At 73.3% G+C, this 57,671-nt stretch carries 39 protein-coding genes and 1 riboswitch (2 of these 40 running past the window's edge); of the genes, 12 read left to right on the top strand and 27 right to left on the bottom strand.

Annotation, left to right across the window (positions count from 1 at the left end):
- From sucC to AB6L24_RS29185, 6 genes are all read right to left on the bottom strand, one after another.
- Window positions 1-1,075: the 5' portion of an ADP-forming succinate--CoA ligase subunit beta gene (gene sucC / locus AB6L24_RS29210; RefSeq protein WP_405660101.1), read on the bottom strand. Its footprint begins 107 nt before the window's first position; 1,075 of the gene's 1,182 nt are visible here — the first part of the coding sequence; it begins with the start codon at window positions 1,073-1,075; its stop codon lies off the left edge, out of view.
- A gap of 525 nt (window positions 1,076-1,600) precedes the next feature.
- Window positions 1,601-2,869, bottom strand: coding sequence for a hypothetical protein (locus AB6L24_RS29205; protein ID WP_405660098.1), 1,269 nt, complete (start codon window positions 2,867-2,869; stop codon window positions 1,601-1,603).
- 107 nt (window positions 2,870-2,976) lie between these two features.
- Window positions 2,977-4,098, bottom strand: coding sequence for a hypothetical protein (locus tag AB6L24_RS29200; protein WP_405660096.1), 1,122 nt, complete (start codon window positions 4,096-4,098; stop codon window positions 2,977-2,979).
- 102 nt (window positions 4,099-4,200) lie between these two features.
- Window positions 4,201-5,406 carry a VWA domain-containing protein gene (locus tag AB6L24_RS29195; protein WP_405660094.1) on the bottom strand — a complete coding sequence of 402 codons (1,206 nt, stop codon included), beginning with the start codon at window positions 5,404-5,406 and terminating at the stop codon, window positions 4,201-4,203.
- Entirely contained in the window at window positions 5,406-8,087 is a 2,682-nt protein-coding gene (locus AB6L24_RS29190; RefSeq protein ID WP_405660092.1) for a DUF5682 family protein, read from the bottom strand. Before AB6L24_RS29190 ends, AB6L24_RS29195 begins: the two co-directional genes overlap by 1 nt.
- A complete protein-coding gene (locus AB6L24_RS29185) occupies window positions 8,084-9,253 on the bottom strand; it encodes an AAA family ATPase (protein ID WP_405660090.1) in 1,170 nt (389 codons plus the stop codon). The genes AB6L24_RS29190 and AB6L24_RS29185 overlap by 4 nt, the downstream gene beginning before the upstream one ends.
- Window positions 9,254-9,462: 209 nt before the next feature.
- On the opposite strand from AB6L24_RS29185, the gene AB6L24_RS29180 reads away from it, so the two are divergent.
- Entirely contained in the window at window positions 9,463-10,845 is a 1,383-nt protein-coding gene (locus AB6L24_RS29180) for an SWIM zinc finger family protein (RefSeq protein ID WP_405660088.1), read from the top strand.
- Window positions 10,846-10,885: 40 nt separating this feature from the next.
- Entirely contained in the window at window positions 10,886-12,634 is a 1,749-nt protein-coding gene (locus AB6L24_RS29175) for a DUF5691 domain-containing protein (RefSeq protein WP_405660086.1), read from the top strand.
- Between the two features lie 258 nt (window positions 12,635-12,892).
- Here the strand turns inward: AB6L24_RS29175 and AB6L24_RS29170 are convergent, their stop codons facing one another.
- Window positions 12,893-13,309, bottom strand: a complete 417-nt coding sequence (locus tag AB6L24_RS29170; RefSeq protein ID WP_289946803.1) for a cobalamin B12-binding domain-containing protein — start codon at window positions 13,307-13,309, stop codon at window positions 12,893-12,895.
- 470 nt (window positions 13,310-13,779) lie between these two features.
- Here AB6L24_RS29170 and AB6L24_RS29165 point away from each other — a divergent pair, with 470 nt between their 5' ends.
- Window positions 13,780-14,634 (top strand): esterase/lipase family protein, encoded by an 855-nt coding sequence (locus AB6L24_RS29165; RefSeq protein WP_405660083.1) that lies wholly within the window; start codon window positions 13,780-13,782, stop codon window positions 14,632-14,634.
- A 312-nt stretch (window positions 14,635-14,946) separates the two neighbouring features.
- Window positions 14,947-16,626 (top strand): M23 family metallopeptidase, encoded by a 1,680-nt coding sequence (locus tag AB6L24_RS29160; RefSeq protein ID WP_405660081.1) that lies wholly within the window; start codon window positions 14,947-14,949, stop codon window positions 16,624-16,626.
- Window positions 16,627-16,758: 132 nt separating this feature from the next.
- Here the strand turns inward: AB6L24_RS29160 and pcrA are convergent, their stop codons facing one another.
- Entirely contained in the window at window positions 16,759-19,284 is a 2,526-nt protein-coding gene (gene pcrA / locus AB6L24_RS29155; protein ID WP_405660078.1) for a DNA helicase PcrA, read from the bottom strand.
- Between the two features lie 275 nt (window positions 19,285-19,559).
- Window positions 19,560-19,717: riboswitch (cyclic di-AMP (ydaO/yuaA leader) on the top strand.
- Between the two features lie 7 nt (window positions 19,718-19,724).
- Here pcrA and AB6L24_RS29150 point away from each other — a divergent pair.
- The gene (locus AB6L24_RS29150) at window positions 19,725-20,963 is read left to right on the top strand and encodes an NlpC/P60 family protein (RefSeq protein ID WP_405660076.1); all 1,239 of its coding nucleotides are present in this window, start codon (window positions 19,725-19,727) and stop codon (window positions 20,961-20,963) included.
- Between the two features lie 63 nt (window positions 20,964-21,026).
- Here the strand turns inward: AB6L24_RS29150 and AB6L24_RS29145 are convergent, their stop codons facing one another.
- Window positions 21,027-21,380: a hypothetical protein gene (locus AB6L24_RS29145; protein ID WP_405660075.1), complete on the bottom strand. Its 354-nt coding sequence runs from the start codon at window positions 21,378-21,380 to the stop codon at window positions 21,027-21,029.
- 396 nt (window positions 21,381-21,776) lie between these two features.
- Between AB6L24_RS29145 and AB6L24_RS29140 the strand changes: the two genes are divergently transcribed.
- Window positions 21,777-22,835 carry an NlpC/P60 family protein gene (locus AB6L24_RS29140; protein WP_405660073.1) on the top strand — a complete coding sequence of 353 codons (1,059 nt, stop codon included), beginning with the start codon at window positions 21,777-21,779 and terminating at the stop codon, window positions 22,833-22,835.
- A 70-nt stretch (window positions 22,836-22,905) separates the two neighbouring features.
- Here the strand turns inward: AB6L24_RS29140 and AB6L24_RS29135 are convergent, their stop codons facing one another.
- Together AB6L24_RS29135 and AB6L24_RS29130 are read right to left on the bottom strand one after the other, a co-directional pair.
- Entirely contained in the window at window positions 22,906-23,646 is a 741-nt protein-coding gene (locus AB6L24_RS29135) for a LuxR C-terminal-related transcriptional regulator (RefSeq protein ID WP_405660070.1), read from the bottom strand.
- Window positions 23,643-24,932 carry a PspC domain-containing protein gene (locus tag AB6L24_RS29130; RefSeq protein WP_405660068.1) on the bottom strand — a complete coding sequence of 430 codons (1,290 nt, stop codon included), beginning with the start codon at window positions 24,930-24,932 and terminating at the stop codon, window positions 23,643-23,645. The genes AB6L24_RS29135 and AB6L24_RS29130 overlap by 4 nt, the downstream gene beginning before the upstream one ends.
- A 509-nt stretch (window positions 24,933-25,441) precedes the next feature.
- Between AB6L24_RS29130 and AB6L24_RS29125 the strand changes: the two genes are divergently transcribed.
- Window positions 25,442-26,779 carry a PspC domain-containing protein gene (locus AB6L24_RS29125; RefSeq protein ID WP_405660065.1) on the top strand — a complete coding sequence of 446 codons (1,338 nt, stop codon included), beginning with the start codon at window positions 25,442-25,444 and terminating at the stop codon, window positions 26,777-26,779.
- Window positions 26,766-27,056, top strand: a complete 291-nt coding sequence (locus tag AB6L24_RS29120; RefSeq protein ID WP_405660063.1) for a hypothetical protein — start codon at window positions 26,766-26,768, stop codon at window positions 27,054-27,056. Before AB6L24_RS29125 ends, AB6L24_RS29120 begins: the two co-directional genes overlap by 14 nt.
- Here AB6L24_RS29120 and AB6L24_RS29115 read toward each other — a convergent pair.
- From AB6L24_RS29115 to AB6L24_RS29105, 3 genes are all read right to left on the bottom strand, one after another.
- Window positions 27,053-27,580: a DoxX family protein gene (locus tag AB6L24_RS29115; RefSeq protein ID WP_030361444.1), complete on the bottom strand. Its 528-nt coding sequence runs from the start codon at window positions 27,578-27,580 to the stop codon at window positions 27,053-27,055. The genes AB6L24_RS29120 and AB6L24_RS29115 overlap by 4 nt on opposite strands.
- A 244-nt stretch (window positions 27,581-27,824) precedes the next feature.
- Window positions 27,825-29,090, bottom strand: a complete 1,266-nt coding sequence (locus tag AB6L24_RS29110; RefSeq protein WP_405660059.1) for a hypothetical protein — start codon at window positions 29,088-29,090, stop codon at window positions 27,825-27,827.
- 220 nt (window positions 29,091-29,310) lie between these two features.
- Entirely contained in the window at window positions 29,311-30,096 is a 786-nt protein-coding gene (locus AB6L24_RS29105; protein ID WP_405660058.1) for a class II aldolase/adducin family protein, read from the bottom strand.
- 211 nt (window positions 30,097-30,307) lie between these two features.
- On the opposite strand from AB6L24_RS29105, the gene AB6L24_RS29100 reads away from it, so the two are divergent.
- Entirely contained in the window at window positions 30,308-30,787 is a 480-nt protein-coding gene (locus AB6L24_RS29100) for a pyridoxamine 5'-phosphate oxidase family protein (RefSeq protein WP_405660055.1), read from the top strand.
- Window positions 30,788-30,873: 86 nt separating this feature from the next.
- On the opposite strand, the gene guaA is transcribed toward AB6L24_RS29100, so the two are convergent.
- Window positions 30,874-32,478, bottom strand: coding sequence for a glutamine-hydrolyzing GMP synthase (guaA, locus tag AB6L24_RS29095; RefSeq protein WP_030361440.1), 1,605 nt, complete (start codon window positions 32,476-32,478; stop codon window positions 30,874-30,876).
- Between the two features lie 415 nt (window positions 32,479-32,893).
- Between guaA and AB6L24_RS29090 the strand changes: the two genes are divergently transcribed.
- Window positions 32,894-33,196 carry a chorismate mutase gene (locus AB6L24_RS29090; RefSeq protein WP_405660051.1) on the top strand — a complete coding sequence of 101 codons (303 nt, stop codon included), beginning with the start codon at window positions 32,894-32,896 and terminating at the stop codon, window positions 33,194-33,196.
- A gap of 905 nt (window positions 33,197-34,101) precedes the next feature.
- On the opposite strand, the gene AB6L24_RS29085 is transcribed toward AB6L24_RS29090, so the two are convergent.
- Both AB6L24_RS29085 and AB6L24_RS29080 read right to left on the bottom strand, forming a co-directional pair.
- The gene (locus AB6L24_RS29085; RefSeq protein ID WP_405660049.1) at window positions 34,102-34,974 is read right to left on the bottom strand and encodes a hypothetical protein; all 873 of its coding nucleotides are present in this window, start codon (window positions 34,972-34,974) and stop codon (window positions 34,102-34,104) included.
- A 255-nt stretch (window positions 34,975-35,229) separates the two neighbouring features.
- Window positions 35,230-35,625 (bottom strand): hypothetical protein, encoded by a 396-nt coding sequence (locus AB6L24_RS29080; protein ID WP_405660046.1) that lies wholly within the window; start codon window positions 35,623-35,625, stop codon window positions 35,230-35,232.
- Window positions 35,626-35,905: 280 nt separating this feature from the next.
- On the opposite strand from AB6L24_RS29080, the gene AB6L24_RS29075 reads away from it, so the two are divergent.
- Window positions 35,906-37,090 carry a hypothetical protein gene (locus AB6L24_RS29075; protein WP_405660043.1) on the top strand — a complete coding sequence of 395 codons (1,185 nt, stop codon included), beginning with the start codon at window positions 35,906-35,908 and terminating at the stop codon, window positions 37,088-37,090.
- A 127-nt stretch (window positions 37,091-37,217) separates the two neighbouring features.
- On the opposite strand, the gene AB6L24_RS29070 is transcribed toward AB6L24_RS29075, so the two are convergent.
- The 10 genes from AB6L24_RS29070 to AB6L24_RS29025 form a co-directional block, all read right to left on the bottom strand.
- Window positions 37,218-39,062, bottom strand: coding sequence for a GMC family oxidoreductase N-terminal domain-containing protein (locus AB6L24_RS29070; protein ID WP_405660040.1), 1,845 nt, complete (start codon window positions 39,060-39,062; stop codon window positions 37,218-37,220).
- Between the two features lie 57 nt (window positions 39,063-39,119).
- On the bottom strand, window positions 39,120-40,736 hold the full coding sequence (locus AB6L24_RS29065; RefSeq protein ID WP_405660038.1) for a succinic semialdehyde dehydrogenase: 1,617 nt from the start codon (window positions 40,734-40,736) through the stop codon (window positions 39,120-39,122).
- A gap of 170 nt (window positions 40,737-40,906) precedes the next feature.
- Window positions 40,907-42,601, bottom strand: coding sequence for a serine/threonine-protein kinase (locus AB6L24_RS29060; protein WP_405660035.1), 1,695 nt, complete (start codon window positions 42,599-42,601; stop codon window positions 40,907-40,909).
- Between the two features lie 191 nt (window positions 42,602-42,792).
- Window positions 42,793-44,607, bottom strand: a complete 1,815-nt coding sequence (locus AB6L24_RS29055; RefSeq protein ID WP_405660032.1) for a serine/threonine-protein kinase — start codon at window positions 44,605-44,607, stop codon at window positions 42,793-42,795.
- A 160-nt stretch (window positions 44,608-44,767) separates the two neighbouring features.
- Entirely contained in the window at window positions 44,768-46,747 is a 1,980-nt protein-coding gene (locus AB6L24_RS29050) for a protein kinase domain-containing protein (protein WP_405660029.1), read from the bottom strand.
- A 156-nt stretch (window positions 46,748-46,903) separates the two neighbouring features.
- On the bottom strand, window positions 46,904-48,655 hold the full coding sequence (locus AB6L24_RS29045; protein WP_405663402.1) for a protein kinase domain-containing protein: 1,752 nt from the start codon (window positions 48,653-48,655) through the stop codon (window positions 46,904-46,906).
- A 190-nt stretch (window positions 48,656-48,845) separates the two neighbouring features.
- Entirely contained in the window at window positions 48,846-52,310 is a 3,465-nt protein-coding gene (locus AB6L24_RS29040) for a protein kinase (RefSeq protein WP_405660027.1), read from the bottom strand.
- Between the two features lie 166 nt (window positions 52,311-52,476).
- On the bottom strand, window positions 52,477-54,825 hold the full coding sequence (locus tag AB6L24_RS29035) for a serine/threonine-protein kinase (protein ID WP_405660024.1): 2,349 nt from the start codon (window positions 54,823-54,825) through the stop codon (window positions 52,477-52,479).
- Between the two features lie 341 nt (window positions 54,826-55,166).
- The gene (locus tag AB6L24_RS29030; RefSeq protein WP_030361428.1) at window positions 55,167-56,873 is read right to left on the bottom strand and encodes a glycerol-3-phosphate dehydrogenase/oxidase; all 1,707 of its coding nucleotides are present in this window, start codon (window positions 56,871-56,873) and stop codon (window positions 55,167-55,169) included.
- Window positions 56,874-56,907: 34 nt separating this feature from the next.
- Entirely contained in the window at window positions 56,908-57,117 is a 210-nt protein-coding gene (locus AB6L24_RS29025; protein ID WP_405660021.1) for a hypothetical protein, read from the bottom strand.
- Between the two features lie 109 nt (window positions 57,118-57,226).
- Between AB6L24_RS29025 and AB6L24_RS29020 the strand changes: the two genes are divergently transcribed.
- Window positions 57,227-57,671, top strand: the start of a protein-coding gene (locus tag AB6L24_RS29020; RefSeq protein WP_405660018.1) for a nucleotide sugar dehydrogenase. It continues 809 nt past the right edge of the window; the window shows 445 of its 1,254 coding nt (coding positions 1-445); the start codon lies at window positions 57,227-57,229; its stop codon lies beyond the right edge, outside the window.

Below are 57,671 nucleotides of genomic sequence, written 5' to 3'. Positions count from 1 at the left end.
GCTCCGCGTTGTTGCCGTCGAGGCGCACGACCAGCGGCTTGCTGACGTCCTCGCCCTTGGACTTGAGGAGCTCGAGCGCCTGCACGATGCCGTTGGCGACCTCGTCGCAGGCGGTGATGCCGCCGAAGACGTTGACGAAGACGGACTTGACGTCCGGGTCGCCGAGGATGATCTCCAGGCCGTTGGCCATGACCTCGGCGGAGGCGCCGCCACCGATGTCGAGGAAGTTGGCCGGCTTCACGTCGCCGTGGTTCTCACCGGCGTACGCGACGACGTCCAGGGTGCTCATGACGAGCCCCGCGCCGTTGCCGATGATGCCGACCTCGCCGTCGAGCTTGACGTAGTTGAGGTTCTTGGCCTTGGCGGCAGCCTCGAGCGGGTTGGCTGCGTCCTTGTCCTCGAGGGCCTCGTGGTCGGGCTGACGGAAGTCGGCGTTCTCGTCGAGCGAGACCTTGCCGTCCAGGGCCAGGATGCGGCCGTCCGTGGTCTTCACCAGCGGGTTGACCTCGACGAGGAGCGCGTCCTCGGCGACGAAGGTGTCCCACAGGGTCACCATCGCCTCGGCGACGCCCTCGGCCACGTCGGCCGGGAACTTCGCCTGGGCCACGATCTCGCGGGCCTTCTCGATGGTCACGCCCTCGACGGCGTTGACCGGGACCTTCGCGAGGGCCTCGGGGGTCTTCTCCGCGACCTCCTCGATGTCCATGCCACCCTGCACCGACGCCATGGCGAGGAAGGTGCGGTTGGTGCGGTCGAGGAGGTACGAGACGTAGTACTCCGCCTCGATCTCCGGAGACAGCTCGGCGATCATCACCTTGTGGACCGTGTGGCCCTTGATGTCCATCCCGAGGATGTCCGTCGCGCGAGCGACGGCCTCGTCCGGGTCGCCGGCCAGCTTCACGCCGCCGGCCTTGCCGCGGCCACCGACCTTCACCTGCGCCTTCACAACCGACTTGCCGCCAAGCCGCTCGGTGGCCTCGCGCGCCGCCTCAGGCGTGTCGATGACTTCACCGGCCAGCACCGGTACACCGTGCTTGGCGAAGAGGTCCCTCGCCTGGTACTCGAACAGGTCCACGCGCGTCCGTCCCTTTTCAGTGATCTCGCGCCGCCGTGCAGCGGCTTCAGTCTCTGCGTGCTCTGCGTGGGCGTGCCGCGAAGGGCAACGTGACTGCGCTGTCACAAGGGAGGCGTAGCCGAAAGTCCGGTACGCGGCATGTCCGTCTCGCAGGTTATCGCCGTGGGACGTGCGTCCCTAAATCGCAGATCACATTTGCGCGGTGATGACGGTCACAGATCGCGTCCGCCGGGCGTGTCGGACAGCCCCGGCACGCGCCGTTTCCGGGCGTGCCGGGGCCTGTGGGGCGGTCGCGCGGCTCGGGTCGTGAGGGCGGCGCGGGCCCCGGGGGGTGGCGTTTGCGGTTGTGATCAGTCGCGGTACGCCGGTCGGCTGATGTGTGGCTCGGGGTCAGCCGATGTGGGGGTTCGTGGGGTCACGAGGGGGTGGCCGTCGCGTGGGCGGCCGGGGGTGGCCGTCGCGCGGGCGGCCGGGGGGCAGCCGTCGCGTCGGCGGCTGCCCCGTCGGCGGCTGTCGCGCGGGCGGTCAGCCGTTGTACGTCGACTGGTACGCCGCGTCGTACACCGGCAGGCCCGTCGCGCCGCCACCCGGCAGGTAGTCCGGGGTGACGTCGCCCGTCACGCCCCGCGCGCCGGTCAGGGCGTTGCCCGCGAGGGAGCCCGCGTCGGCGCCGACCGTGCCGGTCAGGTCCCCGGCGAACGGCTGCACGTCGGCGACCACGCCGCCCGCGAAGGGGCTCACGTCGCCGACGGCCCCCCGCACGAGCCCGTCGGCGCTGCCGCCGACACCGCCCACGACCGGGCTGACCTGGTCGGTCACCGACTCCACGAGCGGCCGCACCGACCCGACCACGCCCCCGGCGAACGGCCGCGCGTCGTCGGCCACGACCGTCTGCGCGAACGGCGGCACGTCCGCGACGACGCCGCCCGCGAACGGCTGCACGTCCCCGAGCACGCCCTGCGCCAGGTAGCTCGCGTCCCCGACGGCGCCGAGCGCGACCGGGACCACTCCCTCGACGGCCGTCCCCGCCACCGGCGGCAGCACGGAGTCCGAGACGCCTTCGACGGTCGGGGCGGTGGTGGCGAGGGTGGATGCGGTGAGGTCCTGGGCGTGCTGGGCGGTGCGGTCCGCGTCGGGGGCGCGGACGTCGCCGACGGGGCCGAGGTCGCCGACGGGGCTGTCGGCGTTCTGCACTCCGTCGAGCTGCGGGGCGAAGGCGGAGAGGGGACCGAAGAGGTAGTCGATCTCCCCGGTGCCCGGCGCGTCGAGGTCGGCGACCTCGCCCCGGGCGGCGTCGGCCACCTTGTCCTGGACGTTCACCTTGTCCTGGACGTTCACCTTGTCCTGGACCTGGTCCCGCACTCCGGAGACGTCGACCTGGTCGTCCACGCCGGAGACGGTGCCGCGGACGTCGGAGACCTTGCCCTCGACGCCGGAGACGGTGCCCCGCACGTCGGAGACCTTGCCCTTCACCCCGGAGACGGTGCCCTGCACACCGGACACCCTGTCCTGCACACCGGCCACCTGGTCCTGCACGCCCGAGACCGTGCCGCGCACACCGGACACCTTGTCCCGCGTGTCGGTCACGGCGCCCTGGACGTCCCGCACCACGGGGGCCTTCTTCTGGACGTCGCCGACCTCAACCTTGACGTCGTCGACGGCGTCGGACGCCTGGTCGGGCACGGCGACAGAGTGCGCGGGCAGTTCGTCCGCGCTGGCGACGGCCGAGCCGAGCGCCCACGCACCGGTGACACCGGCGGCTATGACAATGGAACGGCGAATGTTCTTGTTCATGCGTCGTCGGATCCTTCGCATTCGTTCTGGCTGTGGAACCGGTCCTCCGACCGGCGGGCAGACCCATGCCGCCCCCGCGCGGCAGGTCGAGCGGGGAACGGGCCGCCCTAGCCAGGGAATTCGAGGATGTCCCGGTGTCTGTCGCGCACCGGAGCGGCACCGACCGCCGCACCCGGTCCGGCCACGAGCCGGACCTCACCGCGGCCGCCGCAGCGGACCGCACCCGGATCGGCGTGACGCTGCGAACTCCCGTCACCCGCCGACTGCCCACTCACACAGCCGCCCGGCCGCCCGGGCAACGGAGCCTTCTCAGCCCCACCGGTCCCGTGCTCAGCGAACGCCGCACCGACGCCGCCCCGCACCTCATCGCCACGGCTCCCGCCGGAGCCGTCGCCGTGCGAGGACCTCCAACTGCCGCAGGGGTACGAGGAGTCGAGGCACGGCCCGTACGCCGCAGCACCCCGGTCCGTGTCAGCGCGGCCCCGTCCACCATGACCGTCATCGCGGTCACGCCCGGCCCGGTCGGCGTCGCGCGCACCGTGCTCACCCGCGGCCTCGGCGGGTCCGGGCCGGGTCGCCCCGGCACCGCCGCCCCCGGCATCCGGCCGCAAGGGCTCGGGCAGCAGGTGCCGCGGCTCGGGCAACACGCGCTGCGGCTCCGCCAGTACACGCTGCGGCTCGACCAGCACGCGCTGCGGCTCGACCAGCACGCGCTGCGGCTCGGCGAGCAGTGCCTTGGCCTTCGGTACGAGGTGGCCCGCGTCGGACAACAGCTCTCGCGGCTCGACCGGCGCACGCCGGGACTCGGGAAGCACACGCCCGCCGCCGGACAGGGCCTGCCTCGGCTCGGACGAGGCCTGCTTCGTCGCCTGCTTCGGCTCGGGCGAAACCTCGCGTGGCTCGGGCAGGGGCAGGGTCGGCTCCCGCGGCGTCCGGGGCGACGCGGGCAACGCCTCGGCGGTCGGGGCGTCTTGCGCGTCCCGCGCCGCCTCATCGACAACATCCCGCGCGGGGCGCACCGCGGGCTCCACCACGGGCCGCGTCACCCCCCGCACCGCGTCGGTCACGTCCGCCGCGTCGCCGCCCTCCGCCGCCCGCGCCCGCTCCCCGCACACGAGGCCGAGCACGACGAGTCCCGCAAGCAGCACAAGCACCCGCAGCGCCCGCCGCCCGACGACCGCGCGCACGAGGCGCACCGCCGTACCGGACTGAACGACTGCGGAAACCAAGGCGACAACAACCTTCCGGACACAGCACGCGGAATCTCTGCCTCCGCGTGGGCGGGGGCGTCGATACTCGCACGACAGTCCGCCCGTCGCGCAAGCCCCCTGTTACCGATGCGTATGCATGTCCGGTATGGGCAGCGGCCTCTTCTCGATCGCCGCCGCCATCACGTCCGGGAAGAGGTCGGGCGTACAGGCGAACGCGGGCGCGTCGAGCGCGGCGAGCGCCGCCGCGTGCTCGCGGTCGTACGCCGGTGCCCCTTCGTCGGACAGCGCGAGCAGCGTCACGAACTGCACCCCGGACGCCTTCATCGCCGCGACCCGCTTCAGCATCTCGTTGCGGATGCCGCCTTCGTAGAGGTCGGAGATGAGGACGACGACGGTCTCCGCGGGCCGGGTGATCTGCGACTGGCAGTACGCCAGCGCCCTGTTGATGTCGGTGCCGCCGCCGAGCTGCGTGCCGAACAGCACGTCCACGGGGTCGTCCAGCTGGTCCGTCAGGTCCACGATGTTCGTGTCGAACACGACGAGCCGTGTGCTGATGGACCGCATCGAGGCGAGCACCGCGCCGAACACGGAGGCGTAGACGACGGACGCCGCCATCGAACCGGACTGGTCGATGCAGAGGATGACCTCCTTCTTCACCGACTGCGCGGCCCGCCCGTACCCGATGAGCCGTTCGGGGACCACCGTCCTGTACTCGGGCAGGTAGTTCTTGAGGTTGGCCGCGATCGTGCGGTTCCAGTCGATGTCGTGGTGGCGCGGCCTGCTGACGCGGGCGCTGCGGTCGAGGGCGCCGGTGAGGGTGGCCCGGGTGCGGGTGGCGAGCTTCTTCTCCAGGTCGTCGACCACCTTCCGCACGACGGCCCGCGCGGTCTCCTTCGTGGTCTCGGGCATCGCCTTGTTCAGCGAGAGCAGCGTGCCCACCAGGTGTACGTCCGCCTCGACGGCCTCCAGCATCTCCGGCTCCAGGAGCAGCGCCGACAGGCCGAGCCGGTCGATGGCGTCGCGCTGCATGACCTGCACGACGGACGAGGGGAAGTACGTCCTGATGTCCCCGAGCCATCGCGCGACCGACGGCGCCGACGCCCCGAGCCCCGCCGAACGCCCCTCGCCCCGCTCCTTCTTGCCCCCACCTCCGTAGAGCGAGGCCAACGCCCCGTCCATGGCGGCATCCCGCCCGCTGAGCTGACACCCGATCCCTTCAGCAGCATCCCCACCGAGCACGAGACGCCACCGCCGCAACCGCTCGTCCCCACCGCTCCCTTCCACACTCCCCGTCCCCGTCCCCGCATCCACGCCGACATCCCCCATCACGCCACTCCCGTCAAAGAGTTCCCACGCACTCCGGCACCCCGCTCACCGGCACTGCCGTCACCGAGCCCCAACAGCAGCCCCACCACCGGAAGCACCGCGTCCGCGCGCCCCGGATCCAACTCCACGCCGAACCCGGACGCGCCCTCGGCGAGCGGCACAGCCGCACCGGAGTGCCCGGGCCCCCGCCGCACCAACTCACCCAACGTGCGGCGCACGCCCGACTCGTACGCCCCGAACGTGCGCCGCAACAACGGCAGTACGTCGACGAAGGCGTCCCCCGAGACCCCGGTGAGCCACTGGTCGACGAGCCCGAGCAGCCGCTCGTCGTGCACGAGCAACAGCCCGCCCCCGGCGCCGCCGCCGAGGAACCCCTCGATCCAAGCGGCGGCCTCCCCCGGCTCGGTCCCGGGCGACAGAGCAAGCCCCACGAACCGCGCGGCCTCCCCCTCGGCCAACACCCCGTCGTCCATCAGCAGCCGGGCACAACGCCCCCGAACGCCCCCGGCGACCCGCTCCCCGCCGACGAGCCCCCGCAAAACCCCCAACCACCGCCCCCGAACCCCACCAACATCCCCCGAACCCTCGGCCTCCACCACACTCGCCGTCCCAGCCGCGCCCGCTGCCCCGGCCACCGCCGCTGGCGACGCTTCCACTGCCTCTACCGCTGTGGGCAATCGTCCCGCAGGGCGGGACGGGTGGGCACAGCCCACGGCGCCGGGCGCCCCCTCGTCCGACTCCAGCCCCGGCCCACCCGGGCCCCCCGGCCGCCCCAGTCCCCCCAACAGCCCCACCGCCAGGTGCACCCCGTCCACATGCCCCCGCATGGCCTCCGCCGCCTCCGCGTCAAGCCCCACGCACGCAGGCGGCAACCCCACGAACACCCGCTCGGCCAGCCCGAGGGCCACCTCCCCCAGCGCCCCCGTGTCCGTACCCCGCACATCCCCGTAGCGAAGCGACCGCACCAACGCGGGCAATGCCTGCGCCAGATGCCCCACATCCGCGTCGAGCGCGGCCCGATCGGCGAGGACCCGCATCACCACGGGCAACGCCTCAGGAAGCTCGGCAAGGAGACACCGCTCGGCCAAAGCGGTCACCTCGGCCAGCACCCCCGCCCCCACCGCGTCCGCCTCCGCCTTGGCGGTCGCCGCCCCCACCACGGTGGTGCCCCACACCCCGGCCTCGGCGACCCGCACCGACAGCTCGGGCTCCCACCGCAGCCGCCAGCTCTCCCGGAACGTCCCCGTGCTCCCGCGCGACTCGACCGGCTCGCCCCAGCCGACACCGAGCAGCCGCAGCCGATGCAGCAGCCGGCTGCGCGCCGCGTCGGTGTCCTTGCGGAGGTCGAGCTCCAACTCCCGCTCCAGCGCCTCCGGCTTGAGCCGGAGCCTGCGCTGGAGCCGGGTGAGGTCACGCTGGAGCGGCACGGCGGGCGCCGTGTCGGGCACCTCGCCGAGGACGTCTCCGACGACAAGCCGGTCGTGCACCAGGGCGAGCGGCACGTCCGAGCCCTCGCACATCACGGCCCGCACGGCGTCCATCGTCTCGGTGAGCCCGGCCAGCGGCCGCCCCCGCATCACGGCGAGCGTGTCGGCGAGCCGCACCGCCTCGATGACATGCGCCGACGACACGATCCTGTCCTCGTTCCTGAGCAGCCCGGCGACCTTGGTCAGCCACCGCTCGACGGGCCGGTCGGGCGCGCTGAACAGATGCCCGTACCAGCCGGGCGAGTCGATGCCCGCCCCGTACCCGCTGTGCCGCGAGAGCCGCCGGTGCGTCCACGGCACCCACGTCATGTCGACCTTGACCTTGGGCAGCCCCTTGAGCAGCGCCCGGTCGGCGGCCACGGAGGTCTTCTGCCGGAGCGCGGGCACGTGCCAGGCCCCGCAGACCACGGCGACCCGCCCGGCCCCGAACTCCCGCTGCGCCGCCCGGATCTGGAGCCGCATGTACGCCTCGCGCAGCAGGTCCCGGTCGTGCCCGCCGCTGCCGTACGTCTCGCGCAGCGCGCCCATGGCCTCGCCGAGCGCCTCGAACGGCGCGAACGCGTCACCGCCGCCCGCGCGGTGCTCGACGACGTCCTCCCACCAGCGCTCCGGGTCGTCGTACCCGGCGGCCTCGGCGAGCACCGCCAGCGGGTCGACGCGCACCGCGTCGCCGGTCGCGCCGACCGCCCCGGCCGCGTCATCGGGCCGACCCGCCGCGCCTTCCCGCCCGTCCCCGGGACCGTCCCCACCCTTGTCCCCGCCCGCGTCCCCACCCGTGTCGCCGCCCGGGGCCTCGCCCCCCTCGCCCTCGCCGCGCGCCAGCGCGTGCGCGGCCGGCAGGTCCATGAAGCGCACCGGCACCCCGCGCCGAACCGCCCACTGGATCGCCACCCACTCCGGCGAGAACTCGGCGAGCGGCCAGAACGCCGAGCGGCCCGGCTCGTCCACGATGTGCGCGAGCAGCGCTACCGGCGGGCGCATGCCGGGCTCGGCGGCCAGCGCCACCAGGCCGTCGGCCTCCGGCGGTCCCTCGATCAGCAGCACCTGGGGCCCGGCCGCGTCGAGCGCGCTCCGCACGGCCCGCGCGGAACCCGGCCCGTGGTGCCGCACGCCGAGCAGCAGCGGCCCGTCCGCGCCCGTGGCCCGCGCGGCGGCCCCACCACCGGCCGCCGTACGCCCCTGGCCGGCCGTCATGCGCTCACCTCGCGGCAGGCGCGGTAGAAGTCCTTCCAGCCGTCGCGCTCGCGCACGACCGCTTCCAGGTACTCCTGCCAGATCACGCGGTCCGCGGCGGGGTCCCGCACGACGGCGCCGAGGATGCCCGCGGCGACGTCGCCGGGGCGCAGCACACCGTCCCCGAAGTGGGCCGCGAGAGCCAGGCCGCCTGTGACCACGGAGATCGCCTCGGCCGTGGACAGCGTCCCGCTGGGCGACTTCAGCTTCGTGCGCCCGTCCGTGGTGACGCCGTCGCGCAGCTCGCGGAAGACCGTGACGACGCGGCGGATCTCGTCGATGCCGTCAGGACCGGTCGGCAGGTCGAGGGAGCGGCCGATCTGGTCGACGCGGCGGGAGACGATGTCGACCTCGGCGTCGGCGCTCTCGGGCAGCGGCAGGACCACGGTGTTGAAGCGGCGGCGCAGCGCGCTGGAGAGGTCGTTGACGCCGCGGTCGCGGTCGTTGGCGGTGGCGATCAGGTTGAAGCCGCGGACGGCCTGGACCTCCTGGCCCAGTTCCGGGATCGGCAGGGTCTTCTCCGACAGGATCGTGATCAGTGTGTCCTGCACGTCCGCCGGGATGCGGGTCAGCTCCTCGACGCGGGCCGTCATGCCCTCGGACATGGCCCGCATCACCGGGCTCGGCACCAGCGCCTCGCGGCTCGGGCCGTGCGCGAGCAGCCGCGCGTAGTTCCAGCCGTACCGGATGGCTTCCTCGGGCGTCCCCGCCGTGCCCTGCACGAGGAGCGTCGAGTCGCCGCTGACGGCGGCGGCCAGATGCTCGGACACCCAGGTCTTGGCGGTGCCGGGGACGCCGAGGAGCAGCAGGGCGCGGTCGGTGGCGAGCGTGGTGACGGCGACCTCGACGATGCGGCGCGGTCCCACGTACTTCGGTGTGATCACGGTGCCGTCGGGCAGCGTGCCGCCCAGCAGATACGTCGCCACGGCCCAGGGCGAGAGCAGCCAGCGGGCGGGGCGCGGGCGGTCGTCCTGCTCGGCGAGCGCGGCGAGTTCGGCGGCGAAGGCGTCCTCGGCGTGCGGCCGCAGCGCCTGTCCGGCCGCCTCCTGAGGCCCCTCCGCCGGGCCCTCCCCCGCGCCCCCGGCGGACGTGGTGGCCGCCCCGGCCGACTCCACGGAAACAGTCATGTGATCCCCCTCCAGATCCTGCGTGCGTCAGTGCCGCGGCACGTGCGTCAGGGCAGCGGCAACCAGCAACGACGGTGCTGCGCCGACGGCTTGGCCGCGATGTGTTCCACCGTGCACCACGCCACTGACAATCACCGCCGGAACACCCCTGACCTGCACGGACGCTGAGGCCGATGTCGAATGTCAGTGCGGGGACCTACCTTCGACTCATGACTCAGCAGGGGGTGCGCTGGACGGCGGACCAGGTGCTGGCACTGGCACCTGACGCATCGTCACAGAAGGCGGGAAGCAGGCTCGGCATCGCCGGGCCGTGGTCGCGGGCGGGAAGTTCCGGCGAGGGGGCCGTGTGGGGGCTGTGCAAGGGCAGCGGCAGCAAGCCGTACCAGACGGTGATAGACACGGCGGACGTGGCGGGACCCGCGTACAAGTGCAGTTGTCCGAGCCGCAAGTTCCCGTGCAAGCACGCGCTCGGCCTGCTGCTGCTCTGGGCCGGGGACCAGGGCGGCGGACGGGCCGTGCCGGACGGGGAGCAGCCGCCGGACTGGGCGCGGGAGTGGCTGGACACACGCCGCGCGAAGGCGGCGGCCAAGGGCGGTTCGCCCGCGGCCGGCCCCGGCGCCGGGGCCTCGGCTCCCGCTGATCCGGAGGCCGCGCGCAAACGCGCGGAGCGCAGGGCCGAGCGGGTCACGGCGGGCGCCACGGAGCTGGAGCGCCGCCTCGCCGACCTGCTGCGCGGCGGCATGGCCGCGGCCGAGCAGACGGGGTACGGCCTGTGGGAGGAGACCGCGGCCCGCATGGTCGACGCCCAGGCGCCCGGCCTGGCAGCGCGCGTGCGGGAGTTGGGCGCCATACCGGCCTCGGGGCCCGGCTGGCCCGCCCGCCTCCTGGAGGAGTGCGCGCTGCTGCACCTGCTCACCTCGGGCTGGCTGCGCCGCGACGCCCTGCCCGGCCCGCTGGCGGCCACGGTCCGCTCCCGCACGGGCCTGCCCGCCCCCGCGCAGGGCGAGCCGCTGCGGGACAGCTGGCAGGTCCTCGCGCAGTACGACACCGCGGACAGCAAGCTGACCACCCGCCGCATATGGCTGCACGGACAGCGGTCCGGGCACACCGCCCTGCTCCTGTCGTACGGAGCGGCGGGCCGCGCGCCCTCCCTCGCCCTGCCGGTCGGCCTGGCCCTGGACGCCGAGCTGGTCCCGCACGCCGCCGACCCGGCGTCCCGGCAGCTCCGCGCCGACCTGGGCGAGCAGTTCACGGCACCGGCCCCCACCACGGGTCACCCGCCCGGCCTGTCACCCACCGAGGCGACCGCACGGTACGGCGACGCGCTGCGCGACGACCCCTGGCTCGACACCTGGCCGGTCACCCTCGACCGGGTCGTGCCGGTCCCGAACGGCCCGGACTGGCAACTGGCCGACGCCGAGGGCGAGACGGCCCTGCCGCTCGCGCCCTCCGCCGTGTCCCGGGCCGGACTGTGGCGCCTGGTGGCCCTCTCCGGAGGCGCCCCGCTCACGGTCTTCGGCGAATGCGGCCACCGCGGCTTCACACCGCTGGCGGCGTGGCCGCACGCGAGGGCGGAGACCGTACGGCTGTGAGGCGCGACCAAAAGACCGAAGTGAGAGAAAGGAGGGGGAGATGAACGCATCCACGTCGACCGCGCCCGCGGGAGCAGCAGTCACGTCGACCGCGCACACGGAGACCGCAGGCACGTCGACCGCACACACGGAAACCGCAGCCACCTCGAACGCCCACGTGGCAGCCGCAACCACCTCGACCGCACACGCGGAAGCAGCCGGGCGGCACGCCCGCACGCCCTGGGAGGAGCTGGTCACAGCCGCGCTCCTGGGCACCGACCGGCGCACCCCACCGCTCGTCACCCCGGGCAGGGACGCCCCGACGGCCCTCCTGGACGCGGCCGCCGTACAGACCGTGCGGCGCCGGGCCGGCCTGCGCCCCGCCCCCGCCGCCGAGCGCCCGGCACCCGCGCCCGCGGACCCGCGCCCGGTCGTCCCCGCGGCGGCCCGGCGCAGGCTCGCGACGCTGCTCGCCGACCACCCGAGCGCGAGCGGCGGCCGCCGCGGCACCGCGCCCGACCTGATGGAACTGCTGCCCCAGTGGCTGGCCCTGGCCGGGGAGCGGGGCTTCACGGCGCCCCCGGAGCTGCTGCCCGCCCTCCTGAACGCGGCCCGTGGCCGCACCGACCTGCGCCCCCAGGCCCTCGCCTTCGCGGGCCCGCGCGCCCAGTGGCTCGCCCGGTTCAACCCGGACTGGAAGTTCGCGCTGCGCACGGCCCCGGGCAGCGCGCCGAAGGCCGGCCCGCAGGACGGTCCTGACATCCAAAGACGCTGGCAGGAAGGCCTGTTCGCGGAGCGCGTCGCCCTTCTCGCCGCCCTGCGCGCGCACGCACCGGACGACGCCCGCGAGCTGCTGTCCGGCACATGGGCGACGGAGCGCGCCGAGGACCGGCTGATGTTCCTGGACTCCCTGCGCACGGGACTGCGGGCGGCCGACGAGCCGTTCCTGGAGCAGGCGCTCGGCGACCGGAGCCGCAATGTCCGCGCCACGGCGGCCGAGTTGCTGTCCGCCCTTCCGGACTCGGCACTCGCCGCCCGCATGGCCGACCGCGCCGCCTCCTGCGTGGCCCTCGACCGCACGGCGGGCCGACCGGAGCTGACCGTCGAGGCGCCGCACGAGTGCGACGCGGGCATGGAGCGGGACGGCGTCGCGCCGAAGCCGCCCGCGGGACGAGGTGAACGCTCCTGGTGGCTCGGGCAGTTGGTGGAGTCCGCACCCCTGACGGCCTGGCAGCGCCGCCTCGGCGACCGGACCCCGGCCGAGATCGTGGCGCTCCCCGTGGCCGACGGCTGGCGCGCTGAGCTGCACGCCGCCTGGTGCCGTGCCGCCGTGCGCCAGCGGGACACCGGCTGGTCGCGGGCGCTGCTCGGCGCCCCGTCGTCACCCGACGCGGCCGGACCCGGCGCGGTGTCGCTCGCGGAGCGCGCCAAGCTCCTCACCACCCTGCCCGCTGCCGAGCGGGCCGAGTGGGTCGCCGGGTTCATCGACGCGCACGGCCTGTCGGAGGCGTTCCAGCTGCTCGGCGTGTGCGCGGTGCCGTGGGCGCCCGCGCTCGGCCGCGCGGTGGTGGACGCCCTGAACATCGCCCGGGACGCGGGCAGCTACCCCTGGAGCTTCAGCGGGGTGATGGGCCTCGCGGAGCGCTGCCTCGACCCGGCGGAGGCCGTACGCCTGGAGGCGCTGACGGCGACACCGGACGAGCCGGAGGACGCGTCGCCCGGAGCCGGCGGCTACTGGTCGGAGGCGTTCCAGCGCCTCGTCAGCACATTGCGCCTGCGCGCGGCGATGCGCGAGGAACTGGACGGTTGAGGCGTGGGGCCGGGCGAGGGCCGCGTGTCGCGGGGGAGCGCACGGTACAGCCACCCCGGCCCCACGACCGCACCAGCAGCACCAGCAGCACCAGCAGCACCAGCAGCACCAGCAGCACCAGCAGTGTCAACACCCGTGCGGCGCCCGAAGTCCCGTCCCCGGGACAAACGACGGCGGGCCCCGGTGCCCACGACACCGACGCCCACCCGAATCCACGAGAACTGCGAGAACTGCGAGAACCACAAGAACCGCAGAGGCCTACGCTCCGGTCGGCTGCCGCACATTCTCCCGCACCCACTCCACGATGGCCGTGGTCGTCGCCCCCGGAGTGAAGATCTCCGCGACACCCTTCTCCTTCAGGGGCGGAATGTCCTCCTCGGGGATGATCCCACCCCCGAAGACCTTGATGTCCTCCGCGTCGCGCTCCTTGAGGAGCTCGATGACCCGGGCGAAGAGGGTGTTGTGCGCGCCGGACAGGATGGAGAGGCCGATCGCGTCGGCGTCCTCCTGGATCGCCGTGTCGACGACCTGCTCGGGCGTCTGGTGCAGGCCGGTGTAGATGACCTCCATGCCGGCGTCGCGCAGCGCCCGCGCGATCACCTTGGCTCCCCGATCGTGGCCGTCGAGCCCCGGCTTGGCGACCACCACGCGGATCGGACCGGCTGCCACACCCATCACTGCCTCCATGAACAAGAAACCGTCTGCCAGAAAGCCGTCCGCGGAATCCCGCCCGCACGGAAATCCAGCTGTCCCGGCTCGGACACCCCGCGCCGCACCGGCCGGGTAGGTGAACGAACGTTATCTCCAGCATCGCGCAGCCCGCAGTTTCGTGGTGGAGAGCGAGGGGGAAATCACACGGTGGGACACGTTCGCTGCGCGCCGCTCCCGTGTTCACCCGGCACATGGGCCGGATCCGCCCCGGCACCCGGGCCGCATCCCACCCGGCGCCCGGGCCGTCGGGGGCCGCGCGAGGGGAGCCGCCGCGAGGCCGCCGCCCCACCGCGCCGTCAGCCGCACGGCACGGTGGTGTCGGCGCGTCGCCAAGGAGTGCGCCGCGACGGGGACGGCACACGACCACTCCCGGCTTCCCACGATGAGTACACGGGGGACGGAGCCGCCTCCCGTGTGCCGACCGGGAGGTCGCCATGACGATCACGAGGGTCCAGCCCTTTCGCCGCTGCAGCACCCTGCTGCCCGCCAGCCTCGCGGGCCTGCCGCTCGCGCTCCTGAAGGCGACCGCACTCGAGTTCGTGATCCTCGCCGGACACCTCTTGCTGTATCCATCGGGCATCGCCCAGGAACGCCGGACGGCGCCACCGCCGCCCCCGCCGGACGCCCCCCGGCTGCCCGCGAGCGACAAGCCGCCGGTGCTGCTCCTGCACGGCTTCATCGACAACCGCTCCGTGTTCGTGCTGCTGCGCCGCAATCTCGCCCAGCACGGCAGGCAGCACCTGGAGTCCCTCAACTACTCACCGCTGACCTGCGACATCCGCACCGCCGCCGAGTTGCTCGGCCGCCACATAGAGGAGATATGCGAGCGCACCGGCCATGACCGCGTGGACATCGTCGGCCACAGCCTCGGCGGACTCATCGCCCGCTACTACGCCCAGCGACTGGGCGGCGACGCCCGCGTCCGCACCCTCGTCACCCTGGGCACACCGCACTCGGGCACCCGGGTCGCGCCGCTCGCGGACGCGCACCCGATCGTGCGCCAGATGCGGCCGGGCTCGGACGTGGTGGCGGAGCTGCGGGAGCCCGCGCCCGGGTGTCGTACGCAGTTCGTGAGCTTCTGGAGCGAGCTCGACCAGATCATGGATCCCGTCGAGACGGCCTGCGTCGACCATCCGGACCTGATCGCGCAGAACGTCCGCGTCTCCGGGATCGGCCATCTCGCACTGCCGGTGCACCCCGCCGTGGCGACGGCGATCCGTCAGGCCCTGGACCTCGCGGCGCCGGGCATGACCCCCGCCGCGCCGGCCGGCGGACTCACGGTGGCCTGACCCCCGGCCGAGCGGCCGGGGTCGGACTCCCCCGCCCCGGCTCCGCTCGTCCTGATTCCGGTTCGCCGTACCCGGACGATCTGCTCCGGATTCCGGTTCCACGGAGCCCGAATCCGGGCCCCGATCCACCCCTCACACTCGAACGAACCTCGAACACAGAGCCAAAGCTGTGCCCGCAGACCGCCGAAAGGCGGCCGAATGCCCGTTTCCGGCGAGCAGGAAACCTGGCGAAGATTGTCGCGCCCGCGTACCGCCGGGTACAGTCGCGGCACTGCTCTGCCAGCCCATGCTGTCGAGGCGAAAGAGAAGTTGGTGAACGACCGTCACCCGTCGGAGACCCCCGCTCCGGCCCCGGCACCCGACGCCGACTACGCCCCCTATGGGTCCTACGACCAGCAGGGCGCGCAGCACGTCGGCTACCCCGGGTACGACGGCTATTCCACCGGCACCTTCTCCACCACCGGTTTCAACGCCCCTGGCGGCTATGACGCAACGGGTGGCTTCGACACTTCCGGTTCCGGTTTCGCCGTTCCCGGCGCGGGCTTCGCGACCGACCCGCTCTTCGGCGACATGCCCGGCGGCCACGACACCGGCCAGTGGTCCACGACCGGCACGCAGCAGACCCTGACGTACGACGCGTACGCGGCCCAGCCGGGATACGACACCGGCACCCACGACACCACGGCCGCCTGGGGCGCCTCGTTCCAGCCGCTGTCGGACATCCCCTCGCAGCCGGGCCCCGACTCCGGCGCCACGTGGGACGCCACCGCCTGGAACGAGGCACCGGCGACCGGCCAGTGGGCCACACAGGTCTTCGACACCGGCGCGTACGACGCCACCGCCTGGAACTCCGGCGGTCACGACGCGTACGACAACACCCCGCAGCACGACGCCTACGAGCCCGCGCACCAGCACGACGCGTACGGCGTCCCCCAGCAGCACGACGCGTACGAGGCGCACGACACGGCCTACGACCCGCAGGATGGTTACGCCGTCCAGGATCCGTACGAGGCTCCGGCACCCGGCCCCGAGACGTACGGCTCCGGCGACCCGGCGTACGACACCGACGACGCCCCGCACGCGTTCCTGCCCGACGAGGCGCCCGACGACCGGCTCGGCGGCGTCGAACCGGCCACCGACCACGCCGAGCACGGCGATCGCGCCGACGACGAGCACGCCGACCTCCACGACTACGCGCCGGTGGACCGCCCCGAGCGCTCCCGTTCCGCCCGGTCGGCCGCGCCCCGCGGCCGGTCCCGCTCGCGCCGCTCCCCCGCCAAGCGCTCCGCGCTGTTCACCGTCGCCGTGCCGTCGGCCTGTGTGATGGGCGTCGCCGGTGTGGCCGCGGCCTCCGTCGGCGGTCTCGGTGGGGGCGACGACGGCAAGGACACCCAGGCGTCCGCCCCGGACCCGGCGACCGTGAAGCCGTCCACCGCCAACAACAAGCTCGACACACAGCTGGCGAACCTCTCCGCGGACGCGGGCGACTTCGCGGACCGCGCGAGCCGCACGCAGGAACGCATCGACCTGAAGGCCCAGAAGGTGGCCGCGCACAAGCAGGCCGTCGCGGAGGCCGCGCGCAAGGAGCGGCTGCGGCCGAAGTTCTCCCTGCCGGTCGCGCAGCGCGGCCTGAGCGCCTACTACGGCCAGGCGGGTGTCAACTGGATGTCCGCGCACTCCGGGATCGACTTCCCGGTGTCGTACGGCACGGAGGTCAAGGCCGCCACCGACGGCACGGTCTCCACGAAGTACAACAGCGCCTACGGCAACATGGCGATCGTGACCGCCAAGGACGGCACGGAGACGTGGTACTGCCACCTCTCCACGCACAAGATCGCGAGCGGCCCCGTGAAGGCGGGCGAGACCATCGCCTTCTCCGGGAACTCCGGCAACTCCACCGGCCCGCACCTGCACTTCGAGGTCCGCCCCGGCGGCGGCTCGGCGATCGACCCGCTGTCGTGGCTGCGCAGCCACGGGCTCGACCCGACGTAACCCCCGAAGTCCGCCGTAATCTCCGAAGGCCGACGGAAGCCTCCGAAGCGACGCAATCCCCCGAAGGGTGCAACTCCAGCCCCCGTCGCTGGAGTTGCCCCTTGAGAGTGTCCCTCTTCCGTCGAGTGAGGGCTACAGCTTTTCCACCGGCGCGTACCTCAGCAGCAGCCGCTTCGGCTTCTCCGCGCCGAAGTCGACCGTCGCCTCGGCGTTCGCCCCGGTGCCCTTCACGCCGACCACCGTGCCGAGTCCGAACTGGTCGTGCGTGACGCGGTCGCCGATGGCCAGCGAGACCACCGGCTTCTCCGACGCGCGGCGGGTGGCGAAGCCCTGCGCGCCGCCCGCGCGGGAGCGCGACGACGACAGCGAGGCGGCGACACCGGCGGCCGGTCCGGACGACGCGGGCGCGCCGACGGAACCCTTCCGCTTCCAGTCCAGATGGGTCTCCGGGATCTCCTCCAGGAAGCGCGACGGCGGGTTGTACGACGGCTGGCCCCAGGCGCTGCGCAGGGAGGACCGGGTCAGATACAGCCGCTCCCGCGCGCGCGTGATGCCGACGTACGCGAGGCGCCGCTCCTCCTCCAGTTCCTTGACCTGGCCGAGGGCGCGCATGTGCGGGAACACGCCGTCCTCCATGCCGGTCAGGAACACGACGGGGAACTCGAGGCCCTTGGCGGTGTGCAGCGTCATCAGCGTGATGACTCCGGAGCCGTCGTCCTCCTCGTCGGGGATCTGGTCGGAGTCGGCGACCAGGGCGACACGCTCCAGGAAGTCCGAGAGCGACCCGGCGGGGGCGGCGCCCTCCGGGGTCTCGACGGTGGGATCGGCGGCGGCCTCGGCGCCCTCGGCGGTGGCGGACGCCCCCTCGGCGGTGTTGTTGTCCTGCTCGAACTCCAGGGCCACGGCGGCCAGTTCCTGGAGGTTCTCGATGCGCGTCTCGTCCTGCGGGTCGGTGGAGGACTGCAGCTCGGCCAGGTACCCGGTCCGCTCGAGGACGGCCTCCAGGACGACGGCGGGACCCGCGCCGGACTCCACGACCGTGCGCAGCTCCTCCATGAGGGTGTTGAAGCGCCGCACGGCGTTCGTGGAGCGGGCCGCCATGCCGTACGCCTCGTCGACGCGGCGCAGCGCCTGCGGGAAGGAGATCTTCTCCCGCTGGGCGAGCGCGTCGATCATCGCTTCGGCGCGGTCGCCGATGCCGCGCTTCGGCACGTTCAGGATGCGGCGCAGCGGGACGGCGTCCTCGGGGTTGGCGAGGACCCTCAAGTACGCGAGGACGTCGCGGACTTCCTTGCGCTCGTAGAACCGCACGCCGCCGACGACCTTGTAGGGCAGGCCGACGCGGATGAAGATCTCTTCGAAGACACGGGACTGGGCGTTCGTGCGGTAGAAGATCGCCACGTCGCCGGCCTTGGCGTCGCCCGCGTCGGTGAGGCGGTCGATCTCGTCGGCGACGAACTGGGCCTCGTCGTGCTCGGTGTCCGCCACGTACCCGGTGATGCGGGCGCCCGCGCCCGCGTTGGTCCACAGGTTCTTGGGGCGGCGGCTCTCGTTGCGCTCGATGACGGCGTTGGCGGCGGTCAGGATCGTCTGCGTGGAGCGGTAGTTCTGCTCCAGGAGGATCGTGGTCGCGTCCGGGTAGTCCTCCTCGAACTGGAGGATGTTGCGGATCGTGGCGCCGCGGAAGGCGTAGATGGACTGGTCGGCGTCACCGACGACGCACAGCTCGCCCGGGTCCTGGCCCTCTCCGGAAGGGCCCACCAGCTCGCGCACCAGGGCGTACTGCGCGTGGTTGGTGTCCTGGTACTCGTCGACCATCACGTGGCGGAAGCGGCGGCGGTAGTGCTCGGCCACGTCCGGGAAGGCGCGCAGCAGGTTCACCGTCGTCATGATCAGGTCGTCGAAGTCGAGGGCGTTGGCCTCGCGCAGGCGCGACTGGTACATCGCGTACGCCTGGGCGAGCGTCTTCTCGAAGCCGTCGGCAGCTTGGGCGGAGAAGTCCTCCTCGTCGATCAGCTCGTTCTTCAGGTTCGAGATCTTGGCGCTGAAGGACTTCGGCGGGAACTTCTTCGGATCGAGGTCCAGGTCCCGGCAGACCAGGGCCATCAGACGCTTGGAGTCGGCGGCGTCGTAGATCGAGAAGGAGGACGTGAAGCCCAGCTTCTTGTACTCCCGGCGCAGGATGCGCACGCACGCGCTGTGGAACGTCGACACCCACATCGCGCCCGCGCGCGGGCCGACGAGCTGCTCGACGCGCTCCTTCATCTCGCCCGCGGCCTTGTTCGTGAACGTGATCGCGAGGATCTGGCCGGGGTGCGCGCCGCGCTCCGCGAGGAGGTACGCGATGCGGTGGGTGAGCACCCTCGTCTTGCCGGATCCCGCGCCGGCGACGATGAGCAGCGGGGAGCCCGCGTGCACGACGGCCGCGCGCTGGTTCTCGTTCAGGCCGTCGAGCAGCGCCGCCGGGTCGATCGCCGGGCGGGGGGCACCGTCGCGGTAGTACGCGTCCCGGGGTGCGGGCGCGTCGAACTTCCCTTGGAACAGGTCGTCCGGAATGGGCTCCGGAGCGCTGTCCTCGGGCGGCGGCGGGGGTTCCTCGTCGTGGCCCTGCGAGGGCTTGAGGTCCGCCAGGAAGCTGTCGTCAAAGAGGCTGCTCATCGCCTCCCGAGTCTAGGCGGCCCCACTGACAACCCGCCCCGGGTTCCACGAGGCCGCCTTGAGCCCGCCCGGTTCCGGCCACAGCCGCGCTGCGCACCCGGGGCGTCACGCTGTGCCACGGCCCCGGCCGTCCGCGTCAGCGCGGCGCCAAGGGCCTCGTGAAGTCACGAAAATGTATCGGGCATATCGAACATCATCCTTCCCTCGTGCCACGGGAGTTGGCTAGCGTGCTGCGCGGGCCGCACGTCCCCCCACCGGCGATCCCCGCCGGTCCCGCGCGGCCTCCGCCGAGTCCGACGTGTTCGGAGCCGGGGACCCACCATGTTCTTTGGGGTGAATCCGCTCCGTACGGCGTACGGAGCGGTAGGGCAGCCTTCCGAAGCACCCGCCCGAACCCGACAGCTAACCCGGTAGGCGGTCCACGGAAGGAGTCGCCAGCTTTGGCGTCGCACCGCAAGCCGCGCAGCCGCTCAGCCCTCATACGCACGACCCCCGCCCTCGGCATCACGACGGCCGCCCTGACGTCGGTGGCCCTGCTGTCGCAGAGCGCGAACGCCGCGCCGTCCGCCCCCTCCGAGCCGGGCAAGCCGAGCCTCGAAGAGGTCCAGAAGAAGGTCGACGACCTCTACCAGCAGGCCGGGGTGGCCACGCAGAAGTACAACTCGGCCAAGGAGCGCACCGACAAGCAGCGCAAGAAGGCCGACCGGCTCCTGGACGACGTCGCCAAGCGCACGGACCGGCTGAACGAGGCCCGGCAGGAGCTGGGTTCCTTCGCCGCCGCGCAGTACCGCACCGGTGCCGTCTCCGAGACCGCCGCGATGATGCTCGCCGACGACCCCAAGGGCTTCTTCGACCAGAACCACCTCGCGGACCGGCTCACCAGCCGCCAGAAGAAGGCCGTCGACGACTACCAGACCCAGCAGGTCGCGGCGACCAAGCAGCGCACGAAGGCCACGAAGAGCCTGAAGTCGTTGCAGGACTCGCGGGACGACCTCCGGTCGAGCAAGCGGACCGTACAGACCAAGCTGACCGAGGCCCGCTCGCTCCTGTCGAAGCTGACCGCCGAGGAGAAGGCGCGGCTCGCGGCGATCGAGAAGCGCAAGGAGGAGGCCGCCAAGCGCAAGGCGGCCGAGCTGGCGCGCAAGCAGGCCGCGGAGGAGCGCGAGCGGAAGGCCAAGGAGGCCGCGGAGCGGCGCGAGCGGGAGCGTGAGCAGGGTCAGGAGGAGGGTTCGGGGCCCGGCTCGGACTCCGGCTCGGACAGCGGCTCCGGGGCGGGCTCGGGCTCGGACACGGGTTCCGGCTCGGGGTCGGGCACGGGCAGCGGATACGCGGCCAAGGCCCAGAAGGTGATCGCCTTCGCCGAGAAGCAGATGGGCAAGCCCTACGTGTGGGGCGCCACGGGGCCCGGCTCCTACGACTGCTCCGGGCTCACGCAGGCGGCCTGGAAGACCGCCGGGATCTCGCTGCCGCGCACCACCTGGGACCAGGTGAAGGTCGGCACGACCGTGCCGACCTCCCAGGCCAAGCCGGGGGACCTGGTCTTCTTCTACGACGACATCAGCCACGTCGGGATCTACATCGGCGACGGCAAGATGATCCACGCCCCGAAGCCGGGTGCGAACGTCCGCGTCGAGTCGATCTACTACATGCCGATCCACAGCGTGGTCCGGCCTGCGTGAGCCCTGGAGCCGAAAATGCCCCGCACGCGCGCGTGCGGGGCATTTCGCGTCAGGGGGCCGCGGTCACGTCCAGAGCACCGCGATGAAGATGTTCGCCGTCGTGAGGCCGCCGACCGCACCGAACATCCCCTTGTCGACCTTCTCCTCGTCCCGCTTCACGTACACGAGCCCGAGAATCACGATCAGCAGCGCGAGCTTGATTCCGATCTTGACGTTGTTGACCGTGTTGTCGTCAGCCTGGTTCAACCCGACGAGGGCGACTCCAGTGATCAACATGGTCAACGCGCCGTGCAGCATCGCGGGGCTGAACCGGGCCGTGCCCGCGCTCATCGCCTTCATCTGGGTCAGGAAGCCGCCCAGGAGCGAGGCGATGCCGATGATGTGCAGGCCGACGAAGAGATGGATGAGTACGTCCATGGGGCGGAGCCTAATTCCCGGCCCTCGGCGCGGTCCGGGCGGGGCCGTATCACCCACCGCCGGGAAAGCGGGCCACAAACGCCACATCGGTCACGCCGCCGCGAAACCCGCCACCGCGCCCCGGCAGGAGCGCTCGTATCCGTTCACTCCGCGCCACTCATCCGTCGTTAGCGCACATCGGGTCACGAACCGGTGACGGTCAGGTTTAGCGTCCTCTGCCAGGTGACCGGCTCCCCACCGCCACCCCGTCCAGGGGCGGCAGTCGGCCACCTCCGCCGAGAAAGTCCGACGGCGTCCCGCTCCCCTGTGCGAGCGCCGTCGGACCGGCACCGCAGCGGCGTCAGGCACGGCGGCACCGGTGAGGGCCCCGGCCACTAGGAAGGACGTGGAGCCTCCGTGGCAGCGCACCGCAAGCCCAAGCAGCGCTCGCTCAGCGGCCATACGGCCCGTACGGCCGCCACCCTCGCCCTCGCGTCGGCCGCCACCGCGACCGCCTTCGAGGGCACCGGACACGCGGAGCCCAAGGTCACTCCCAGCGAGGTGAAGGAAAAGGTCGACGAGCTGTACCGCGAGGCGGAGGTCGCCACCGAGAAGTACAACGGCGCCAAGGAGAAGGCCGACAAGGCCGAGCGGTCCCTGGCCGGCCTGCGCGACGAGGCGGCCCGCAGGACCGAGAAGCTCAACACGGCCCGCCAGGGCCTGGGTTCACTGGCCACCGCGCAGTACCGCACCGGAGCCGTCGACCCGTCGGTGCAGCTGGCGCTCTCCTCCGACCCGGACGAGTTCCTCGACCGGGCCTCGCGCGCGGACCGCGCGGGCCACCGCCAGGCCGCCACCGTCACGGACGTCCGCCACCAGATTCGTGAGCTCGACCAGCTGCACACCGAGGCGGACGGCACGCTCGACGACCTCAAGTCCCGCCAGGCGGACCTGCGGAAGCACAAGAAGACCGTGACCGGCAAGCTCGCCGAGGCCAAGCGGCTGCTCGCCCGGCTGACCGCGGCGGAGCGCGCCCGCCTCGCCGCGGACGGGGCGGCCGGTGACGCCGACCGCGCCTCGCGCGACACCTCCCGCGGCCCCGCGCCCGGCGCCTCGAAGGCCGTCGGCTCCCGCGCCGCGGCGGCCGTCTCGTACGCCTACAAGGCCCTCGGCAGCCCCTACGTCTGGGGCGCCACAGGCCCGAGCGCCTTCGACTGCTCCGGCCTCACCCAGGCTGCGTACCGCGCCGCGGGCGTCTCCCTGCCCCGCACGACCTACGCCCAGATCGACGCCGGACGACGTGTCTCACGCGCCGAACTCCAGCCGGGCGACCTGGTGTTCTTCTACTCGGGCATCAGCCACGTCGGCCTCTACGTCGGCGACGGCAAGATGATCCACGCCCCGAACCCGAGCGCGCCGGTCCGCCTCGCACCCATCGACCAGATGCCGTTCGCCGGGGCCACGCGGGTGGGGTGAGCCCACGCCGTCCGGAGCGAGGTGCCCCACCGTGGGGTGAGTCCGCGCTGCGGGGCGGGTCGGCCCGTCGTCAGACCAGGCGCCGCGCCGTCGCCCACCGCGTCAGCTCGTGCCGGTTGGAGAGCTGGAGCTTGCGCAGCACCGCCGAGACATGGGACTCGACCGTCTTCACGGAGATGTAGAGCTGCTTGGCGATCTCCTTGTACGCGTACCCGCGCGCGATGAGGCGCAGCACCTCGCGCTCCCGCTGCGTGAGGCGGTCCAGGTCCTCGTCGACCGGCGCCGCGTCCGTCGACGCGAACGCGTCCAGGACGAAACCGGCGAGCCGCGGCGAGAACACCGCGTCGCCCTCCTGGACCCGGAAGATCGAGTCGACCAGGTCCGTGCCGGTGATCGTCTTGGTGACGTAGCCGCGGGCACCGCCCCGGATGACCCCGATGACGTCCTCCGCTGCGTCCGACACCGACAGCGCGAGAAACCGCACCGGGTTCTCCACGTCCGCCATCAACGGCGCGCACCGGCGCAGGACTTCGACCCCGCCGCCGCCCGGCAGGTGCACGTCGAGGAGCACCACCTCGGGGCGCGTCGCCGTGATGACCGTGACCGCCTGGTCGACGTCGGCGGCCTCGCCGACCACCTCGACGCCCGTGTGCTCCGTCCGGCCGATCTCCGCCTGCACGCCGGTGCGGAACATCCGGTGGTCGTCGACCAGGACGACCCGCACGCGCCGCCCGGCCTCGGCCCCGCCCGCCTCGCCGCCGCGCCGGGCGTCGGTCTCCGCCGGCCCGCCCTCTTCGGTCGCGTCGCTCATGTCGCCGCCGTCCTCTCCATCTCCAGCTCGACTTCCGTGCCGCCGCCCGGCACCGCGCGCAACCGCGCCGTACCGCCGTTCCGCTGCATGCGGCCGATGATCGATTCTCGTACGCCCATGCGGTCGTCCGGCACGGAATCCAGATCGAATCCCGGGCCGCGGTCCCGCACGGACACGAAGACCGTCTCCCCCTCGACTTCGGCGAAGACCTGCACCGCGCCGCCCTCGCCACCGTACTTGGCGGCGTTCACCATCGCTTCCCGCGCGGCCTGCATCTGTGCCGTCAGCCGGTCGTCGAGCGGGCAGTCGCCGACCACGACCACCTCGATCGGGACGCCGTGCTTGTCCTCGACCTCCGCGGCGCTGCGGCGCACGGCCTCGGCGAGGGTGTCGGGCTCCTGTGCCTCGTCCTTGCCGGTGCCCTCCGGCTTGTACAGCCACGCGCGCAGGTCGCGCTCCTGGGCCCGGGCGAGGCGGCGGACCTCGCCCGGGCTGTCCGCGTTGCGCTGGATCAGGGTCAGGGTGTGCAGCACCGAGTCGTGCACGTGCGCGGCGACCTCCGCGCGCTCCTGGGCACGGATGCGCATGAGCCGCTCCTCGGAGAGGTCCTGCGACATCCGCACGAGATAGGGGCCCGCGAGCAGCGCGATGCCGACGAGCACCGCGAGCGCCGCCTGGAGCGCGGCCCCGAGGTCGGACGCGGAGCCCCGCAGGACGAAGATGCCGGACACGCCCACGCCGACGAGGACCACTCCGGCGGCGGTCCGGGCGATCGTGAGCGTGCGCCGTCTGCGGCCGACCTCCATCCAGCGGGCCCTGCGGGCGTTGTCCGCCTGGCGCCAGACCAGCGCGACACCGGCGGCGACGAGCAGGGTCGGCCAGAGATAGGCCTGCGTCGGGCCTTCCAGGTCCACGCTGCCGACGAAGACCATGACGATGATGACCATCGCGAGCAGCGCGAAGATCTGGCCCTTGTCCGGCTTGCGCGCGACCAGCTTGCGGCGGCCGTCCGGGGACGTCTCGGTGGACACCACGGCCGGCCGCTGGGCGCCGCCGACGCCGCCGACGCCCAGGGGCACGAAGAACCAGAACGCCGCGTACAGCAGCGCGCCCAGGCCGTTGTCGAGGAACAGGCCGATGAAGATGATCCGCACCCAGATCACGGGCAGCCCGAGATGGCCCGCGAGGCCGCGCGCGACCCCGCCGAGCAGGCGGCCCTCACCGCTGCGATAGAGCTTCCGCAGCGGCCGCTCGTCTTCGATGGGTACAGCTGCGGCTTCCGGCATGTGTCCGATGTTCACACGCGGGCGCGGGCGAGGGCATCAGGGTCGAGCCCCGAGACTCCCCTGATCTCTCGCCTGATCCGCCGCGTGTCCCCGCCGGTCCGCCGCGCCTGTCCCCCCGCCGGTCCGACGCTGGCCCCCCGGCCGGTTCGCCGCTGGTCCTCGGCCGGTTCGCCGCTGGTCCTCGGCCGGTCCGGCGCCGACCTCTCGGCCGGTCCACCGCCACCGTCCGTTCCCGCCCTGTCCAGCCCTGCCCTGCCGCCCTGCCCAGCCCTGCCGCCCTGCCCAGCCCTGCCGCCCTGCCGCCCTGCCCAGCCCTGCCACCCCGCCACTGATCTCCCGGCCGGTCAGCCTGCGATCCCGGCCGGTCCGACGGGCTCCCGCACCGGTTTTCCGCGCTGCCCCGAGGCCTGATCAGGGCTGCGGGCTCCGGGGCGGTCAGGGACGATTTCAGGGTTGGGCCAGGGTTGTCCCGGCTGCCGCGGCGGGTGCCTGGCCGTCACCATGGACTCATGACAGATCAGCAGCCCGCGTCGGGCCCGTCGGCTCCGCCGCACGAGACCGCCACCGCCACGGCCACGGAGCCGGGCGGTCCGGAGGCCGTGCGCGAGCCCAAGCTCCGCCGCGACCGCCGGCACCGCAAGTTGGGCGGCGTGTGCGCGGGCCTCGGGCGGCACTGCCAGATGGACCCGGTGATCTTCCGCATCGGCCTCGCGGTGCTAGCGATCACGAGCGGCCTCGGCCTGGTCTTCTACGGCTTCGCGTGGCTGTTCGTGCCGTACGACGACGAGGAGGAGAACGACGCCCGCCGCCTCCTGACCGGCCGCGTCGACGGCCATGCGCTGACAGCCGTGCTGTTCGCCCTGGTGGGCTGCGGCGTGTTCCTGACCCTGCTGAACAACAGCGACGCGCTGACCTTCGCCGCCGTCCTCGCCCTGCTGCTCGCGGGCGCGGGGTATTGGTCGCAGCACCGCGGCGCCCCCGACCCCGACCCGGTGGCGGTCCAGGCCGTGGCCGACGCGCCGCCCGAGACCCTGGCCCCGCCGGTGGCGGGCGGCCCGTCCTGGTGGCGCGACCCCCTGACGAAGGGGACCGGGCCGGAGGGCATGCCGAAGTACTTCTGGGGCCCGGACCCGGTCGCGGTGGAGTATCAGCCGGACGCCCCGCACTCCCCCGCGGGCCGGCGCACCCCCGCCCCCGAGCCGACCGGCCCGCGCGGGCCGCGCTGGCTCGGCGGCTGGGTGTTCCTCGCCGCCGTGGTCGCGGCCTGCCTCGGCTCGTCCCTGACCTGGGAGGACCAGCCGCTCGGCACCAGCCTGCAGACGGGCCTCGCCTGCGCGCTCGCCGTCCTCGGACTCGGCATCGCGATCAGCTCCTTCCTCGGGCGCACGGGCGCGGGCTCGATCGTCCTCGCGGTGATCACCGCGGGCCTGGTCGCCGGAGCCTCCGCCCTGCCGAAGAACATCACCACGGACTGGATACGCACGGACTGGCGTCCGGCCGCCACGGCGGACGTCCGTCCGCACTACGAGATGGGCACAGGCGTGGGCACGCTGGACCTGAGCCGGATCGACCTCGGCAAGGACCAGACGGTGAGCACGAGCGCGGAAGTCGGCGCGGGCCGCCTGAAGGTGATCGTGCCGAGCGACGCCGAGGTGCGACTGCGGGCCGAGGTGGGTGTCGGCGACATCCAGTTGCCGGACGACAAGAGCAAGGACGTGGACGTGGAGCCGGGCAAGGAGAAGTCGGCGACCCTGGCCCCGCCGCGGGGCGCGAAGGACGGCGGCACGATCGAGCTGCGGCTCGAAGTCGGCGTCGGACAGGTGGAGGTGGCACGTGCTGCGTCATGAGTTCCAGCCCGGCAGGCTGGTGGCGGGCTTCTTCCTGGCGGCGGCCGGCCTGGTGTACGCGGGCGACGCGGGCGGGCTGTGGGACACCCCGTGGTTCGCGATGATCCCGATCGTGGTGGGAGGTCTGTTCCTCGCGGCGGCGACGGCGGCCGTGGCCCATGGCATACGCAAGGCCCGGCGGCCCCGCACGAAGGGCCCGGCGGCCACCGGCACCCCGGCGAGCCCCGAGGACAAGGCCCCGACCAGCGGCTCGGGTGCGCCCTCGGACAGGCCCTAGCCCAGCCCCAGCCCTCTGGAGCTGCGGCGCTCGGCGAGCCACGCGTCGACGGAGAGGTAGGACGCCCCGGCGAGGATCAGAGGCAGCCAGGCCATCAGGTACGGGAGGTCGTTGCCGTAGTAGTAGGGCTCTTCGTGCCAGCTCATCGTGAGCCAGAGGCTGAGGGAGATCAGGGCGCCGCCGAGCGCGGCGAGCCGGGCGAAGAAGCCGATCAGGATGCCGATGCCGACGGCGAGTTCACCGAAGGCGATGGCGTAGCCGAAGCCGACGGGGCTCTTCAGGGCCAGGTCGACGAGTTCGGGGAAGGCGGCGAGGTCGCGGACACCGCGCATGGTCTCGCCGATGGACCCGACGCCCTTCGACTTCATGAAGGCACTGTCGGTGATCTTGTCCAGGCCGGCGTAGATGAAGGTGACGCCGAGGAAGACCCGTAGGGGGAGCAGGGCGTATCGGGTGGCGTTGTCGCGCCAGTCGTTCCGCCTGGCATAGCCGCTGTGGCTGTCCGTGCGCATGCCGTGAGCCATCGTGTCCGCCGCCTCTCCCGCGCCTCGGCCGTTGCCCCGTCAACTGACCATACGTACGAAGGGGAGCGGCTGCTCAGTGGCGTGCGGCGGATTCCTCGACGGCTTCCGGGAGACCGTGCGGGGAGCGCGGTTCCGGGGCACTCGGGAGGGGGATGTGGATGCGTCCATTCGGAGCGGTCCGGGCGGCCGGGCGGAGTGTGCGGGGAGCGGTGCGGCGCGGTGCGGGGGTGCTGGCGCGGGCCGGTCAGTCGGTGACGTCGATGGTGCAGCGGTTGGTCTCGACACCCGCGGCGGTGATCACTTGGACGTCGACGCGGCCGGGCTCGACGTCGACGGGCACGGGGACGGTCAGGACGGCGTCCGTGGGGTTGGTGAAGCCGCCGGGGACGGGGACGAGGGGCACATGGACGTGGACGGTGCCGATGCGGACGGCCATCCGGGCAAGGCGGTCGGCGCTGCCCGCGCCGGGCGGGACGAATCCCGCGCCGCGGATCTCGATGTCGTCGCCGGTACGGATCGGGGCGTCCAGGTCGCCCGCCTCACGGGAGCGGACGACGGAGAGGATGACGGGCCTGCCGCCTTCGGCGTACTTGCCGGCCAGGTATGTCGCGGCGGACACGAGGACGAGCAGGGCGAGGCCCCACGGCAGGTCGGGCAGTTGCTCGGGGCGGCGGGCGAGCCGGACGGCGACGAAGACGACGGCGACGGCGCTGACGAGGACGTACTGGACGTCGGCGAAGTGGCCGCGGCCCGCGTCGTCGGTGAGCAGGTCGGCGGCGCGCGGCCGGTCGGCGCGCACCTTCTGGAGCCGCTGGCCGAGGACGCGCAGGCCGACGACGCGGCGTACGAGCACGGCGACGCCGCAGACGACGGCGAGGACCGTCACCAGGCCCGCGGCGCGGGCGAGCTGGAGGCCGTCGACGAGGTCCTCGCGCGCGCCGTGGCCGGATGCGGCGGCGAGCTCACCCGCGAGGACGAGCACGGCGAAGACGACGAACAGCACCCAGCAGGCGGCCACCGCGCGCGAGGTGGAGAGCCGGTTGTCCTCCCCGATGACGGGGGCGATGACGCCGCCGCGGGCGCGGTGCAGATACGCGGCGCCGCTCAGGACCACGGCGACGACGGCCGCGGCCAGCAGCCCGGCCGTGCGGGCCGTGGTCCAGCCCGTGCCGACGGCGGTGAGGGCCTGGACGAGCAGCAGGACCAGGACGCCGACCCAGACGACGGCGAGCGTGCGCGGCCACAGCCGGGTGAGCCAGGCCTGGCCCTCGGCCCGACCGCGTTCGGCGACGGTCCGCGCGGACTGGGTCAGCTCGTCCGACACCCACTGGCGGGAGGCGCCCGCGGAGTGGACGACGGCCGCGGGCACACCGTGCCCGGCCGCCAGCTCGTCGCGCTTGGCGAGGAACGCGGCCACGGCGCGCCGATGCCCCTCGCGCGCCCCGTGCGGGGAGTCGCCGCACGCGCAGCCACCCCCGTGCGCCCCCTGCCTGGCTTCCTGGACCGCCACCGCGTACGCCGCCTTCCCCACCCTTGACCGAAGTCACCGCGGGACGCGCGTCCGGATCTTCGTTCGGTCGCGTGTCCGTGAACTTCCTTGCGGTGTCTGGGAATTGTGCCGCACGGACGCCTGTGCGTGTTCCGCGGGTCAGGTCAGCGCGGGTGGTCCGGCGGTGCGCCGGTTGACGCGGCGCGCGGGCGGGCACGCGTGTGCGGGCGGCGGGGCCGGGTCAGGCGAGCAGGTCGGGCTCGGCGCGGGTGACGTCCTGCCACAGGGGCTGGTAGTTGATCCAGGCCACGAGGTCGCCGCCGAGTTGTTCGCGGGTCTCGACGGCCTGCTTGTGCCCGATGAGGACGGGGCGTCCGGCGGCGCGGGCGGCGAGCTGGATCTGGCAGGAGCGCTCCATGGAGATGAACCACCAGGCGGCGGCGTCGACGGAGCCGCCGACGGTGAGCAGCCCGTGGTTGCGCAGGATGAGGGCCTTGTGGTCGCCGAGCGCGGCGGCGATGAGGCGCCCTTCCCCGGCGTCGACGGTGACGCCGGTGTAGGCGTCGTACAGGGCGTGGCTCTCGTAGAAGGCGCAGGACTCCTGGGTGAGGGGGTCGAGGAGTTCGCCGAGCGCGGCCAGGGCGCGGCCGTACGTGGAGTGGCAGTGCGCGACGGCGACGGCGTCGGGGCGGGCGCGGTGGACCTGCGCGTGCACGGTGAAGGCGGCCTGGTTGACGTGGTGGCGGCCCTCGACGACCTGGCCGTCGGCGTTGGCGAGGACGAGGTCGCCGACGGTGATGTGCCGGAAGGGCATGCCGAAGGGATTCACCCAGAAGCAGTCGTCGTACTCGGGGTCGCGCGCGGTGATGTGCCCCGACACCCCGTCCTCGTAGCCGAGGCGGCCGAAGATCCTGAGGGCGGCGGCGAGCCGTTCCTTGCGGTGGCGCCGTTCGTCCTCGGGCGTCTCGTGCGCCGGCGGCATCGCGAACTGCAACCGCTCGACGGGTATGGGTGTGGGCGCCTGCATGTGTCCTCCGTCCCTGGCCGTACGGAGCGGAAGTTACCGCCGGTCAGCGCAGGACAACAGGGGTCTCCTGTGAAGGGAGTCTGGAGCCGGGCCGGGAGGGCGGCGCGGGAAGGGGGCGGGAGACGCCACGGGGACGCGGGACGACGCGGGATTCGGAGACGGCGCGCGAATGAGGACAGTACGTGTCGGGTTGGGGCGGGAGACTCGGCACATGACTTTCAACTGGGCGGCCTTCGTGGCCGCGGAGCCCGAGCTTGCGACGACCGTCGAGGACCGCTTCGGACAGTTCACTCACCACGTGCTCGCGACGCTGCGCAAGGACGGGTCGCCGCGTACGACGGGTCTCGAAGTGCGTTTCCTGAACGGGGAGTTGTGGCTCGGGATGATGCCGAACTCGTTGAAGGCACTGGATCTGCGGCGCGATCCGCGGTTCGCGCTGCAGGCGAATCCGGGGCCGGGCACGGAGATGGCGGGCGGCGACGTGCGGATCGCGGGGCGTGCGGTCGAGGTGCGGGACCCGGAGACGGTCGCGCTGTACGTGGACGAGGTGGAGCCACCGGACCCGCTGGAGTTCCACCTGTTCCGTACGGAGCTGACGGAGGTCGTGCGGACGTACATCGAGGAGGAGAAGTACATGGCGGTGGAGCTGTGGAAGCCGGGGCAGCCGCTGAAGAAGACCAGGCGGACGTGAGCACGCCGGTGCCGCCGCCCGGATCGTGGGCGGCGGCACCGGCGTTCAGGCCGAGAAGGCCGAGGAAGCCTGCGGGGCCGTGGGGGCTACTCCCACTCGATGGTGCCCGGCGGCTTGCTCGTCACGTCGAGGACGACGCGGTTGACGTCGGCGACCTCGTTGGTGATGCGGGTGGAGATCTTCGCGAGCACGTCGTACGGCAGGCGGGACCAGTCGGCCGTCATGGCGTCCTCGGAGGAGACCGGGCGCAGCACGATCGGGTGGCCGTAGGTGCGGCCGTCGCCCTGGACGCCGACGGAGCGGACGTCGGCGAGCAGCACGACCGGGCACTGCCAGATCTCGCGGTCGAGCCCGGCCGCGGTCAGCTCCTCGCGGGCGATGGCGTCGGCCTCGCGCAGCAGGTCGAGGCGCTCGCGGGTGACCTCGCCGACGATGCGGATGCCGAGGCCGGGGCCCGGGAAGGGCTGGCGCTGGACGATCTCGTCGGGCAGGCCGAGCTCCTGGCCGACCATGCGCACCTCGTCCTTGAAGAGCTTGCGCAGCGGCTCGATGAGCTGGAACTCGAGGTCCTCGGGGAGGCCGCCCACGTTGTGGTGGGACTTGATGTTGGCGGTGCCGGTGCCGCCACCGGACTCGACCACGTCGGGGTAGAGCGTGCCCTGGACGAGGAACTCGACGGGCTGGTCCCCGGGGGCCTCCGCGACGATCTCGGCCTGGGCCTGCTCGAAGACGCGGATGAACTCGCGGCCGATGATCTTCCGCTTCTCCTCGGGGTCGGACACCCCGGCGAGCGCGGAGAGGAACCGCTCCTGCGCGTCGACGACCTTCAGCTGGACGCCGGTCGCCGCCACGAAGTCCTTCTCGACCTGCTCGGTCTCGCCCTGGCGCATCAGGCCGTGGTCGACGTACACGCAGGTCAGCTGGGAGCCGATGGCCTTCTGGACGAGGGCCGCGGCGACCGCGGAGTCGACGCCGCCGGACAGGCCGCAGATGGCGCGCTTGGTGCCGACCTGGGCCTGGATCGCGGCGACCTGCTCGTCGATGACGTTGCCGGTGGTCCAGGACGGGGTCAGGCCCGCGCCGCGGTACAGGAAGTGCTCCAGGACCTGCTGGCCGTGCGTGGAGTGCATGACCTCGGGGTGGTACTGCACGCCGTACAGCTTCTTCTCGTCGTTCTCGAAGGCCGCGACCGGGACGACGTCGGTGGACGCCGTGACGGCGAAGCCCTCGGGGGCGGCGCTGCACGCGTCGCCGTGCGACATCCACACGGACTGCTCGTCCGGGGTGCCCTCGAAGAGGGTCGAGCCGGACTTGGAGACGTGCAGGGGGGTGCGGCCGTACTCGCGGGCGCCGGTGTTGTCGACCGTGCCGCCGAGGGTCGTCGCCATCAGCTGGAAGCCGTAGCACATGCCGAAGACGGGGACGCCGGCCTCGAAGAGGGCACGGTCCACCGACGGGGCCTGCTCGGCGTACACCGAGGACGGGCCGCCGGAGAGGATGATCGCCGCGGGGTTCTTGGCGAGCATCTCGGCAACCGGCATGGTGCTCGGCACGATCTCGCTGTAGACCCGGGCCTCGCGGACGCGGCGGGCGATGAGCTGGGCGTACTGCGCTCCGAAGTCGACGACCAGGACGGTGTCGGGGGCGGCGGGGGGCGCTACTGGCACGGTTTGCCTTCCGGCGGTGAGCATGAGGGTGTGTGCGTCGATTCTAACGGGGGGACGGGGGGTGGGCGTCTGGTGTGGTTGTTCGCCCCCTCCGCCCCTTCCCGTCCCGTCTCTGGGGCTGCGCCCCAGGCCCCCGGCCCCCAGCCCCCAGTCCTCCGCCTGTCGCGCTTCGCGCTCGTCCTCGAGCGCCGGACGGGCTGTACCAGGCCTGGGCGGGGTGGACGTCAGGGGACGCGTGCGTACACTGGGGCGCATGTTCACGCACTCGACCTTCGTCTTTACCTATGGCATCCGGCTCGCCGGCTGCCATGGTCGAGCTGCTTGACGTAACGCCAAGCGACTTCCCAGGCGCCCCGGGCCGACAAGGCCCGGGGCGTTCTGTTGTTTCCGGGCACTGCCGCCCCGGGGCCCCGCGATCCGACCGAGGAGCCCCACCACCATGAACGCCGCCACTCCCGCCACCACCCCCGCCGAGCAGACCGGCGCCCGCACCCCCGAGGCCGCCGAGCTGATCGGCGGTGCCCGCGAGCGCATCGACGCCCTCGACGACCGGATCATCGGGCTCGTCCAGGAACGGATGGCCGTCTCCGCCGTCATCCAGGAGGCCCGCATCAGCTCCGGCGGGCGCCGCGTGAACCTCTCCCGCGAGATGGAGGTCCTCAGCCACTACAGGGACGCCCTCGGCAAGCCCGGCACCCAGCTCGCCATGACGCTCCTGGAGCTGTGCCGGGGCCGCGTCTGAGTCCCGCCGGGGGCCTCCCCGCCCCGTAGAAGCCCCTGTCGAAGCCCTCGTCGAAGCCCCGTCGGAAAGCGGAACCACTGCGCCACGGACCTGAGTTCGGATCCCTTCTCACCCGTACGGCGCGTGACCGGTTCCCGACGGGCTTCGTTGGTCCCGATGTCCGTGCCAGCCAGGGGCGGGCCGCAAGAACCACGCGTGGCTCCGCTGGAGCGATGAGGCGTACGCGACTCGTGTACGCCGTGGGACCTCGCTCCAGAGAAGTGACCGGACGGCAGGGGACAGCAGCCCGGTCACCCAGGGAACGGTCGGCTCCGGGGACGCCCGGAGCCGGTCGGCCCCCGTCCCCTTCCGGCACCGCCCCGTCCCGTTTCCCCCTCCGTTCCCGCCTCGTCCCGACCTCGTCCCGGCCCCGCCCCCATGGCGTTCCCGTCCCGTTCTCGGGCCGCCCCCGTTCCGTTCTCGTTCCGTTTCCCGCTCCGTCTTTCCGAGCCGTCTCGGCGGCCCCGCACCCTCCGCTTCCGCAGCGCACCCTTGGAACGCTTTTCGGCCAGCCTCGTCGGCCCGTGCCAATCCGGCCTTGTGCCCCAAGATGTCGTCGAAACAGTTGCGCGGAGAACCGGCCATCCTCCACGATGCGTAGAGGGAGAGGGGCTCCGGGCCCCGCTTTCCACAACTCCATTGCCATTGGTCTACACCAGCCGCGCGCCCCTGGTGCGCCGGGTCGGCCACCGGCTCATTCGACCAGCGGCGCACTCCCCCGGCGCCGCACCGAGGCACCGACGCTGCCCTGACGTCGGTGCTGACAGCCAAGGGCCCCGCGGATCCGTCCCGCGGGGCCCTTCGCTCTTCCACCGAACCGGCAGCCGAAAGCCCGCCGCACCCGGTCCGGCGCCCAGCAGCCGCCCCTAGCCCACCTTGTCCAGCTGCGCGTCCACGACCGCCGACGGCACCCGGGGCTCCTCGTCCGCCTTGTCCGAGCCGGGCAGGTCCGTGCCGCCGCCGTCCTTGCGGGACTCGTCCTCGCCCGCCACGGACTCCGGGTCGTAGTAGTTCCGCGCGGCGAAGGACACCAGCGTCGAGCCGTCCCGCACCACGACGACCGCGTGCCGCTTCACGAGCTGCTCCTGACGACTGCCGATCTTGTACGCGACCGACTCGTCACCCTTGTCCGGCGCGGCCTGGGGCGCGACTCCGCTGTAGCGCACACCCCCCGCACGGAACGCGCCGCACTCCTTCGACTTCACCGCCGACCGCACGTCCCGCAGCGCCTTCCGCGCGCTGTCCGGGCTGTCGTAAGCGAACAGCTCGACGTCCGTCGTCGCCAGGTCGTCGCGGACGCTCTTCGGCGCCACCGCGCGGCCCGCGTGGGCCTTGGCCTTCGGCGGGGTGGCGGCGGCCACCATGTCCGAGAGGGGGCGGCAGGCGGCCGGGGTCGCCGCGGCGCCGTCCGACGCGGCCTCCAGCTTCGACCGCTCCCGGGGCGTCACCTCGTACCGCTTCAGGGCCGCCCGCTTCAGGTCGCCCGCGGCGATGACCTTCGCCTTCAGCTTCCTGGCCGCAGGAGACGTGTCCGCGGAACCGTCGGCGCCGGAACCGCCCCCGTCCCCCGCGCCGCCCGCACCGCCGCCCGGGCCCTTCGGCTTCGCCTGCGACGTCGACGACTTGCCGCCGTCGCGGTCGCCGCGCCCGCCCCCGTCGCCGCCACCGCACGCGGCGGTCAGACCCAGAGCGGCCGCGACCGAGACGGCCACCACGACACGCGACACAGCTGACTTCACGTTCCGTTCCCCCAGATTCCTGGCGTACCCCGCGCACCTCACGCCGCGCGCACGCCTCGCACGTCCATGCGGAGTCACCCGCACCCCTTCTACGACTGAAGATCGACGCGCGCGGTTCCCTGGAACGCCCGGTCAGCCGTGTGACGCGTACACGATCTACGTCACACCCGGAGCGGGCCGCCCGCCCCGAAGGGCGCCCCCCAGGCCCACCGACACCGGAACCGGCGAGTCACCGCCACCCCCGGAACCCCCGCCTCACTGCCAGGGCCAGAACCGATACGGGCTCAGGACCGCGATCGCCAGGATCATGCAGCCGCCGACGATCACCACGCTCCGCACCTGCCGCCACCGCTCGGACCGCTCCGGACGGCCCCCGCCACGGCCCGTGGGCGCGGCGCGCCACTCGTCGGGGCGCCACGGCTGCGCGGACTCCTCCCTGCGCTTGCGCCGCTTGCGGCCGACGACGCCCTCGGCCTCCTTCCGCGCCGCCTCCTCGTCCAGGCGACGCAGCCGCTCGGCGACCATGCGCGCCCGCGCGGACGGCTCCTTCGGTGCGGACGCCCGGATCTCGCGTTCGCTGTCCTGCTCGAACCGGCGCCACACCTCGTCGGGTATGGACGACTCGCCGTCGGGCTCACGCGGCGACTGCACGGACACTGTGCCCCCCAAAGAATCCATTCCAGAGCGTGCTTCATCTCGCTTGCAAACGGGGGAAGTTCTACGACACCGCGCCGCGGCCGCACAAGCCGGAGCCCTGGCCGGGTCCCGAACTTGTGACCTACGCCACATAAGAATTCTGTGAGTTCCAGGACAACCATTCCCGGTCCACGCAGGTCATCCATGCGTAACAACGGCCACTTCCGCGCCCCGCCGCGGAGGCCTCCACCTCCGTACCGCGCGGGCGCGGTGCGCCGGACTCTCTGAGGTCTTCATGAAGCTTCGCCGTGCTCTGGCCGCCGCGGCCGCGACGGCCGTGATCGCCCCGGTCGCACTGCTCTCGGCACCGGCCGCGTTCGCAACTGGGGACGCGAACACCACGCCGTCCGCGAGCGCGGGCGAGACGCCCCCTGCGGAGTCCCCCGGCCCGGAGGACCCGGCGAAGCCCGGCGACGACACGAAGCCCGGCGACGGCGACAGCAAGCCCGAGGACCCGACGAAGCCCGAGGACCCGGCCGAGCCCGGCGACGACACCAAGCCCGAGGACCCCGTCAAGCCGGGTGACGACACCAAGCCGGGCGACGGCGACACGAAGCCCGGTGACGACACGAAGCCCGGCGACGGCGACACCGACCCCGGTGACGACACCGACCCCGGTGACGACACCGACCCCGGCGAGGACACCACCGGGCCCGGCGACGAGACCACGCCCACCGACGAGCCCACCGAGTGCGCCGTCGACGAGGAGACCGGCGAGGACGCCGAGAACCAGCTGGAGCTCAAGCTCAAGGGCCTGCCCGGCAAGATCGTCGCGGGCAGCGGCTGGCACGAGTTCAAGCTGATCGCGGCCAACCCCAGCGACGAGGACCTCGGCAAGGTCCGCTGGCTGGCCGCCGCGGACAACTTCTCGGAGAGCGAGGACGAGAAGGACTGGCTGAGCAGCTACACGCGGATCCAGTTCTACGACCCCGAGGCCAAGGGCTGGAAGTCGATCGTCGACGAGGTCGAGAGCGGCGTCACCTTCGGCACGACGACGCTCGCCGCCAAGGAGCAGGTCGAGATCAGGCTGCGCCTGAACATCAACAAGAAGGCCCCGGCGGGCGACGGCTACGCGTTCGGCCTCGGCGGCTACGTGGACTCCGAGCTGAACTGCGAGCACAACGCGTTCGCGTTCTTCGACTTCACCGTCCTGAAGCCCGGCAGCGACAACGAGCACCCCGGTGAGGCCATCCCGAGGCCGGGCGTCACCGAGCCGCCGGTCAACCGGGAGCCGCAGGGCGGCCGCGCAGACGAGGTGAAGAAGACGGTCGCGGAGATCCCGCCGACCGGCAGCCTCGCCCAGACCGGCTCCAGCTCCGTCCTTCCCACCATCGGCCTCGTCGGCGGCATCGCCGTCGTCGCGGGCGCCGGCGCGGTGTACGTCGTACGCCGCCGCTCGAACTCGGACGCCGCCGTGTAGGCGACGTACCGCGAGACGCGAAGGACCTGCACTCGGAGGGGGGTGCAGGTCCTTTCGCGCGTCCGCGCGGGTTTCGTCGGGTACACGGCCGGGGGTACTCGGCCGGCTTCCCGCGTCCGTACGCCGCCTATTTCTTCTTCGGCACCTCGGGCACGCCGAGGAACGGCAGCCGCAGCGCGCCGAAGGCGTGGGCCGGGACCGCCGGGGCCTTCGGCTCGACCGGCGCGAGCCGCGCGTACGCGGCGCCCTGGGCCGGACGCGGGTCCGCCTCGCCCTTGTTGGGCCAGAACGACATGGCGCGCTCGGCCTGCGCGGTGATCGTGAGCGAGGGGTTCACGCCGAGGTTCGCGGAGACGGCGGCGCCGTCGACCACGGAGATGCCGGGGTGGCCGTACAGCCGGTGGTAGGGGTCGATGACGCCGGTGTCGGCGCCGTCGCCGATCGGGCAGCCGCCGAGGAAGTGCGCGGTCAGCGGGGTGCCCATCAGCTCGCCGACGTTGGAGCCGGGGAAGCCGTTGATCTCCTCGGCGATGAGGGACGCGGCGCGGGTGGCCTCGGGGATCTGGTCCGGGTTGGGCGCGCCGTGGCCCTGCCGCGCGGTCAGCAGGCCCTTGCCGATGCCCTTCTCCTTGCGGTACGTGGTCAGCGAGTTGTCGAGGGTCTGCATGACCAGCCCGATGATGGTGCGCTCCGACCAGCGGTAGTTGGACAGGGAGCGCACGGTCAGGAGCGGGTGGCGCGCGGTGTTGGCGAGCCATCCGGCGACGCGCGCCTTGCCGCCCTTCACCGTGTACGGGACCTGGAGCAGCGTCATGCCGCCCATCGCGTTGGACTTCCGGCCGTAGCGGACGGGCTCGATGTGGGTCGTGGCGTTCGGGTGGATGGACGAGGTGATGGCCACGCCCTTGGTGAAGTCGGCCTTGCCGTCCGCGCCCGCGAGGCCGCCGTGGCGCTTGCGGTAGCGGCGGTCCGTCGTCTGGGCGCCCACCAGGGCCTCGGAGTTGGTGCGGGTGAGGTCGCCGAGACGCCCTGATATGCGGGGCAGCATATGGCTGTCCTTCATGCGGTGCAGGAGCGTCTGGGTGCCGTACGTCCCGGCGGCGAGGACGACGTGGCGGGCGCGGAAGGTGCGGCCCCTGCCCTTGCGTTTGTTGTCGGTGGGCAGCGTGCCCACGGCGTAGCCGCCGCGCGAGTCCTCGGTGAGCGCCACGACGGACGTCATCGGGTGGATGACGGCTCCGGCCTTCTCGGCGAGGTAGAGGTAGTTCTCGTTGAGGGTGTTCTTCGCGCCGTGGCGGCAGCCCGTCATGCACTCGCCGCACTCGGTGCAGGCGCGCCTGGCGGGTCCGGCGCCGCCGAAGTAGGGGTCGGGAACTTCCTTGCCCGGCTCGGCCGTTGACTCACCGGTGGCGTCCCGTCCGTCACCGAAGAAGACGCCGACCGGCGCCATGTGGAAGCTGTCGCCCACTCCCATGGCCTGCGCGGCGGCCTTGAGATGGACGTCGGAGGGGGTGGTCGTGGGGTTGAGCCGCACGCCGAGCATCCGCTTGGCCTGCTCGTAGTACGGACGCAGCTCGTCCTGCCAGTCCGTGATGTCCTTCCACTGCGGATCGTCGAAGAACGCCGCAGGCGGTACGTAGAGCGTGTTCGCGTAGTTCAGCGATCCGCCGCCCACGCCCGCGCCCGCCAGGACCATCACATTGCCGAGCAGATGGATGCGCTGGATGCCGTAGAGGCCGAGCGCCGGGGCCCAGAGGTAGTTCTTGATGTCCCAGGAGTTCTTGGGCAGTTGCGCGCGCGTGAAGCGGCGGCCCGCCTCCAGGACGCCGACGCGGTAGCCCTTCTCCGTGAGCCGCAGGGCGGACACGGATCCGCCGAAGCCGGAGCCTATGACGATGACGTCGTAGTCGTAGCCGTCGTCGGCCCCGCTGACCTCGCTGTCCTCGCGCTGGACAGAGTTCTCCTGTGGCACTGGCTCTCCTTGAATCCGCGGGCAGTCCGTGGCTGGTCGCGCAGTTCCCCGCGCCGCTCAGCGCAAGCGCAACGCCTTCATGAGCTTCAGGCTCGTCGTCATGAACGCCGCGTGCTTCTCGTCGGTCATGCCGAAGGACGGGGCGAGCGGGATGAGTCGCTGGTGGGCGACGGTCTGTGCCTCGGTGTACTTGAGGATGCCCTCGGAGCCGTGGCGGCGGCCGAGGCCCGAGTCCTTCATGCCGCCCATCGGGGACTGCACGCTGCCGTAGGCGGGCGCGAAGCCCTCGTTGACGTTGACGGTGCCGGTGCGCAGGCGGGCGGCGAGGGCGCGGCCGCGCCTGCCGTCCTTCGTCCAGACCGAGGAGTTCAGACCGTAGGAGGTGGAGTTGGCGAGTTCGACGGCCTCGTTCTCGTCGGTGAAGCGGTAGAGCGAGACGACCGGGCCGAAGGTCTCCTCCGTGCACACCGCCATGGGCGACTCGACGCCGTCCAGGATGGTCGGCTCGTAGAAGTAGGGGCCGATGTCGGGCCGGGCCACGCCGCCCGCGACGAGCGTGGCGCCCTTGGCGACGGCCTCGTCCACGTGCCGCCGGGTGGCCTCCAGCTGCCGCTCGCCGACGAGGGAGCCCATCTCGGCCCCGTACGCGAGCGACCGGCCGAGGCGCATCGCCCTGGTCTTCGCCGCGAACCGCTCGACGAAGGCGTCGGCGACGGCCTCGTGGACGTACAACCGCTCGATGGAGATGCACAGTTGACCGGCGGACGAGAAGCAGGCGCGGACCGCGCCCGCGGCGGCCTTCTCCACGTCGGCGTCGTGCAGGACCAGCATGGCGTTCTTGCCGCCGAGTTCGAGGGAGACGCCGACGAGGCGGGCGGCGGCGCCGGTGGCGACCTCGCGGCCGGTGCGGGTGGAGCCGGTGAAGGACACGTAGTCGGCGCGCGCGACGATCTCCGGACCGACGACGGGGCCCTCGCCGAGGACGACCTGGAACACCTCGGCCGGGAGGCCCGCCTCGATGATCAGGTCCCGGGCCCAGAGCGCCGTCAGGGCGGTCTCGGTGTCGGGCTTCATGACCAGCGCGTTGCCCGCGACGAGGGCGGGCAGGGCGTCGCCGATGGACAGTTCGAGGGGGTAGTTCCAGGGGGCGATCTGGCCGACGACACCGCGCGGCTGGCGCAGTTCGGTGACCTTGGTGAGGGTCGGCACGACGCCGGTGTGGCGCTTGGGGTTGAGGTAGGCGCCGGCGCGGCGGCCGTAGTGGCGGGCCGCGACGACGACGGCCTGGATCTCCTCGTGCGCGTGCAGGCGCGCCTTGCCGGTCTCCAGCTGGATGAGGTCGAGGGCCTCCGCCTGACGCTCGAGCACGAGGTCGTGGAAGCGCAGCAGCACGGCGGCGCGCTGTCGCACCGGCGTGCGCGCCCACGCGACCTGCGCCGCGCGCGCCCGCTCGAAGGCGGTGGCCACGTCCTCGGGGGTGGACTCGGGCAGGTCGGCCAGCTTCTCGCCGGTGAACGGCGTGTGGTTGGCCGTCCGGCCCGAGCCGATCACATCACGGGTGAGCTGGGCGACCAGCTCCGGCGTGACCACGTCGGCGGCGGTGCGTGCGCCGCTGGGGGCCGGGGCGACCGGGTTCGTACCGAGGGGCGTGGCGGGGGCCTGCGAGTCCGTCATGACGGTGAGCGTATGCCTGAGCGGACTCTTTGGGTACCCATGGGTAACGAGCTTTCACCGAGCACGCACACGTGGTCGCGGGCCGCTTCGTTCGCTGCCAGTGCCTGCTGGCGACAAAGGTGCTGATCAGGGCGTTCCCCGGGCGCGAACGGGCAACTCCGCAGCGGGTGTCAGCCCTTCACCGCGTCCTTGCCGACCTTGAGCCGCGCCCGCACGCCCTTGAACAGTTCGGTGCCCTCCTTCTCCTCCGCCGTGCCCTTCGGCATGTCCACGCGCAGCTCGTAGAACTCCTGGTCGGCCGTGATGATCATGAGCTGGAGGCAGCGGATCGGGGTGGTCATGGAGTCGTCGTCGTACGTGGTGTCGGCGATCGCCGCGTCGTGGCCGCGGTGGGACGTCTTCGTGTAGTTCGTCCTGGCGCCGTTGTCCGAGTCGTGCCAGGTCTCGGCCGCCTGACGGGCCCAGGTGAGGGCGGGCGTCGAACCGCCGTCCTCCTTGGTCAGACGCACCGTGACGTCGCTGTTCTCGTCCTCGGCGTAGATCACGAGCCGGGACCCCGTCCGCTGCCGGTCGTCGTCGCCGTCCTCGCGCACGACGACCTTGTAGCGCGCGGGCACGGGCATCTCGGCGACGAGCGCCCGCTCCGGGCGGACCTTCCACCGGGGCGCGGGGGCAGCGGACCCGCGGGCTCCGGGCTCCCCGCCCTCCGACCCCTTCGTACGCTCGGCGCGCGTCTCCCCGGAGCCGCCGCCCGCAGAACCCATCGACGTGCCGAGCCACACCCCGCCACCGACCAGCAGCGCGCCGACCACCCCGGCGGCGACCAGGGCGGGCGTGCGCCGCCCCCCGGCGCGCCCCCGGCCCGCGCCCGCGCCCGAACCCACATCCGTCACCACGCCCGGCCCCGCCCCGGGGCCGACACCCCCACCGGCGCCCCCACCCCCCGCGCCCCCGCGAGAAAGCCGCACCGTCCCCACGTCGTCCGACAACTCCCGCATCCCCGAAGGGTCCTGCGCCACCACCGTCCCGAACGGCTCCGGCAGCGGCCGCCCCTCCGCCACCGCCTCCAGAGCCGCCGCCACCTCCCCCGCGCCGGGCCGAAACCCGGGATCGCGGGACAGCAACCGCGATATGAGCGGGGCCAGCTCGCCCGCCCGCGCCGGCTCCGGCACGTCCGCGGAGAGCACCGCCGCGAGCGTGGACTCAAGGGTCGTACGCCGGAACGGGGACCAGCCCTCCACCGCCGCGAACAGCAGCACCCCGAGCGACCACAGGTCGGACGCGGGCTCCGCCCCGTGCCCCGCCATCCGCTCCGGCGCGATGAACTCCAGGGACCCCACGAACTCGCCGCTGACGGTGAGTGATTCCTCGCCCTGCACCCGCGCGATGCCGAAGTCCGTGAGGACGACCCGGCCGTGCGCGCCGAGCAGCACGTTCGCGGGCTTCACATCGCGGTGCACGATGCCCTGGGCGTGCGCCGCGGCGAGCGCGCCGACGAGTGCGAGGCCGATGCGGGCCGACTCGGCGGGCGGCAGCGCCCCGCGCTTCAGGACCTCGTGCAGGGACTCGCCCCGGACCAGCTCCATGACGATCCACGGCCGTCCGTCGTCGACGACCACGTCGTGGATCGACACCGCTGCGGGGTGGTCGACCGACGCGGCGGCGCGCGCCTCGCGCCGCAGCCGGGTGTACGCGCGCCGTGCCGCCTCGTCGTGCGGATCACCGGGAAGCCGCGGCTCCTTGACCGCTACCTCCCGCCCGACCAGCTCGTCGACGGCACGCCAGACCGTTCCCATGCCCCCGGATCCGATGCGTTCGGCGAGCCGGTAGCGGCCCCCGAGCACGCGTCCCCCGTCAGCACTCATGTCAGACGTCAGCACCCATCTCAGGCGTCAGCACTCGTCTCGGGCGTCAGCACTCGTCTCACGCGTCAGCACTCGTCTCGGGCGTCATCACTCGTCTCGGGCGTCATCACTCGTCTCGGGCGTCATCACTCGTCTCGGGCGTCAGCACTCGTCTCGGGCGTCATCACTCGTGTCCGGCGGCAGCACTCGTCTCAGGGCTTCGCGATCTCCAGGCCCTCGATCGCCTTCTTCGCGACCTCGCGCCCCCGCTCGGTGAAGTCGCTCTTGGCCGGGTAGTCGATCCACAGCTTGTACATGTCGCCCGCCGAGGTCCGGTAGTAGAAGACCTGGGCCTCGCGCGGGTAGACGACCCCGGACACCTTGTTGGTGTACGGGATCAGGTTCTCGGCCGACTGCTTGCCCTCGTAGTCGCCCTGCGTCGTCTTCTTGCCGGACCCCACGCCGTCCGACGGGCTCAGCGAACCGAGCACCGTGCTGCCGTTCTCCAGGTCCTTCATGTCCTCGTACGCCTCGGCCATCGACGTGCCCGCGATGTACTTGAGGTCGTCCTCGGACTTCTTGCTGAGCTGCAGCGACACGAAGAGGCTGCCGCTCTGGTCCGTGTACGTGACCCAGTGCTCCTTGGGCGTCTCGCCCCCGTCGCTGGTCCTGCGGTAGCCCTCGGGCACGGACAGCGTCGCGCCCAGCGACTTCGCCTCGTGCTGCGTCCACTTCCCCGCGTCCGCGTCGTCGCCGAACGGCTTCACGGCGAGGACCACGGCGGCGGCCACCGCGAGGACGACGACACCGCCGACGGCCGCGAGCGCCTTGCGGCCGAGGAAGACGCCCTTGCCGCGGTCCGGCGCCGGAGCCGCGGCGTCCGCGTGACCCGCCGTCACGAACCGCGTCGCGGGCAGCTGCGGGGGCTGCGGCGGCTTGACGGCCTCCTCCAGCATGGCCCTGACCTGGGCGGCGCTCGGGCGGTGGGCGGGTTCCTTGTGCAGCAGGCCGTTGATGGCGTCGGCGAGCGGGCCCTGCGCGGACGCGGGCGCGGCGGGCGTGGCGTTGAGGACGGACTGGAGCGTGGCGGGCGTGTTGTTGCGGCGGAACGGCGAGACGCCCTCGGTCGCCGCGTACAGGACGACACCCAGCGACCACAGGTCGGACGCCGGTCCGGGGCGCTGCCCGAGGACGCGCTCCGGGGCGATGAACTCCGGCGAACCGACGAAGCCGCCGGTGTCCGTCAGGTTCGTCTCGCCCTCGATCTGGGCGATGCCGAAGTCGGTGAGGACGACGCGGTCGTGCCCGCCGATCATCACGTTGTCCGGCTTCACGTCGCGGTGCAGGACGCCCGCCGCGTGCGCGGCCTCCAGGGCGCCGAGCACCTCGAGGCCGACCCGGGCCGCGTCACGGGCGCCGAGCGTGCCCTCGTCGCGCAGCGCGGCGCCGAGCGAGCGGCCCCGCACGAACTCCATCACGATCCACGGCTGACCGTCCTCGACGACGACGTCGTGGACGTTGACCACGGCCGGGTGGTCGAGGCGGGCCGCGGCGCGGGCCTCGCGGCGCATCCGCTCGAAGGCGTTGGCGCGCTCCCGCTCCGGCAGATGGTCCGGAACCCGCGGCTCCTTGACGGCGACCTCGCGGTCCACCGTCTCGTCCTTGGCCCGCCACACCGTGCCCATGCCGCCGTGGCCGAGCTTGGAGAGCAGCCGGTAGCGCCCGCCGATCAGACGGCCGGAACCGGGCTCGGCCCGGGTCGCCTCCGTGGCCCGGGCGTCCGGCACGGAATGGCCGTGGTGGCCGGGCTGTGCGGGCTGACCGGGCTGGCCGTGCTGTGCGGGCTGCGAGCCCTGTGCGGCCGGCGCGGGCGCCTCGGGGCGCGGCTGGTTCGGCACCACCTGGGTGGGCTGGGCGTACGGATTGGGGTACGGCTCGCCGCCACCTTGCTGCGGGGGCTGCGGTGGCTGCAGGCCGTAGCTGGTGGTCTCGTTCGGGCCGTGAGAGGCTCCCCCGTCGTTACTCATGCCCCCATGAGTACCGTGCGGGGTACCTCGGGTTCCAGCCAGGGTCCCCAGTTGTGACCGGGGTGATGCACGATCCGGGAACTTCGGCGACGTACGAGCGGAAAGGCGCACGTAACGGCGCGTCCGAGCCGGACTCCCACCCCTCGCACGCCCCTGACCGTCACCGCCGCACGAACGTGTCCACCGCCGTGTCGAAGTGCCGCCGCCCCTCCCGCGCCTGGGCCGTCGGCGCCGACACCCACACGTCGTACCTCCGGCCGCCCTCCTGCCAGCACAGGTCGTACGTGCGCCGGGCGCCCGCCTCGCCGCCGGAGCCGTCCCGGGTGTACTGCCACAGCGCGGCGGGGCGGCCGTTGCGGGTGGTCGCGGTGACCTCGGCGTCGCGGTAACCGGGGTGGTCGCGGGGGCCGTCGGCGTCGGCGCGGCGCTGCGCGGCGAGCGGGCCGCCGGGGACGGGGTCGGCCGCCTCGATGCCGATGCGGACGGCGCCGCCCGGCGAGACGTAGAAGGTGCGCGGGCCTTCCGTGCGGCGGGCGTAGCCCTGGGGGACGGCGAGGGCGAAGCCGCGCGGGTCCTTGGCGAGGCGGTAGCCAGCGGGGGCGTCGGGGGTGGAGGGGGACACCGTGTCCGGGGTCTTGGTGACCGTCGACGTCGCCGTGGGGCGCGGGCCGCCGGAGTCCGTCGGGGTGTCGGGCGACGCCGAACTGGGCGGCGCGTTCCGGCCGCCGTCCCCGTCGGCGTCCTGCCCGAGCAGCAGCGTCGCGGCCGACACGGCGCCGCCCGCCACGGCCGCGACCAGGGCGGCGGCGATCAGCATGATGCGGTTCTGGCGGCGGCGCGCGGGGGCGGACAGGGGCGCGGCGGGATCGTCCGGGTGCCGGGGGCGTGCGGGCGGCGGCTGTGCGTGCGGGGTCCCTGGCGGGTGGCGGCCGGGGAGCAGGGAGAGGAGGGGGCGGCGCCCCGACGTGGGCCCCGCGCGCCCTGAGCGCCAGGAGCGGCCCGAGCCCCACGTACGGCCCGCACCGCCGGAACGGCCTGCTGAACGACCCGAGCGGTCCTCCGAGCGCCCGTCCGACCGGCCCTCTGTCCGGCCCTCCGCCCGGCCCTCCGTCCGGCCCTCCGTCCGGCCCTCCGTCCGGCCCTCCGCCCGGCCCTCCGCCCGCCCCTGTGACCGCCCTGACGACCTCCCGGGCGCACGCCCCGGCACACGGCCCCGCGCACGCCCCGACAACCGCCCCCGTGCGGCGGCGAGTACGGGACGCCGAGCACCCGCCCCCGCGCCCGGCATCCCCGGCAGCCCCGGCATGACCCCGGTGTCGACGTACGCGCGCAGCAGCCGCTCCGCCCCGGCCGCGTCCAGGCGCCGCTCCGGGTCGCGTTCGAGGAGGCCGAGGACGAGCGGAGCGATCGGCTCCGCCGCGGGCGGCGGGCGTATCTCGTCGAAGACGACGGCGTGCAGCACCCCGCCGATCGAGTCGCGCCGGAACGGCGACTCCCCGCTGACCACGGCCACGAGCAGCGCGCCGAGGGACCACAGGTCGGACGCGGGCCCGGTGCGCTCGCCCGACATGCGCTCCGGCGCGGTGTACTCCGGCGAGCCCACGAACGACCCGTTCTCCGTGAGCGTCGTCGCCCCGCTGACCTGCGCGATGCCGAAGTCCGTGAGCACGACCCTGCCGGTCGCCTCCTCCAGGAGCACGTTGGCGGGCTTCAGGTCGCGGTGCAGGACGCCCGCGGCGTGCGCGACGCCGAGGGCGCCGAGCAGGTCGAGGCCGATGCGGGCGGCGGCCTGCGGGCCGAGCGGGCCCGATCTGCCGATGCGCAGGGCCAGCGTGGGGCCCTCGATCAACTCCATGACCAGATAGGGGCGTTCGTCGTGGACGACGACGTCGTGCACGACGATGATGTGCGGATGCCGCAGCTGCGCGACGGCACGCGCCTCGCGCAGGGTGCGCTCGCGCTGCCGCGCGGCCTCTTCGGCGGAGAGCGTCTCGTCGAGCGGGATCTCCTTGACCGCGACGCGACGGCCGAGGAGCTGGTCGGTCGCGCGCCACACGACACCCATGCCGCCCTGGCCCACCCGCACCTCGAGGCGGTAGCGGCCGGCGATCACACGGGTGCTGTCACCCAGGCTCCCCATGCGGCCATCATGCCCCAGAGGTGTGGTCACGGACCCTTTCAGCGTGGACAAGGGCCAGTTCAGGCCGCATCCCCAGGAGTTCGGGCCAAGGCCTTCTGCGGGCGGGTCGTGTCCCCCCGCGACAAGCGGGCTGTGTCCCCCGGCGAGCGGGCCGGGTCAGTCGCGCCAGCCGCGCAGCACCGCGTCGAACTGCTGCCGGGTCTTGTTCCAGTTCGCCTCCGGCGCCGACATGTAGATCACGTACTCGGTGCCCGTGCGGCTGACGTAGCTCTGCGAGATGGCGCGCCGCGGGCCCTTGGTGGTGTCGCTCGCGCCCGCCGTCCAGCTGAACTCCCAGAGGGCGCCGGGCCGGTCGCGGAAGGTGTTGGAGTTGAGGTGCAGCCGCCGGTACTCGGGCAGCCTCTTCAACTGCTTCTCCAGGTCGAGCTGGTGGGCGTACGGACTGTCGAAGTCGGGGTCGGGGTCGACGCTGATGCGCACGAAGTGGCGGCCGTCGTCCGGGGTGTAGTCGATCTGGGTGCCGTCCACCTGCCGCTCCCAGCCCTTGGGCAGCATGAGGCTGAAGCCCTCCGCGTCGTGCACGCGCACCCAGCTCTCGGGGATCGCGCCGACGACCTCACCGGCCTTGTCGCCCTTGCCCTTCCCGTCCTTGCCCTCGCCGCCGCCGTCGCCGCCACCGAGGTACAGATAGCCGGCCACCGCGCCCCCGCCGACCGCCGCGGCCGCCGCGATCGGCACGAGGGCCCGGAGCAGGCGCCGCCGCCCTGGCCCTGTGGGCGTGGCGCCCGTGTCGTACGGGCCGTGGGCGCCGTACGAGGGGGGCGTGCCGTACGAGGTCGGCGCGGCGTGCGTCTGCGAAGTGCCGTACGGGGACGGTGTGGCGCGGCCGGACGGATCGGCGGCCTGCCCCGGCGGCGGCCCGCCCGGACCTACGTGGCCGGAATGCGCCGCTCCAGGGGCCGGGGTGGACGAGGGCGGGGTGTGCGCCCCGGGGAGGGACGCGGGAGGCACGGCGGACGGGTGGTGCGGGGGCGCGGGGGCTGTCAGCTCCTCCTGCACCGTCGTCGGCACGTACGCCTGCGCCGCCCCCGGACGCCGTCCCTCCGCCGCCTCCGCGAGCATCTGCTCCGCCTCGGCCGCGTCCGGCCGCGCGTCCGGATCCTTGGCCAGGAGCGCGGAGATGACGGGCCCGAGCGGCCCCGCGTACCGCGCCGGATCGGGCTCCTCCGTCACCACGGCCTGCATCGTGCCGAGCGGCGACGTGCGCCGGAACGGCGAGTTCCCCTCGACCGCCGTGTACAGGGTCGCGCCGAGCGCCCACAGGTCGGCGGCGGGGCCGGGGTTGGCGCCGCTGACCCGCTCGGGCGCCAGATAGTCGACGGAGCCGACGACCTCGCCGGTGCGCGTGATCGTCGAGTCGCCCTCGATCGAGGCGATCCCGAAGTCGGTGAGCAGCACCCGGCCGTCCTCGGAGAGCAGGACGTTGCCCGGCTTGATGTCGCGGTGCAGGACCCCGGCGCCGTGCGCGGCGCGCAGCGCCCGCAGGACCCACAGGCCGACGCGGGCGGCCTCGCGGGGCTCGATGCGGCCCCGCTCCTTGACGGCGTCGGCGAGCGAGTGGCCCTCGACCAGCTCCATCACGATCCAGGGCCGGTCGTCGTACTCCAGGACGTCGTGGACCGTGACGACCGCCGAGTGGTTGATCTGGGCCTGGGCGCGCGCCTCGGTCTGCGTCCGGGTGAGCAGCACCTCGCGGTCGGCCTCCTGCACCCACTGGGCCGCCGTCAGTTCCTTGACGGCGACGACGCGGTGCAGCACCTCGTCCCGCGCACGCCACACGCGGCCCATGCCACCACTGCCGATGGACTCGCCGAGCCGGTAGCGGCCGGCGAGGAGCAGGCCCTGCATCTGATTCACGTTCCCCCGCAGTTGGTCTTGACAGGGCCAGGTTCCTGAGGTTTGCCAGAGCCCAGGTTAAGGAGGGGGGCGCGCACAGGGAACGGGAGGGGGTCATCGGAGACCGCACTGTGACGCGGGCGGGGTGCGGACACGTGGCCGACGAGGGCCAGTTGGCGTGCCCGCGGCGGACGGTCGGGGGTCAGCCGGAGGGCCGGTAGGACGCCGACGCCTGCTCGAACAGACGCGTCACCTCGTCCCGCTCGGCCTCGGGCCCGCGCACCTGGAGCACGTGGTACTTCCCGTCGACGGCCATCGCGAGATTGCGTACGAAGACCTCGGTGCCGTCGGTGTCCTGCCACGTGAACTGCCCCTCGGCCCGGGACTTTCCGCCCACGTCGACGAGCCGGAGACCGCTGGACGTGGCCCACGACGAGTCGCGGAACGGCTGGAGTTCGCGCTCGTCCTCCTTCTGGTACTTCATCGGGTCCGTGCCGAAGTCGCCGGTGCTGTCGCGGCCGGGGACGACGAGCAGCTCGAAGCGGCCGTGGCTGTAGAGGACCTGGCCGCGGCCGTTCTTCGGCTGCCGGTCCCAGCCGTCGGCCACGGCCACCCGGAAGCCCTCGGCGTCCTTGCGCAGCGTGAAGCCGGACGCGAGGTCCGGGTCGGTGGTCTGCGGCTCCTGCGAACCGGGCGTCTTCTCCGGGTCCGACGCCTTCCCGTCCTCGCCGTCGCCCTCGCCCTTGCCGTCGTCGTCCGGCGCCTCGCCTCCGCTCGGGCGCTCGCCGTTGCCGTCGGGCGCCGGGCTGACCTCGCCCGCGTTGCCGGTGCGGCCGGTGCCCTCGCCCTCGCCGGACTCGGGCATGAACAGCATCGCGTACGCGACGGCCGCCACCAGACCGGCCAGGATCACGACGAGCAGGACGCGGCCGAGCGACCTCGGCCCCCGGGCGCTCGGTGCCCGCTCGGGGCGCGGCGCCCGCACCGGCCTGGTGTCCCTGCCGCGCTCCTTGACGCGCTCCCGGCCGCGCTTGTGGCGGCCGTGGCCCTGGCCGCCGTCGTCCCCGGCCGGGACCGGCGCGGGCGAGCGGCGCTTGCGGACGACCTCGCCGCGGCGGCGCACGACGGGCAGCTTGCCGCCGTCGTACGGCGGCGCGGGCACCACGTGCGCGCCCGCGTCGGGCTCCGGCGCCGACCGCACCAGGGAGCGCAGCCAGCCGCTCAGCTCCTCGAAGTCGATGCGCTCGGTCGGGTCCTGACGCAGCAGCGACTCGACGACGGGCCGCAGCGGACCGCACTCCTCCGCGAACGCGGGCGGTTCCGCGCACACCAGCTGCACCAGCTCGGCGGTGCTGTCCTCCGGATACGGGGCGTGGCCCTGGACGGCGCGGAACAGCAGCGCGCCGAGCGCCCACAGGTCGGTGGCGGGCCCGATGGGCGCGGCCAGCTGCCAGTTGTCGTGCACAGGACCGGCCTGCTCCGGCGCCCACCGCTCCGTGACGGCGCCGACGACGGTCATCCGGGCGTGCCGGGCCCGCTCGGCGGCGAGCGCGGTGGTCGGACCGCGGCGCGCGCGCAGCTCGCCCGCGGGGTCGTCCCACTCGCCCTCACGGGGACGGGCGTTGCCCTCGGGGGCACCGGTTGTGCCCCTGCGGTCGGGCGACTTGGCGAGGTCGGGGGCGGGGGCGGGGCGGGCGGCGGGGGCGGGGAGGTTCTGCTTGGGCTGGTACGGAGTCGGGGCGTACGGGGTCGACTCGCGAGGGGCCGAGGGGGTCGACGCGTGCGGGGCCGAGGGGTGCGGGGCCGACTCGCGCGGCGCCGACGCGTGCGGGGCCGAGGGGTACTGGGTCGACGCGTGCGGGGCCGAGGGGTACTGGGTCGACGTGTGCGGGGTCGAAGGGTACGGCGCCGGGCGCGCGGGGGCCTGCCGGTCCGGGGCGGGCTGCGTCCGGGCGGAGGGGAGCTGCGCGGACGGGAGCTGCTTGGTGAAGGGGTGGGGCGGGGGGCTCTGTGCGCCGCCCTGTGCGCCGGGGGCGCGTTGCGGGGCTGGGGCGCCGGGGGTGTGGTGCGGGGCCGGGGCGCCGTGCGGGCCCGGGGCGTGGTGGGGGTCGGGTGCGCCGTGCGAACCCGGCGCGTTGTGGGAACCCGGTGCGCCGTGGGAACCCGGTGCGTTGTGGGAACCCGGTGCGTTGTGGGAGCCCGGCGCGTTGTGGGGGCCCGGTGCGTTGTGGGGGCCCGGTGCGTTGTGGGAGCCCGGCGCACCGTGCGAACCCGGTGCGCCGCCCTGCGCGGGCACAGCTCCCGCGCGCGGCACAGCCCCGTGCCACGGCTTCTTCTGCCGCTCCCGGACCCCGTACGGATCCGAGATGTGCCCGACGGAGCCGCCCGCGCCGACGGAACCGCCGTCGCCGTCCGCGCCCTCGCCGCCATAGGTGTCGTACGCGCCGTCATCGCGCTCGGCGCCGCCGTCCGCCTCGGCCCGCCCCGCCGCGCCGCGCTCGCTCACCCGGGCCGCGGCCCGCGCCGCACCCGCCCGGTACGCGGCGATGGCCCCGGCCCGCGCCGCCCTGAGGTCCCGCTCGGCGCTGCCGTACGGCGCCTCGGCCCCGCCGTCGTCCGCCTGCCGCGCGGCCTCGATCGCGGCGTGCCCACGCGATCCGTTGCCGCCGTGCTCGCGGTGGGAGCCGTTGTCTCCGTACGCACCGTGCTCGCCGTACGCGGCGGCCCCGCCCCGCGCGGGACCCTCGCCGTAGGCCGGACCCTCGTCGTACGCGGGCTCCCCGCCGTACTCATCGCCGCGGTCGTACCCGTCGCCCCCGCCGTACGCGGGCTCCTGCCCGTACTCACCGCGCTCGTCGTACCCGGCGTACTCAGCCGACTCGTCGTCGGCGTACGCGCCGTCCCCGTCCGCCCCCGCGGCCTCCAGCGCCGCGTACCCCGCGCCGCCCGTCGGCTCGGGCACCGCGCCCTCGGGCTCGGTGAAGCCCGCGAAGTCGTCCTCCTCGGGCCGCGGGTCGTACCCGCACAGGGCCTCCTCGGCGGCGCCCGCGGCGAGACCCGTCAGCATCACGCGGCCGTCGTCGCAGACGAGCACCGTGCGCGCGGTGATGTTCCGGTGCACCCAGCCGTGCGCGTGCAGGACGCGCAGGGCCGTGACGACGTCCGCCGCGACCTCCGCCGCGCGGAAGGGGTTCAGCGGCCGGTCGGCCAGTAACGCCGCGAGCGGTCGGGCCGCGACCAGTTCGCTCACTATCCACAGCGAGCCGTCCTCCGCGAACACGTCGAAGACCTGGTCGAGCCGCGGGTGGTCGGGGATGCGCGCGGCGGCCTGCGCGGCCTCGATGGCCCGCAGGACCGCGGGGTCGCTCGGCCTGCGCGTCGCGCGCGAGCCCGCGCGCCGGGCGCCGCCGCGGGCCGCGCTCCCGCGCGCGCTCCGGAAGCCCTCGGGCAGCCCGCCGGGCAGCACGTCGCTCAGATCGCCGTCGCCGTACGCCTCGTCGCCGAGCACCTCCGCCTCGACGATCTCGGGCAGCGGCACCTGCCGGACCAGGACCTCCTGGCCGCTGTAGGTGTCGAAGGCGCGGGTCTCGGCGAGTTCGTACTCGTCGGACGGGGGCAGCGGCAGGCGGTAGCGGTCGGCGAGCACCCGTCCCGCATAGTCGTCCACGATGCCTCCCCCATCCGCCCGGTGGTCAATTCCGTTCGACTTACGGCTCGTTGCGGCTGCTTACCCTCCGCAAGCACTCACGATACGTGCCACAACCGAACCGTATTGAGGGGATGCGAGATCTCGCCGGTCATCGCCCGGCCATCTCACCGGTCCCGCCCCACCGTCACTTCTTCGGCTCGAAGGTCCGTGTGAACGTCCGCCAGGCCTCGCGTCGCTGATCGCTGCCCCAGTCGTCCGCTTTCGCGGTGTACATCAGTCCGTAGCCCAGGCCGCCGTTGACGACGAAGCCGCGGTCCACGGAGCGGTACTTCGTACCGCCGTCCACGTAGGTGAATTCCCAGTCCGCCGTGTTCCAGCCGCGGAAGTCGACCTTCTCTATGCGGATCCGGTCGTACTGGGCCCGGCGCATGCCCAGTTCCTGGTTCTTCCAGTCCGCGACGGGGTTGTCCTTGGGCGTCGGGGTCCAGCCGATGAGCAGCTTCTGCCCGTTCGGCCCGGTGAAGCGCGCGCCCGCGCGGTCGGTGGTGCGGAACTTCCAGCCCTTGGGCAGGCCTATCGAGAAGCCCTGCGGATGCTTGTACGTCTCCTCGGCGCCGTCCTTGCCCTTGCCGTCGCCGCCGATGGGCGAGCCCTGCCCCGCGTCGTCGTCCTTGCCCGAGCCGGAGTTGTCGTCCTGCTCCTTGCCCTGGTCGCCCTGGCCGTCCTTGCCCTTGCCCTTGCCGGAACCGGAGTCGTCGTTCTTCCCCGAGTCCTTCCCGGAGCCCTTCTCCTCGCCGTCGCCGCCCGCGGTCGCCCCGCTGGACGAGGACGTGTCGCCGCCGCTCTTGTCGTCCTTGGCTCCGTCGCCGTTGAGCGCGAACGCGAGCACCGTGCCGAGCACCGCGAGTGCGACGACCACCGCGATGATCACCAGCGTGCGCCGGGGCACCACGTCCGTGAGCGGCGCCCGCGCGGGCGGCTTCGGCGGCCCACTGAGCTGCGCCGGGATCCGCGCGCCGCCGTGCGAACCCGCTCCCGCACCGGCGGAGTTCAGCCCCACGCCCACGCCGGAACCGACGCTCCCGGAGGCCGCACCCGAGGCCGAGCCCGCGCCACCCGAACCGGCGCCCACGCCTCGCCCCACGCCACCAGCACCAGCACCAGCACCAGCACCAGCACCACGCTCGGCGCCACCGCTCCCGGCCGCACCGCCGATACGTTCCCCCGCACCGACAGCACCGACCGCACCGACCGCACCGGAAGCAGTCGTCCCCGAAGCGGCCGTCCCGCTCGCCGTCCCGGAGGCAGCACCCGCGGCGCCACCACCGCCGTGCCCGGTCACCCCGGACCCGGCCGAAGCACCCGACGCCGGACCGGCGTTGCCCGCGCCGCCACCGGCGGCCGGACCGCCGACCGACGCGGCACCAGCGGCACCACCTGCCCCATCAGTCGCAGCAGCCGCGGCACCGCCCGCCGCACCCGCACCGCGAGCCGACGTGGCCGCGGCCGCCGCCTTCTTGCGCACCGAGCGGAACGCACCCTTCAGCCGCTCGGCGGCCTCCTCGCCCTTACGGGTGCCGGGGGCACCGGACGGCGGCGCCTGCGGCGGGACCGGGGGCAGCGGCACGACCTTCGTCGCGTCCACCGGCTCCGCCGGTGCCTTGGCCTCGGGGATGTCCGGGGCGTTGACGACCTCCAGGAGCATCGCCCGCGCGCTCGCGTCGTCGAGCCGCTGCTCGGGGTCCTTGGCGAGCAGGCCGTAGATGACCTTCTCCAGCAACGGTCCCGCGTTCTGCGGCGGTTCGACGGCCTCGGTCATCACGGCGGTGAGCGTCGCGATGGCCGAGCCCTTGTCGTACGGGGGCACGCCCTCCACGGCCGCGTAGATGAGCCCGCCGAGCGACCACAGGTCGGCCGCGGGGCCGGGCTTGTGGCCGCGTGCCCGCTCCGGCGAGATGTACGAAGGGGCGCCGACGAGCATGCCCGTCGACGTGATGGACGGGTCGCCCTCGACCTGGGCGATGCCGAAGTCGGTGAGGACGACGCGGCCGTCCTCGGCGATCAGCACGTTGGACGGCTTCACGTCGCGGTGCAGGATGCCCTCGCGGTGCGCCGAGCGCAGCACGTCGAGCACGGCGAGCCCGACCTCCGCAGCGCGCCTCGGCGTGAGCAGCCCGTCCTCGCGCACGGCCTCGGCCAGGGACTTGCCCTCGACCAGCTCCATCACGATCCACGGCCGGTCGTCCTCGTCGACCACGTCGAAGACCGTCACGGCACTGGTGTTGCGGATCCGGGCGATCGCCTTGGCCTCGCGCAGCGTGCGCGTGATGAGCCGGCGCTTCTCGTCCTCGTCGATGCTCGACGGGAAACGCAGCTCCTTGACCGCGACCGTGCGGCCCAGCGTCTCGTCCTTGGCCCGCCAGACGGTGCCCATGCCGCCGCGGCCGAGCACGTCACCGAGCCGGTACCGGCCCGCGAGGAGACGTGCGCTCTGATCCTGACGAGCCTCGCCCGTCCGCTCAGCCTCCGACATGCGTCCCCTCAACTACCCGCACAACCAGCCCCGACAGAGCCTTCATTGTCCCTCACCCGGGGACCTGCCGACGCCGCGGGTCCGTCGTCCCACATCATGGACATTCCCACCGGGTGAACCCCGGCGCACCACCCCAAACCTCGCTGTCCATACCCCCCTTGGCCACCCTCCTCGGGTCAAACCACCCAGAACCCCTGACCACTCCTTGACTACTTGCTGACAAGCGGAAGGTCAGCCTCCCCGTCTCCTCCCGAGGGGGAGGCCGATTCTCCCGAGGGGGAGGCCGAACTCCGGCGGCACGCCGTCCGACCGCGGCGACCCGCGACCGGAGCCTCCCGCGGCTACAGCGGCACGATGTCCGGCGCCCCGAGCCGCGCCGCGTCCGCCGTCAGGTCGTCCGGCTGGCGCTGCGACTCACGCTCGGCCTCCACCCGCTTCTCGTAGTGCTGGACCTCGCGCTCGATCTGGTCCTTGTCCCAGCCGAGCACCGGCGCCATCAGCTCCGCGCACTCGCGGGCGCTGCGGGTGCCGCGGTCGAAGGTCTCGATGGAGATGCGGGTGCGGCGCGTGAGCACGTCGTCCAGGTGGCGGGCGCCCTCGTGCGACGCGGCGTAGACGACTTCGGCGCGCAGATAGTCCTCGGCCGCCGCGAGCGGCTCGCCCAGGGACGGGTCGGCGGTGACCAGCTCGAGCACTTCCTCCGCCAGGGAGCCGTACCGGTTCAACAGGTGCTCCACGCGCACCACATGGAGGCCGGTGCGGGCCGCGATGCCCGCGCGGGCGTTCCACAGCGCGCGATAGCCCTCCGCCCCGACCAGCGGGATGTCCTCCGTGACGCAGTCCGCGACCCGCTGGTCCAGACCGTGCACCGCCTCGTCGACGGCGTCCTTGGCCATGACGCGGTACGTCGTGTACTTCCCGCCCGCGACGACGACCAGGCCCGGCGCGGGATGGGCGACCGTGTGCTCGCGGGACAGCTTGCTGGTGGCGTCCGACTCCCCGGCGAGCAGCGGCCGCAGGCCCGCGTACACCCCCTGCACGTCGTCGCGCGAGAGCGGCACCGCGAGCACCGAGTTCACATGCTCCAGGAGATAGTCGATGTCCGCGCTGGAGGCGGCCGGGTGGGCCTTGTCCAGGTCCCAGTCGGTGTCCGTGGTCCCGATGATCCAGTGCCTGCCCCAGGGGATCACGAAGAGCACGCTCTTCTCCGTGCGCAGGATGAGCCCGGTCGAGGAGTTGATCCGGTCCTTCGGCACCACCAGGTGGATGCCCTTGGACGCCCGCACATGGAACTGGCCACGCTCGCCGACCATGCCCTGGGTGTCGTCGGTCCACACGCCGGTGGCGTTCACGATCTGCTTGGCGCGGATCTCGTACTCCCCGCCTGCCTCGACGTCCTGGACCCGGGCGCCGACGACGCGCTCGCCCTCGCGCAGGAAGCCCGTGACCCGGGCGCGGTTGGCGGCCTTCGCGCCGTACGCCGCGGCCGTGCGCACGAGGGTGGCCACATAGCGGGCGTCGTCCATCTGCGCGTCGTAGTACTGCAGGGCGCCGACCATGGCGTCCTTCTTCAGGCACGGGGCCACGCGGTGGGCGTGACGGCGGGTCAGGTGGCGGTGCGTCGGCAGGCCTCGGCCGTGGCCGCGCGCCATCGACATGGCGTCGTAGAGCGCGACGCCCGAGCCCGCGTACAGCCGCTCCCAGCCCTTGTGCTGGAGGGGGTACAGGAACGGGACGGGCTTCACGAGATGCGGCGCGAGCCGTTCGAGCAGCAGGCCGCGCTCCTTCAGCGCCTCGCGCACCAGCGCGAAGTCCAGCATCTCCAGATAGCGCAGGCCACCGTGGATCAGCTTGCTCGACCGGCTCGACGTGCCCGACGCCCAGTCCCTGGCCTCGACCAGACCGGTGCTCAGGCCGCGGGTGACGGCGTCGAGCGCGGTGCCCGCGCCGACCACTCCGGCGCCCACGACAAGAATGTCCAGCTCGTGCTCGGCCATGCCCGCGAGTGCCTCGGCGCGCTCCGCCGGGCCAAGAGTCGCTGTCCTCACCGCTGCCTCCCGTGCTTTTCGGGTGTGGTCGCGCTCACATCATGCCCAGATTCTGGTCGCGCCCGCCGAGTTCGGCCACGGCCTGTGGAGAAACGTTGAAGCTGCCGCGGCCGATGAGGCCGCCGTGGCCGTCGTGACCGCTGCGGCTGCCGGGAGCGGCGGGGCCACCGGGAACTTCCGCGAGCGCGGAAGCCGCCGCCAACACTCCGATGCCGGGAGGGGCCCAATCCCGCAAATCGGTCATATTTACTCCTAGTCTGACATTGCGCTCGCCCATCTTGTCCACAGGGCTTGCGCGATCGTCCCGCTTTGGCTATATCCGCCCCGGCTATTGGGAAGGACGGCTCACCGCCATGCCAGCTGACCTCGCCGTCATCGGTCTCGGCCACCTCGGCCTGCCCCTCGCCCAGGCCGCCGCCGCCGGCGGCATCGCCACCATCGGCTACGACCCCGGCCGCGCACCCGACCTGGCCGGGGGCCGCCTTCCGGGTGACGGCACCGAAGGGACCCTCACCGCCGCCGACGTCCGCCGGATGCTCTCGGGGGGCTTCCGGCCGACCACCGACCCCGCCGAACTCGGCCGCGTCCGCACGGCCGTCATCTGCGCCCCCACGCCCCCGGCCGCGGACGGCTCGCTCGACCTCGGCCAGGTGGCCGACGCCGCCCGCGCCCTCGCCGCCCGGCTGCGCCCGCACACCACGGTCATCCTGGAGTCGCCCGCGTACCCCGGCACCACCGAGGAGTTCCTGCGCCCGCTCCTGGAAGAGGGCTCGGGCCTGCGCGCCGGACGGGACTTCC

The sequence above is a fragment of the Streptomyces sp. RK9 genome, assembly GCF_045070545.1.
GTDB lineage: Bacteria > Actinomycetota > Actinomycetes > Streptomycetales > Streptomycetaceae > Streptomyces > Streptomyces alboflavus.
Note: the sequence above shows the minus strand (reverse complement) of the source record. Positions and strands in the feature narration are given on the sequence as shown.

What these genes read in the sequence shown, in the direction of transcription:
- AB6L24_RS29205 (WP_405660098.1), bottom strand. Translation starts at nt 2,869, where the DNA reads ATGAACAAGAACATTCGCCGTTCCATTGTCATAGCCGCCGGTGTCACC.
- AB6L24_RS29195 (WP_405660094.1), bottom strand. Translation starts at nt 5,406, where the DNA reads ATGGGGGATGTCGGCGTGGATGCGGGGACGGGGACGGGGAGTGTGGAA.
- AB6L24_RS29190 (WP_405660092.1), bottom strand. Translation starts at nt 8,087, where the DNA reads ATGACGGCCGGCCAGGGGCGTACGGCGGCCGGTGGTGGGGCCGCCGCG.
- AB6L24_RS29185 (WP_405660090.1), bottom strand. Translation starts at nt 9,253, where the DNA reads ATGACTGTTTCCGTGGAGTCGGCCGGGGCGGCCACCACGTCCGCCGGG.
- AB6L24_RS29180 (WP_405660088.1), top strand. Translation starts at nt 9,463, where the DNA reads ATGACTCAGCAGGGGGTGCGCTGGACGGCGGACCAGGTGCTGGCACTG.
- AB6L24_RS29175 (WP_405660086.1), top strand. Translation starts at nt 10,886, where the DNA reads ATGAACGCATCCACGTCGACCGCGCCCGCGGGAGCAGCAGTCACGTCG.
- AB6L24_RS29170 (WP_289946803.1), bottom strand. Translation starts at nt 13,309, where the DNA reads ATGGGTGTGGCAGCCGGTCCGATCCGCGTGGTGGTCGCCAAGCCGGGG.
- AB6L24_RS29165 (WP_405660083.1), top strand. Translation starts at nt 13,780, where the DNA reads ATGACGATCACGAGGGTCCAGCCCTTTCGCCGCTGCAGCACCCTGCTG.
- pcrA (WP_405660078.1), bottom strand. Translation starts at nt 19,284, where the DNA reads ATGAGCAGCCTCTTTGACGACAGCTTCCTGGCGGACCTCAAGCCCTCG.
- AB6L24_RS29145 (WP_405660075.1), bottom strand. Translation starts at nt 21,380, where the DNA reads ATGGACGTACTCATCCATCTCTTCGTCGGCCTGCACATCATCGGCATC.
- AB6L24_RS29135 (WP_405660070.1), bottom strand. Translation starts at nt 23,646, where the DNA reads ATGAGCGACGCGACCGAAGAGGGCGGGCCGGCGGAGACCGACGCCCGG.
- AB6L24_RS29130 (WP_405660068.1), bottom strand. Translation starts at nt 24,932, where the DNA reads ATGCCGGAAGCCGCAGCTGTACCCATCGAAGACGAGCGGCCGCTGCGG.
- AB6L24_RS29125 (WP_405660065.1), top strand. Translation starts at nt 25,442, where the DNA reads ATGACAGATCAGCAGCCCGCGTCGGGCCCGTCGGCTCCGCCGCACGAG.
- AB6L24_RS29115 (WP_030361444.1), bottom strand. Translation starts at nt 27,580, where the DNA reads ATGGCTCACGGCATGCGCACGGACAGCCACAGCGGCTATGCCAGGCGG.
- AB6L24_RS29105 (WP_405660058.1), bottom strand. Translation starts at nt 30,096, where the DNA reads ATGCAGGCGCCCACACCCATACCCGTCGAGCGGTTGCAGTTCGCGATG.
- AB6L24_RS29100 (WP_405660055.1), top strand. Translation starts at nt 30,308, where the DNA reads ATGACTTTCAACTGGGCGGCCTTCGTGGCCGCGGAGCCCGAGCTTGCG.
- guaA (WP_030361440.1), bottom strand. Translation starts at nt 32,478, where the DNA reads ATGCTCACCGCCGGAAGGCAAACCGTGCCAGTAGCGCCCCCCGCCGCC.
- AB6L24_RS29090 (WP_405660051.1), top strand. Translation starts at nt 32,894, where the DNA reads ATGAACGCCGCCACTCCCGCCACCACCCCCGCCGAGCAGACCGGCGCC.
- AB6L24_RS29075 (WP_405660043.1), top strand. Translation starts at nt 35,906, where the DNA reads ATGAAGCTTCGCCGTGCTCTGGCCGCCGCGGCCGCGACGGCCGTGATC.
- AB6L24_RS29065 (WP_405660038.1), bottom strand. Translation starts at nt 40,736, where the DNA reads ATGACGGACTCGCAGGCCCCCGCCACGCCCCTCGGTACGAACCCGGTC.
- AB6L24_RS29060 (WP_405660035.1), bottom strand. Translation starts at nt 42,601, where the DNA reads ATGAGTGCTGACGGGGGACGCGTGCTCGGGGGCCGCTACCGGCTCGCC.
- AB6L24_RS29055 (WP_405660032.1), bottom strand. Translation starts at nt 44,607, where the DNA reads ATGAGTAACGACGGGGGAGCCTCTCACGGCCCGAACGAGACCACCAGC.
- AB6L24_RS29050 (WP_405660029.1), bottom strand. Translation starts at nt 46,747, where the DNA reads ATGGGGAGCCTGGGTGACAGCACCCGTGTGATCGCCGGCCGCTACCGC.
- AB6L24_RS29045 (WP_405663402.1), bottom strand. Translation starts at nt 48,655, where the DNA reads ATGCAGGGCCTGCTCCTCGCCGGCCGCTACCGGCTCGGCGAGTCCATC.
- AB6L24_RS29035 (WP_405660024.1), bottom strand. Translation starts at nt 54,825, where the DNA reads ATGTCGGAGGCTGAGCGGACGGGCGAGGCTCGTCAGGATCAGAGCGCA.
- AB6L24_RS29025 (WP_405660021.1), bottom strand. Translation starts at nt 57,117, where the DNA reads ATGACCGATTTGCGGGATTGGGCCCCTCCCGGCATCGGAGTGTTGGCG.